Here is a 57,671-nt window from a genome sequence, read left to right on the forward strand (position 1 = left end):
TTGGAGGTGGGCGCCATGGCGGGGCCCTTCGAGGTTCTCCAGGTTTCCACGGCTCCGGACCGGCGGGACGGGGGGCGGGTCCAACGGGATTTCAAAATCACGCTGACTCTTTTTGACGTGGGCGTTTCGACCCTTCCGGCGTTGACCATGCGGTGTCAGGAACAAGGGAAAACGACGGAGGTTAAAACCCCGGAAATTCCCGTGACCATCAAGAGCGTCTTGACCCCGGAATCCAAAGATATTCGCGGGTTAAAGGGACGGCTAAAAAAAGTCGCGAATTGGCCCGTGGTGTTGATTTTACTGGGTGTCCTTTTGGTCCTGGGCGGGTTGGCGGGGTGGCTTCGATTCCGACCCGGAAAAGCGTTTCTTAAACCCAAGGGACCACCGCCGGTTCCTCCCCACCTTCGAGCCCTGGAAGATCTCCAACGGCTGGAGGAGATCTCACCCTCCCTGCCAAGGCCTTTTACAGTCGGTTGACCGACATTTTGCGGGCCTATTTGGAAGGGGCTTTTCAAACGCCGGCCATGGATCGAACCACGGCGGAGATCTCCATGGAATTGAAGTCCCTTTCGATCACGATGGATCAGAGATTAGGGCTTCGCGTTGTTCTGGAAGACGGCGATTTGGCCAAATTCGCCAAGCTGGAACCCACCGATAGCGAAAGATTGAAAGATTTTGACCGTGTGCGGGATTTCGTTTTGGCGACAAAACCGATGGAGACCCGGGAGGGGGGAAAATGACCTTTGCGCATCCGCGGCTCCTATGGTGGTTGTGTTTGATCCCTCTTTTGGCCTTTTACGATTATCGTTGGGGTTTCTTGGCGCGCGCCAAGGTGACCTTTTCAGCGCTGTCTTTGTTGGGGCGTTCGCCGCTCGGGAGGCCCCTGGATCACGAGCTTCGGTCGGCTTTGCGGTTAGGCGCACTGGCTCTCCTGATCGTCGCCTTGGCCCGACCCCAGGAGGGACAGGAGCGGCGGGAGGTGACTTCGCCGGCCACCGACATTGCCCTGGTTTTAGATATTTCCGACAGCATGCGGAGCCTTGACTTCGCGCCACGCAACCGGTTTGAAGCCGCTTTGGACGTGTTGCGTCAGTTCATCAAGGATCGCCCGGATGATCGGTTGGCCTTGGTTTTGTTCGCCAAATACGCCTTCACCCAATGCCCTCTCACCCTGGATCACGGGGCGTTGTTGGGTTTCTTGGACAACGTTCACATCGGGCTCATCGAGGAGGATCGGACCGCCATCGGGTCTGCCATTGCGGCCGCGGTGTCGCGATTGAAAGGAAGTGAGGCGAAAACGAAACTCATCGTTCTGTTGACGGACGGACGGAACAATTCCGGCGACGTGGACCCCGTCACCGCCGCCAAGGCGGCGGCCGCCTTCGGCATTAAAATTTATACCGTCGGCGCCGGGGCGCCCGGCGGGGGAATGATCGAAGTGGACGACCCCAACTTCGGGAAACGCCGGGTTAAGTTGCCGGAAAATGAATTGGATGAGGCGACCCTTCTCGAAGTGGCGCAACGGACCGGGGGCTCCTATTTCCGCGCGACAGATTTTGAAAGCCTGAAAGGCATCTATCAGAAAATCGATCAGCTGGAAAAAACCGACGTCAAAGTAGAAACCTACTCAGACTACAAAGACGAACACGTGCCCTTTTTGGTCATGGCTTTCTTTTTGATCGCCTTGGAAAACCTGTTGGCCATGACCCTCTGGAGGCGCGTGCCTTGAAATGGACGAGGCGGATATCATGAGTTGGACCTACGTCAACGCCTTTTATTTATTGGCGGTTCCGCTGGTTCTTTTGGTGTTGACGGTGGCTTGGTTTCGGTGGAAATCACGCCTCCTGGCCGAGTCGGGCGATGCGACGGTTTTAGCGCGCCTCATCGACGCCAAAACGCCCCGGCAACAGGGAGTGAAAGCGCTCTTCCTTCTTTTGGGTCTCGTCCTGCTTGTCTTGGCCCTGGCGGGCCCCCGGTGGGGCCAGCAGTTTCAAGAAGTCCACCGGCGCGGCGTGGATGTCTTGATCGCCATGGATGTCTCTTCCAGCATGTTGGCCGAGGACGTCAAACCCAACCGGCTGACCCAGGCGAAACGGGAACTGAGCACGTTGATCGGCCTTTTGGAAGGGGACCGCGTGGGGTTGGTGGCTTTCGCGGGAACGGCCTTTTTGCAATGTCCGCTCACCTTGGATTATGGCGCGGCGCGCTCTTTGCTGGACCTTTTGGAGCCGAGCCTTATTCCCCGGCCCGGGACCAATTTGGCGGCCGCGATAACGACCTGCTTGGACGCTTTCCCCAAAGAGGCGGGAAAACACCGGGCCCTTGTGTTGTTAACAGATGGGGAAGACCATTCGGGTCAACTCGATATGGCGATCGGACGCGCCGCCGCGGAGGAGGTTCGGATTTTCACCATCGGATTTGGGAACGCCACGGGCGAAATCATTCCCTTGCGCGACGACAACGGAAATGTGACGGGTTACAAGAAAGACAAAAACGGACAAACGGTTCTCTCTAAAATGGACGAGACCGCTCTCCGGAACATCGCGGCGAAAACGAAAGGGGCCTATTTCCCGGCGTCCCAGGGAGAGGTGGAAGTGACGAAGATTTTGGAAGAAATCGGTCGTATGGAAAAGAAAGAATTGGACAGCCGTGTCTACGGTCAGGGGGAGAACCATTACCGATGGCCCCTGTCGTTGGCCCTGGTGTTTTTGTTGTTGGAATTTATCTGGCCCGAAGTTCGGCGTCATTGGACCTTGGTCTTTCGGGACCTGCGGGCTGGACGGTTTCTCGCGGGATTCCTTTTTTTGCTCCTATTTTTGCCCGGCCGGTCGGAGGCACTGGGGCGTTATCCTCGGTCCAGCGAACTGGCTCCGGGGGTTCAAAGCCATCCCGATGATCCCGAAGCCCGATTCAATTTAGGCCACGCCCTTTACATCGAAGGGAGCTACGCGGCCGCGGCGGAAGCCTACGAAAAAACCGCCGAAGCCGTGGCGGATCCTCGCTCGAAAGCCGCCGTTCTTTATGACGCGGGGAACGCCTATTACCGTCAAGGGAAATTGGATCAAGCCATGGAGAAATACAAACAAGCCCTACGCCTAAACCCGGCGGACGTGGACGCGAAGCACAACCTGGAACTTTCCAAGAAATTGGACAAACAGCAAAAGGAGCAACAAAAAAAGAACGGGAAGCCAAAGGACGACAAGTCCGATCAAAAACCTCAGCCCAAACCGGGTGAGATGTCCAAAGAAGACGCCCAGCGGTTGTTGGAGGCCATGGCCCAGGAAGAAAAGTCAGCCAAGGAAAAGGCGGGAAAACAAAAACCTGAACCGCCGACCGGGGAAGACTGGTAACATGTCATTGATGAGAAGAATCCTATTGTTCGTGGCGATGCTTTCCTCCGTGGCCCGGGCCGGCGACCTCTCCTTGAGCGCGGAGGTGGACCGAACCACCCTCACCATGAACGACACGTTGACCTTGCAACTGACTTTGTCGGGAGGACGCGGGGGGGGCGCGCAACCCCAACTCCCCGCTATCCCGGGTTTTCGGGCCACCTTCGCGGGCCAAAGTCAAAACATCAATTACATGAACGGCCACGTGTCGAGCCAAGTGAAATTCACCTTTGCCCTGGCCCCCCTCTCCCCCGGCGAGCACGTGATCCCGGCGATTTCCATGACGGTGAACGGCCATCCTCTCTCCACACAACCCATCCCGGTGACCGTTCTCTCCGGCGCGGCGCCGGACCCGGCGGGGGGCGCGGTCCGGCAAGACCGGGTCGCCAACGGGGGCCGGACCCTTTTCGTGACCACCTCTTTGGACAAAACCGTCGCCACGGTGGGCGAGCAACGTACTCTTTTGTTCCGATTCTACAGTCGGGCGCCGCTCCTCTCCCAGCCACGCTATCAGCCGCCGGACACGACGGGTTTTATGAGCGAGGATCTTCCGCCCCAGCGGCGATGCATCGCTACTGTCCAGGGGGTACGTTACCAGGTGATCGAGTTGGCCACGGCGCTCTTTCCCACCAGCTCCGGGAAATTCACCATTGGTCCCGCGGCGTTGGAGTGCAATGTCCAAGACTTCCAGGATCCTCTCGGGGACGGCTTTTTTCAAAACTTTTTCAATCAAGGCAAAACCGTTACTCTTCGAAGCGATCCGATTCTCGTCACGGTTCGGCCGGTGCCGGAGGAAGGTCGGCCTGCCTCCTTTCGGGGCGACGTGGGGAATTTCCGGATCTCCGCCACCTTCGACAAAAACTCCGCGCAGGTGCATGATCCCCTCACGCTCACCGTCACCATCTCCGGCGAAGGGAACGTTAAATCCCTGGCGCAACCGCCGCTTCCTGTGACGAAGGAATTCAAAACCTATGAAACCCTTTCCAGTCTGAACATCGACAAAAAGGATGGGCGTCTTCAGGGGTCCAAAGTGTTTACCACGGTCATGAAACCGGAAGTGTCGGGGGATTTAACGTTCCCGGTGCTTTCTCTCTCCTTCTTTGATCCCCAGGCGAACGCCTTCAGAACGGTCTCTACCAAACCGTTGACCCTCCGGGTCTCGCCCGCCGACCCCGCCGCCGCGCCCGGGCCGGGCGTTTCTTTCACATCCGGTGGAGAAGGATTGAAGGAAATCGGCCGGGACATTCGTTTTATCAAAACCCATGGGGCCTTGGAGCCCCAGGGATTACCTATTCAAGAGCGGCCCTGGTTTCCCTACGCGGAGGTCTTGCCTGGATTGGTTTTTGTGGCCCTTTGGTCGGGGCGCATTTTTGGCCGCGTGGGAAAAAGGCGCTTTTCCCCGTCCGCGGGACGAAAGGCTTTGCGTGAAATCAAAAAAGCCCAGGGGAAAGAACCCTCAACGACGGCCGCCCTCCACCGGATATTTTTCGATTACCTGGCCGCCAAGGTCGGTGGGAACGCCCAAGGGCTGACCCCTGAATCGGTGGCGGTCGGTTTGGCCAACTTGGGGTATACTCCCCAAACCCTCAAATCCGTGGCGGACCTGTGGGAAGAATTTGACCACGCCCGTTACACACCCGCTCTTTCACCCCAGGCATCGTCTTTTGGGGTTCGGTTGGCGGAGCTTATTCGCTCCATGGAGACCAAATGATCGGACGGCGTTACTTTTTTCTCTTTTGTCTGGTTCTTTCCGCTGGGGTTTATGGGGCGGGGCAGGAAGCTTTTGAACAAGCGAACAAAGCCTACCAACAGGGAGATTTTGCCGCGGCACGGGAGAGTTATGAGCATTTAACCGGCGCGGGGATTGGCGGGGTCACTCTGTGTTACAATTTAGGGAACGCTTACTACCGCTTGGGGAAAATGGGTCAGGCTCGGCTGTGGTATGAACGGGCCCTGGAAGCATCGCCGCGGGACGAGGACGCCCGGTACAATCGAGACCTGGTGCGGGAACGGGTGGGGGAGACCGAGGGGACGAACGACGGTTTTAAAGAACTTTCCGGCGCGCTGTGGGTGGCGGCCAGCGTAGCCAACCTCTTGTTTTTCGTTTTGCTCTCCCTGGGACTTTACCGCGAAACCGAATGGGTTTGGTGGGGACGATGGTTCACGGGCATCCTGTTTGCCATTCTTTTGTCCGCGGTGATCGCGGCCCAACGCCAAGCGTCGGTTCGATGGGGCGTTATCACGGTCGAACGCGCCGAGGCCCGCACGGGGCCCAGCGCCCAGGACCAAGTGGGTTTTGTGGCTCCCGAAGGCCACCGGGTGGTTCTCCTCGACAACCTCAACGATTGGATCCAAATCGGCGTCCCGGCTAAAGGGCTTAAAGGCTGGGTCCTGAGCGCCGAGGTAGAACCGGTTCGACGGCCGCTTTCGTCATTCCATTAAACAACCCCGTTTCCCTCGCCTAAAAACCCATTTACGCCTGGCCTGTAAGTATTTTACGGACGGCGGGGAGGTTGTTGGCGTTGACCAAGACTTGAAGAACGTCTCCTTCTTCTAAGACGGTGTCACCGGTGGGGATGAAGAATCGTTCGTTCCGGTTGATCAAAACCACCAGGCTGTCTTTGGGCATTTTGAGTCCCACAAGCGTTCTGCCCGCCACGCCTTCCCCGTAAGGGACAAAATAATCCACCAGGTCCGCGTCGGTCCCGTCCATGGGGTCGAATTCCAGAGGGTAGCGGCGTTTGGGGGCCAGGGGTTCGTCCACCTTGAGTTTTCGGGCCATCCAGGGGATGGAGGTGCCTTGCAAAAGAACGGACGCCAGGACAATGAAGAAAACCAGGTGGAAAAGCGTTTGGGCGTTGGGCAAGCCGGCCAACAGGGGAAATAAGGCCAGGACAATGGGCGCCGCCCCCCGGAGACCCACCCACGCCACCATGAGCCGTTCGCGAATTCCCAGCCGGGAAAAAGACAATAGGATAAAAACCGAAAAGGGACGCGCGACGAAAATGAGAAGTCCCGCTAGAAAAAGACCTTTCCCGGCGACGGGGACCAATTGAGTGGGGTAAACCAATAGGCCGAGCGCGAGGAACATGGCTATTTGCATGAGCCAGGCCACACCGTCTTGAAACCGTTGGATCGTCCTTCGATGGCTGAAAGGGGTCCGCCCCATGGTGAGTCCCATGACATAGGCCGCGAGAAATCCGTTGCCTCCCAGAAAAGAACAGAAGCCGTAGCCTAAAAGGACCAACGCCAACGTGAGCACGGGGTAGAGCCCCTCGAATTCCAGCTTCAGCCGGTTTAGAAGAAAGAGCGCCCCGCGGGCAAAGCCGATCCCGCACACCACCCCCAACGACATTTGCCTGGCAAAACTGAGAACCCACTCCGTCCACCCCCCGCCTTTTCCTTCCAGCAGGCTGATCATCAAGACCGTTAAAAACACCGCCATGGGGTCGTTGGAACCGGATTCCAATTCCAGGAGCGGACGGAGACGATTTTTTAAACTGGTTCGCTGGGAGCGAAGAATGGCGAACACACCGGCCGCGTCCGTGGACGAAACGATGGCCCCCAGCAGAAATCCCTCTTTCCAAGAGAAATTCAAAACCCAAACAGATCCTGCGGCCATGACTGCCGCGGTCAGCACCACGCCCCCCGTGGCCAAAGAAAACCCTTCCCCGAGCACCGGGCGGGTGGAGAGCCAATCCGTGTCTAAACCGCCGGCAAAGAGAATGCAAACCAGAGCCATGACCCCGACGGCTTGCGCGATGACCGCGTTGTCGAAGTCAAACCCTCCCGGCCCGTCCACTCCCGCTAACATGCCGATGGCCAAAAGACCACCAACACCGGGATCCCCAACCGGTCCACGGTTTTGCTGAGAACGACGCTGAGCACCACCAGGAGCGCCGCTCCCGCCAACTAGGCTTCGAAGGTCATGGGTCCATTTTAGCAATTCACGCGCCGTTCCTTTTTCGTTAGAGAACCTGGTATAATCCATCCACGAAATATGATGAATAATGCCGATACCTCTATCTATGAGATCGCCGACCAGCTCCGTGAGACCATACCCACCCCCTACTATCTGATCGACGAATCGCGGCTTCTGCGGAATTTGGAGAAGATCCAACGCGTGCGCGAGATTTCTGGCGCCAAAGCGGTTTTGGCGCTCAAGTGTTTTTCCACCTGGGCCGTTTTTGACCTCATGAAGAAATACATGGACGGCACCACCTCCAGTTCTCTCTTCGAAGCGAAACTCGGGGCGGAGAAGTTCGGGAAAGAGGTCCACGCCTACAGCGTGGCCTGGTCGGCCGATGAGATCAAAGCCGTTCGGCCCTTAGCGACTAAAATCATTTTCAACTCCTTGTCTCAATTGAAGTTGTTTCTACCGGAGGTGAAAGGTTTACCTCTGGGGCTCCGCATCAACCCAGGGGTGAGCCATTCCCATTTCGACCTGGCCGACCCGGCGCGGGAATTCTCTCGGCTCGGGGTTATTTCCTTGGACGAAATCCTTCCCATGGCCTCGGCTCTTTCCGGCGCCATGTTCCATTGCCAGTGCGAGAACGATGACCTCGAAAGCTTTTGTCGCATCGTGGATCACATCGCCAAACGCTATGGCCCCCTTCTTGAAAAATTGGAATGGGTGAGCTTAGGAGGAGGAATTTATTTCACCAAAGAGGGCTACCCGCTCGATGCTTTCGCGCGGAAGATCAAAGAGTTCTCCCAGCGTTTCGATGTCCAAGTTTATTTGGAACCGGGGGAAACCGCCGTCACTCGCTCGGGATTTCTCGTGACGAAGGTGTTGGACATCGTGCACAATGGAATGGATGTCGCCATCGTTGACGCCGCCGTGGAAACCCACATGTTGGATTTGTTGATCTACAGCACGGATGCTAAAATGGAGCCGATGCCCGAAGGCCCGCACGCCTACGCCTTGGCGGGAAGAACCTGCCTGGCGGGAGATGTTTTTGGGAAATATTCTTTTCCGGTGCAGCTCCAGGTGGGAGATTTAATTCCGTTCTCAGACGCGGCGGGTTACACGATGGTCAAGAAAAACTGGTTTAACGGCGTGGCGATGCCGAGCATCGCGGTTCGTCGCTTGGACGGCCGGGTGGACGTTGTGAAACGGTTCACCTATGACGATTACGTGGCCAGTCTCTCTTAGTTGCCCGATTCATCGGGCGCGTTTGGACGGCCCGGGGCGATCGTTCTGGGTGAAGGGGAATCCTAAAAGCGGAGTGGAGGAAAACAAAGTGAAAAAGAATGTCCTTATCATCGGCGCCGGCGCTGTCGGCCATGTGGCGGCCCACAAGTGCGCCCAACACAACCGCGTGCTTGGGAACATCTGCATCGCTTCCCGACGGAAAGAAAAATGCGACGCCATCATTGAGAGCATCCAGCGCAAACAAAACATTCAAGACCCCTCCCAGAAACTCTATTCGCGACAGGTCGACGCCATGGATGTTCGGGCGACCACGAAACTGATCCGGGACACCAAATCGGAAATCGTCATTAATTTGGGCCAAGCCTACGTGAACATGTCGGTGCTCGAAGCCTGCATCAAGGCAGGGGTGACTTACATGGACACCGCCATCCACGAAGATCCCAACAAGGTCTGCGAAGATCCGCCCTGGTATGCCAACTACGAATGGAAGAGGAAGTCGCGGTGCAAGAAAAAAGGGATCAACGCCATCTTGGGTGTTGGGTTCGACCCCGGCGTCGTCAACGCCTATTGCGCTTTGGCGAAGAAACATCATTCCGACACCATCGATACCATCGATATTTTGGACGTGAATGCGGGGAGCCACGGGAAGTATTTTGCGACGAACTTCGATCCGGAAATTAATTTTCGAGAATTCAAAAAGGTTTGGTCCTGGATCGACCGTAAATGGGTGGCCTCCAACGTCCACACGGACCGTTGGCTGTTTAAGTTCCCCATGGTGGGCGAGCGGGCGGTGTTCCTGAATGGTCACGACGAATTGCACTCGCTTTACAAAAACATCAAAGCCAAATCCATCCGATTCTGGATGGGGTTCGGCGACCATTACTTGAACGTTTTTAACGTGCTGAGCAACATCGGGATGCTGTCGGAGGTCCCGGTCAAGACGGCGGAGGGGGTGGAGGTCGTTCCGCTGAAAGTTTTGAAAGCGGTTCTGCCGGACCCGGCCTCTCTCGCGCCCAATTACACGGGGTTCACCTGCATCGGGAACTTGGTCAAGGGGAAAAAGAACGGCAAACATAAAGAAATATTTATTTACAACACCTGCGATCACACCGCCTGCTACAAGGAGGTGGAATCCCAGGCCATCTCTTACACCGCCGGCGTGCCGCCGGCCGCCGCCGCGATTCTGGTGGCCCAAGGCGTTTGGAATCCGAAGACCATGGTCAACGTGGAACAGCTGGATCCCGATCCTTTTATCGCGCTGTTGGACACCATGGGTCTCCCCACTTTGATTGAAGATCGGACCCCGAGCGCCAAGGCGGAAAAGGATGCCTCCCGGTGAAGATGGAGGGGAACCAAATGAAAAGCTGGGCCGTTTCTCTACTCTTGTTTGGAGGTCTCATGTCCCCCTTCAGCCATGCCGGAAAAACTGAGTTTGCCACTTTCGCGGGCGGCTGTTTTTGGTGCATGGAACCGCCTTTTGAGGGGAAAACGGGCGTAACAGAGGTGGTCGCGGGTTACGCCGGGGGGACGAAACCGAACCCGACGTACGAAGACGTCTGCACCGGGACCACCGGACACGCAGAGGTCGTGCGGGTCACTTTTGACCCCGCCGTCATTTCCTACCAAAAACTTCTGGATATTTTCTGGCAGAACATCGATCCCACAACGGAGAATGCCCAGTTCGCGGACCATGGGAGCCAATACCGAACCGCCATTTTTTATCATTCCGATGAACAGAAACGATTGGCGGAAAAATCAAAACAGGCCCTCGCCCAATCCGGGAAGTTCAAAGATCCCCTCGTGACGGAGATCGTCCCAGCGGGCGTCTTTTACCGGGCGGAAGAATACCATCAGGATTATTTCAAGAAACAGCCCTTCCGTTACAAGGGATACAGCGAAGGGTCTGGCCGGGCCGGTTTCCTAAAAAAAACTTGGGCCCCAACGAAATAACCGACGTCTATCTGAAGCGCCTTTTCTCACCCGCTTGCGGAAGAGGGGGGGAGAGGGGCCTTTGAAACTTCTCTCCGTCCTTCCATTTCTTTTTTTTATCGCCATCGCCGCCCGGCACGCCCGCGCCCATCGCTGGGGGGATGCCCTCTGGATGTGTCATCTTTCCAACCTTCTTTTGGCGGGCGGGCTTTTTTTTAGCAGTGCTTTTCTAGTTTTCATGGCCCTGCCCTGGCTCCTGTTCGGCATTCCGCTCTGGTTGGGCGATGTCGTCCGAACCAAAAAGGTGGTGCCGATTTCGGTCATCACCCACTTTGGTGGAGCGGGGCTCGGCCTCTTCGCCGCATCCAAGTTGGGTCCGGCCCCCGGAACCTGGTGGGCTTCTTGGCTCTTCGCGCTGGCCGCCCAGGCCATCTGCCGCGCCGCCACGCCCGCGGAATGGAACGTCAACGTTTCCCATCGAATTTACGATGGTTGGAAAAAGCACTTCAAATCCTTTGGGTCGTTTTGGCTCTTCTGCATCAGTTTGGCCGCTCTTATTCTCTGGGCCATGGACAAGGTTCTCTCTGCCTTCTTTGCCCGATATTGATTAACGGCCTTGGGCGTGCTATCATCGTCGGAATAACGGGGTCCGGCCTAAAGAGGGCTCCCGTAAGATAGAAGGAAAACCATGGCGGGTGCCCCTCATGAAACGGGACTCCCGTAAGATAGAAGGAAAACCATTGCGGGTGCCCTGGCCAACACCGCCAGGACTCCGCACATTGAAAACATAGTAATGATGCGGGTGTCCCTCATGTAGCGGGACTCCCGTAAGAATGAAGGAAAACCATAGCGGGTGCCCCTCATGAAACGGGACTCCCGTAAGAATGAAGGAAAACCATAGCGGGTGTAGTTCAATGGTAGAACGGCAGCCTTCCAAGCTGCACACGAGGGTTCGATTCCCTTCACCCGCTCCAATTTAATTTTTCCCTTCCCATGAGGGTGAAGGGCCGCTCCCACGCGGCACTTCCGCTAGCGCAGTCGGAATCGAAGCCAACGGCCCCGCCGTCTCATCCAACAATGAAATCCATGGTTGGGACGGCACCGACGATGGAAATCAATGTAAGACGGTGCCGCCTTGAATGGCGGAAAAGCAACGCGAAGCGTTGCGGAAGGGGCAGTGGCCGGCCTCCGGTGGAGCGCCGAAGGCGCGGGGGAGGAGGGATTCCCTTCATCCCTTCCTACAAACAGGGACCATGCCTGGCGGCATAGCCCGCTCCAATTTAATTTTTCCCTTCCCATGAGGGTGAAGGGCCGCTCCCACGCGGCACTTCCGCTAGCGCAGTCGGAATCGAAGCCAACGGCCCCGCCGTCTCATCCAACAATGAAATCCATGGTTGGGACGGCACCGACGATGGAAATCAATGTAAGACGGTGCCGCCTTGAATGGCGGAAAAGCAACGCGAAGCGTTGCGGAAGGGGCAGTGGCCGGCCTCCGGCGGAGCGCCGAAGGCGCGGGGGAGGAGGGATTCCCTTCACCCACTGTGTTTAAAAATTTCCCTACGCCCCCAAATCCAAAAACAATAATGCGTTAATTCGTTGTTTTGGCCCATGGGGGGCGTTAACGAACGGGGATGGTCTTGAGAGGGGATTAACCGGTTTTCTCGGAAGGGGACTCGCAAAGGTTTTTGAGGTTTTGATTGAGGGCCTCGAATCCTCGCCGGAAACGGGTGTTGAGGAAAGAATTCCAAATCAGAGGCACCAGCAAACCCCGAAATTCTTCTCGATGGACCAATCGCACTCGGTTCGCTCCCTCCGGAAAAAGCTCAAATATGTGGGTGCCATCCAGGATGCCGGGAACTATCATATGCCCGAGCCAGACAAACTCGCATCCAGGAACCAAACGAAGCACCTGGATGGAATAGGGTTGCTCGGCCCGGCCCGGAGGGTGAATGCGGATGGCCAGTGTTTCCCCTGGGGCGACCTTGCCCTTGGCGTAGACGATAAATGGATTCCACTCCGAGTAACGTTCTACATCTGTCAGCGCTTCAAACACTCTCTCCGCAGATGCTTCAATGGTTACCTCGGTATAAAGTTCCCTCATGGCGGCACCTCTCTTGCTGGCCACGGTGTTCACAAACGGGTATAAGAAGCGAACAACGAACGTATTTTACCTGTTAAAGATTGCAAATATTTAAAAAAAATGGGCGGGCGTGGAAGAACGGCCATTATTGAGTGTCCGTTCGTAAACCGCTTTTGTTAATATAAAAAAATGGAAATTCAACAGATGAGGTCTTTCCTGGCGGTGGCGAGGGGGGGAGGTTATTCCCGGGCGGCCGAGGCGGTTCATCGAACCCAGCCAGCGGTGACTTCGGCGGTGAAGGGGTTGGAACGGGAACTGGGCGTCGCGCTGTTCGAACGGCGCGGGCGTCGAGCGGTGTTGACCCCGGCGGGAGAAGCCCTCGTGGCCGAGGCCGGGCCGGCGTTGGATCAATGGGAGGGGCTTCCGGATCGGCTGAAGGAACGGCTGAGCGGAGAAACCCAGGGAACCTTGCGGATTGGCGCGGGGGAAGCGGCTGTTCTTTATCTCCTGCCGGCCCTTTTGAAGGTATTTCAAAAAAAGCACCCGAAGGTCCAGATCGTTCTCCACCACCAGCGGGCGGATGAAACGCTCCGAATGTTGAAAGCCGGAGAACTGGATTTGGGAGTGAGATCTCTTACGCTCGTTCCCGCCTGGGCCATCTACCGCCCCTCGCGGGAATATCCAAGGGTCGCCGTATGCGCCAAGGGCCACCCTTTTTCAAAGGGGGGCGGTAAAACTTTCAGAGCTGGCCCATTACCCCCTGCTGTTCCCCGGCTCCCGCTCCATCACTCGTGTTCTCGTGGAAGAGGCCCTGACCAAAGCGGGTTTGGCTTACCAGGTGGGCTTGGAGGCGGGGGGATGGGAAGCGATCAAAACCTATGCCGCGGCCGGGTTCGGGGTGGCCGTGGTGCCTGACCTATGTTTAACCAAAGAGGATCGCCGCCGGTTGGCGGTGCGTGGGACGGGAGACCTCTTCGGAAAAGACAGTTACGGCGTGGTGACTCGGCGGGGAACGGCCCTTTCTCCCGCCGCCCGTGAACTTATCCGGTTGGTGGACCGGGATTACCCAGTGGGCATGACATCAAGCAAAGCTTAGCGCTAACCCTTCCGTTCACGTCACAACCCTGCGCTAACAAAGACCTCTTTCCAAATTTTATGTCAATTCTCCTAAGTTGTCGCGACCTTTCCAAGACCTTTGGCTCTCGTCCTCTATTTGAGGGACTTTCCTTTGGCTTATTCGAAGGGGAACGTGCGGGGTTGATCGGTCCCAATGGGGCCGGCAAATCCACTCTGTTAAGAATATTGGCTGGTCTGGAAACCCTGGACGACGGAGAATTGGCGGTTCGGCGCGGGTTGAAAATTCGCTATTTGGCCCAACAGGATCGGTTCCTGGAGGACGCCACGGGGGGGACGGTCCATCAGGAGTTAACCCAGGCTTTGCAGGGGCTTGGGTTGGAAGATTACGAAATTGAGATTCGAGTGGAGGAGGGGCTGGCCACGGTCGGGCTTGCGCCGGACCAACGGGTGGACCGCTTGTCGGGAGGATGGCGGAAACGGCTGGCGATTTTGGGGCAGGTCCTCTGCGAGCCGGATTTGTTGTTGTTGGACGAACCCACCAACCATTTGGATTTGGATGGAGTTCTTTGGCTGGAACGACTCATGTCGGGCGTCCGTTTCTCTTTTTTGGTGATCACCCACGACCGGCGGTTTCTGGAAATGGTGTGCAACCGGGTGATCGAACTGAACAAACAGTATGCGGACGGCCACTTCAGCAGTGTGGGAACCTACAGTGATTTTATAGAGAACCGGGAAGCCCTGTTCAGCGCCCAGATGGCCCAGGAAGAATCGGCCCGGAACATTGTGCGGCGGGAAGTGGCGTGGCTTCGACGGGGTCCCAAGGCGCGGACCACCAAACAAAAGGCCCGCATCGACCGGGCCGGAGAATTGATTGAAGACCTGAACGAACTGAAATTCCGGAACGCCCAGGTTCGTACCGCTTCCATTGATTTCTCCAGCTCGGATCGCCAAACCCAGCGGTTGGCTGAATTCGTCCAAGTGGAAAAAAGTCTCGGGGGGCGGAAGCTTTTTGGCCCGTTGGATCTTTTCTTGAGCCCGGGGGACAAAGTGGGTTTGTTGGGGGGGAACGGGAGCGGAAAAAGCACCCTGCTGAAAATCTTGTCGGGAGCCATGGACCCCGACGCGGGCCAGGTCCGGCGGGCCGACGGGTTAAAGGTGGTCACCTTCGATCAACATCGCGAGCAGTTGGACCTGTCTCTGCCGCTGAGGAAAGCCCTGTGCGAATCGGGAGAACACGTTTATTATCGAGGGAACCCCGTGCACGTGGCGGGTTGGGCGACCCGGTTCCTATTCGGCAAAGAACAGTTGGATGTGCCCTTGAAGCGTCTCTCCGGCGGGGAGCAGGCCCGGGTGTTGATCGCCCGGCTCATGCTGAAACAGGCGGACATTCTCTTACTGGACGAACCCACCAACGATCTCGACATCCATTCTCTTGAAGTGTTGGAGACAAGCTTAATGGAGTTTTCCGGTGCGTTGGTGTTGGTGACCCACGACCGGTATTTACTGGACCGCGTCAGCCAACGGATTCTGGAACTGGACGGCCGGGGCAACGCGCGCTTTTTCGCGGATCTCTCTCAATGGGAAGATCTTCGCCAAACAGCGCCAGACCGTCCTTTTGCCGAACTTTCCAAGCCCGCTCCCGCGTTGGAATCCAAACCCGGCCTTTCCGCTCAGGAGTCGAAGGAATTAAAAAAACTCGAGAATAAACTTCTCGTTGCCGAACAACAACGAAAGGAGGCTCGCCTCTCCCTCGAGGACCCTTCTGTGGCCACCGATGCCCAGGCATTGATCGAACGACAAGAGAAATTAGAGGATTTGGACCGGCAAACCGAAGAGTTGTTTCAACGCTGGTCGGAACTGGAAGCGCGCCGTTAGGGGGGCCGAGGCTCCCTGGCCGGCAGGCGCTAAGTTGCTAAATGAACTCCGTCCCCGTGGGGGGGTCCCCGTGGGGGGGCGTTAGAAGGCTTGGCCGACGTAGAGATAGACGGTTCGGATGCCTTGCTCGGTTTGGGAAAGGGCCAGGTAGGTGGGGCCGAGGCCGGAATCGAGGGTGGCGTAGAGACTGCCGCACCAATAACCGGACGACAGGGTGATTTCTTGTTGGCGGTTCCAGGCGCCGCCCCACTCCACGGCGCTTCCGACGTAAAGAGGCCAGGCGGCCAGGGAACCGACGTTCCGGTTCCATCGGAGTTGGGTCAAGGCGGTTTCTGTCCCTATTAATGAGTTGTGGCTGAATCCCGAAAGGTTCAAGAACCCGCCGAGCCTCAAAAAGTGCGGATTTTGGGCATCGGAATTCAGGTTGGTGCCGTATTGGAGCCGTGCTTGGAAGGTGTCGGCCCCCCAGGAACGCGCGGCTCCGAGGTTGCCATCGAAAAGAGAGCCCCGGGCCTCGCCACCCAAAACGGTCGCCGCGGTCCGGCCTTCAAGGGAGCCGATGATTCCGTGGCGGGGAAACCCGGGGGCGTCCAGGGTGTCCAGGTCCAAACGAAGGAAGACATCGCTTCGGGTAACCCCGGATTGTTCGCCGGAAATTAACGGGGTCTGGTAGGTTTCCCAGTCCCATTTTAATCCCGTGCGAATACGGCCCCAATTGCCGAGGGTCCGGCCCACGGAGGGAGAAACTTCCCCCGTCAGGAATTCAAACGGAATTTCCGACCCTTTTGAAAAACGAACCGGGTCGTTCTCCTGTCCGTACCCTCCCTGAAAACTGGCGAAATACGGTGCTCCGTAGCTGAGCCAGCGGGGGGCTTGGCCGATGGGCTGGTACCATTCGGCGTCGACCTTGGAATTGGTCCCGATGTTTCCATCGACGTTGAGCTCGCCGCCGTAGCGGTTAATTTCCGTTTTTTGGTAGCGGGCCAGAACCGCGTAGGCGCTGTCTCCGTCAAATTCCTCGGCGATTTTAAGCCCCAACCGCAAATAATCCGGTCCCCAGCTCTTCCGCGGGGCGTCCACGACCAGGACTTTTTTCCCGTCCCGGGTGTCGACGTGGTAATTGAGAAACTCGAAGTATCCAAACCCATAAATCTGGGCCAGGTCTTTTTGCAATTGCGCGGGGTCCACTAAAGCTCCGAGCCGTTGCCGAATGAAAGGGAGAAAGACATTGTCCGAAATGCGGGTCCCATTTACGAATTCGATGGAGTCCACCACCGGCAGGGTGGGCCCCTTGGCCAAGGAGCCTCGCCAACGCCGGTAATCCTCCTCCGAGACTGAAAAGTTTTTCAATGGCTCGGCGACCGCGCGCGCGGCCGCTTCCCCGCGCGCCACGATCTCCGGGATTTTCGCAAAATCGGTGAAAGCATAACCTTCCAGGTCGGGGAGGATCAACAGGTCTTCCGGCCCCAGTTCGGCGATTTGCCTCCGGTCCTGAACCTGGCCGCCCAATCGGCTCACCTGAGAAAAAACATCGAACACCGATCGCATATCCTTCTCCTGGGAGAGAGGGGTGCCGATGTTCACCGCGATGAGTCGGTCCGCTCCCATGTCTTTGGCTGTTTTGACTGGAATGTTTCGGAGGTAACCCCCATCCACCAACAGACGGCCGTCCATTTTTACGGGAGAGAATAGGGGAGCCACGGCGATGCTGGCGCGGATAGCCATGACCAAATCGCCTTTGTCCAGCACGACGGGGCGGGCGGTTTCCAAGTCGGTGGCCATCGCCCGGAAGGGAATGGGCAATTGGTCGAAGCTGGGAAGGGATTCGGTGACGTGGGAAAGTTTTCGAAGTTCCATCACGAAATTCTGTCCCTCCACGAAGCCCCGGGGGAGTTGGACTTTCCCGCCATCCAACCCGATCCGCGCTTTCACCAAGAACGTGCGATCATCTTCCTTGCGGCGAAACGAAAGGTCCCGTCGCGGCGGGGAATCCGTAAAGGCCCCGACCCAGTCGAAGCGCGTAAAAATCGTTTCCAGTTCCGCGGCGGTCAACCCGGTGGCGTAGAGGCCGCCCACCGCGGACCCCATGCTGGTGCCGGTGATGACGTCGACGGGAATCTTGAGTTCTTCCAAGACCTTCAATACGCCCACGTGCGCAGCGCCGCGCGCCCCGCCCCCGCTTAAGACGAGCCCGATTCGAGGTCTCGGGAGGGGGGATTCCGCCCCCGCGACCCGCCACGGCCATACAAGCAGGACGGCCATCCATAAGGGATGCCATTGGAAACGAAGACGCCTCATTCGCAAATGGTAGCACAGATGATTCGAAGAGGTATAATGTCCGTCGTTAAGAAAATAAAGGATCAAAACGTGGGGTCACGAATCAAGTCAACTTGGGGTATCTTTCATGGGACCTGAACCTAAACCTTCGCGGCGGATTTTTCGCGCGCTGGGCTGGATCGGTTTGGGGCTTGGGGTCGCGATGGCGGTCGTGTCCGTGGTGGCTTGGCGACGCTTGGACGAACACCTGAACAGTCCTGGGTTCAAGGTCGGTTTGGAAACCAGCCTTTCGAAAAAGCGGGAAGGGCGTTTCGTTTTGGGATCTCTCCAGAGCCGCCTGGGATTCCGGCCCTGGGTGCGGGTCACCGGAGTGTCCTTCAAAGCGGACAACGGCGATTTCCGCTGGTCGGCCGAATCCGCTCGGATTCAGGTAAAACTCCTTCCCCTCCTGCGGCGGAAGGTGGTGTTTTCCAACGGGGACATCGAGGAACCGCGCTTCTGGATTCGGCGTCGGCCGGACGGCTCCTTGCCGGTGATCGCTGTGCGCAACGGACCCGCGCGGGACGGGGGGCTGGAATACCGTATCGACGACGTGCGTGTTGTGGGGGCTGAACTCCAACTGGTGGATGAAAGCCTTCCGGGGCATCCTTCCCTGACCTTGCAAGCGGACGCTTCCTTGGCACGGGAGGGGAATTCCATTTCCCTGAACTTGGCCGGAAAAATCGACGGGCCGCGGGGCCGAGGTCGTTACCGCGTGGACGGTCGGTTCGGGACGGAAAACGATGTGCGGGTGGAGGCGTCGGGGTTTCCTCTGGGCCTGCTGGGGGAATTCTTTCGCCCTGTCGCTCCTTGGACGGGTGCTCTATCCTTGGAAGCCCATCTGGCCGGCCGGAAAGACGATTGGCGTTGGACGGCCAAAGGCGGGGCGACCCGGTTAAAGCGGCAGGGGTCTGAAGACCTTCTCCCCTTCACGATGGCCTGGGAGCTATCGTCGTTCTCGACGTCGACGGTTCGGGTGGTGTGGGCCAGCACCGGCACCCGCGCCCAGGGGGAGGTGACCGTTCCGGATATTTCCCGCCCGAACATGGATCTTCGATTGTCGGGGGACCGCCTGGACGTGGCGGAAATTTTAGAGGTTATCGGAAAGGTTCCCCCGATATCGGGGAAAACCAGCGGGCCCGCTCGTCCCGTGAACTTGACGGCCCGGGCCGATCTGGGGAGCCTGACCTGGGGGAATTGGAGCGTTGCGGACGTGACGGGAGCCGCCGATTGGGCGGAGGGAACCGCTCGACTCCGCCGGTTTCAATGCGAGATTTTTCAGGGGACGGTGACCGCCCACGGGCTGGCTCGCCGGCCCCGGCGGGTCAACGATCCATGGACAGTCAGCGGAACCGTGGGCCTGAGCGGGCTTCAAGCGCGAGAATGGGGCCGGGCGGCTGGATCTTCCGGCACGTGGGCCGGAGCGTTGAATGGAACGGCGGAAGTGACCGAACTGCCCATCTACAAAGATGGAACCCTCTGGGGCCTGGCCCAAGCGCGGGACATGGCGGTGTCGGTTTCCGCCGTGAATTTGGGATGGGAATCCTGGCGGTTGGATTCTTCCACCTTCAGCTGGCGGCGAGCCGGGGCCCAGTGGGAGGCCGGCTGGGTGGGTCGGAACGGTTCCTCTTCTTTCACTCTTACCGGTTTCCTTCCGGTCGCGGGCCAACGGGGACCCAAGACGCCCAGTCCCGCCACCCTCCGTGTGGATCTGGACGATCTGGACCTGGAAGTTTTGGGGCGCTGGGTGCCATCCCTGGGCTTTCGGCGCGGCCACGCGACGTTCTCGGGCGATTGGCAATCCGATTTCAGGCAAAAGCCCTTTCGGGACTTTTTGTTCGATGACAGTTCCCTTTGGGGGTTCGATCTTCGGTTGTCCAGCGCGGACTGGAAAGGCGTTCCCATGGATTCGATAAGCGGGCGTTTGGCCTATGAACCGGAGCACGGGCTGAAAGTGAGCGACCTTCAGGGAGATCTCTCGGGAGGTTCCGTGGCGGCGGACGGGACGGTGGTAGGCCTGAAGGGAAAGGGGCCTTTGACGTTTTCGCTTCACACCCGCCTCAAAGATTTGCAAACGGAAGAACTAGTGGCCGCGCTCTCCACGAACGCCTACTTGGTTAACGGGCGGTTCAGCGGAGATCTCTCCGTTGGCGGGCCGCTTCGGCCCTGGGATCCGAGTCGGTTGAACGGCCGGGTTTCCGTTTCGGGCCGCGACGGCTCTTTCCGTGCCGCCCCGGCCGTGTTGGAAGTTTTTTCGGCCTTAAAAATCCGATCCTTGATCCAACGTCTCGGGGGCCGTCAAACCGAAGGGCTCCCGTTTGATGTGATCGAGGCCTCGGCCACGATCCGGAACGGGCGCTATTTGATCGAGCGTCCGGTGATTTTTAATAACAATGCCTTTCAATTGGCCTACACGGGCTGGGTGGATGTCCGGTTCGCCAACGGGCGAGGCACGCTCCTTTTTAACTTTCTCCAGGGCACCACGGATCTTATTGCGGCCATTCCCGGTTTGACTTCCCTGGTTTTGGGCCCTGAAGGAGATTTCCTTCCCTTGGTGGTGGACGTCCAGGTAAACCAGGGGAAAGCCGAGGTCAACGCCCGCTCCATCCAAACGTTGACGGGGCCTCTCGTCAATGTGGTCAAAAACGTGTTTCGCTTGCCCTTCCGCCTTTTCAATCCGGGGAAACAGGACAAAAGCCTTAACGAAAACAAAAAGTCATCGATGGAGCCACGATAATTTTGTAGCATCTCAGAAACGCTTTGAGCTGGTCCACCTCGCTCGCAAGGAGAAATAAATGAAAATACGTTCGTTGTTCGCTTTTGCGTTGGGCGCAACCCTGTTCTTTAGCGGGGCGGCTGTTTGGTCTGAAGAAGGCGGACGGGGTCATACCCTGGCCGGAGACAAAGCCAGTTTCGCCGGCGTTCTGCCGGCCCAAACAGCGCCGACCTTTCGGTTTAAGATGATGTTTTACGATGGAAACGTTGAAAAAAACACCAAGAGCACTCTCGGTGCATCCCGTTGGGCGGAGTTGGACCGGGCGGTTTCCTCGACCCAATTCGAACTGGCCTATGTGAAAGGCGAACCGGGGGAATCCTGGCGCTACGGGGTTGAATTGTGCATGCCCTTGGTTTACGAAAGCGCCGCCGCTTACTTCGGTCAAACGGGCGTCTACGACATCGCCGGGTATTATTACGACTACGAAGGGGGACTGGGGGATATTTCGTTCATCCCTCTCATGGTGGGAAAACAGATCGGCTCGAACCACTTCAAAACGGGCGTCCGGCTTTACGCGCCCACCGGTTACTACCGTGAGGGGTCCCTGGCCCAAGGCGGCTTGAATTATTGGACGTACAGCCCCTTCCTTGGACTTTCCAACGTTGTCCCCGGCAAACGAGAGTTGTCTCTTTATACAGGCTATGACATCCGCGAACGAAACACCGACACCGATTACAAGTCCGGCGATGTCCTTCACATGGATGCCGTCGCGGCGATTTACACGGACATGCAGACCGCGATCGGGATCACCGGGAGCCTTTATCAACAACTGACGGCCGACAAAGGGAGCGGCGCGGTTTTTGGCTCTTTTCAAGCCCAATCCTACACGGTGGGACCTCTCATTCGCCACACGGCGGGAAACATGAGCTTCGAGTTTAAATGGCTTCCCGAGTTCAGCGTCATGAACCGGACCGAAGGGAGCAGTTTCTGGTTGAACTTCGGGATGCCGTTCTAAAAAGGACTCCCATGCGATTTCCCTCACGGATCCTGGCGCTTGGTTGGTCCCTTTCCTTGGTTGGTCTCGCCTGGGCTGAAAAGTCCCCCGGCGTGGAATGGCCGTTGAAATATGTGTCCGATGTGGGAACGGCCACGGTCTATCAACCGCAATTGGAAAGTTTTAAGGACAACAAAGTGACCGGTCGGTCGGCCGTTTCCGTATTGATGAGGGGGTCGAAGGAGCCGTGGTTTGGGGCTGTTTGGATGGAGGGGCGGGTGACCACGGATCGCGAAACGGGCCTTGTGACCGTTGAGTCGGTGCAAGTCACCGATGTGAAAGCTCCGGAGGTTCCCGCGGATGGGGTGGCCAAACTCAAGAAGTTCCTCTCCGAACAACTGACCCAAAGTCGTTTCGTTATCCCCTTGGCGCAATTGACCGCCTCGCTGGAAACCATGGAAAATAAAGGGCCAGGGGATACAGGTCTTTCCACAACCCCGCCGGAGATATTGTTTCGGACCAAACCCGCCGTCCTCTTAATCATGGATGGGGATCCTAAAACCCAGCCGATCCAAGAGGGTAAGTTGCTCCAGGTGGTCAACACGGCGGAGGTTCTCGTTCAGGTCTCCACCGGCTCCTTCTATTACCTCTGGACCCCTGAAGGTTGGATTGGAGCGGACAAGTTAGAGGGCCCCTGGTCTCGCGCCACGGCGGTGCCTGCTCCGGTGGAGGAGTTGGGAAAGAAATTAACGCAGAGTGGGCCACCGCCGGCCAAGAACGCGAAAAAGCCGAGCGGGGCCGCGCCGGAGGTTGTTATTCGGCATGAACCGGCGGAGCTTTTTGTCAGCAAGGGTCAACCTCAGTTTGAGCCGCTCAAAGGGGTCAACCTTCTCCACGTGGCAAATTCCGACCAAAATATCCTAATGGACATTAAGTCCCAGGACATCTACGTGGTCGCGTCGGGGCGTTGGTATAAATCGAAGAAGACCGAGGGGCCCTGGACCTACGTGGCCGCCGATAAGTTGCCGGAAGATTTTGCCAAGATCCCGGCCAATTCTTCCCGGGCGGGGGTGCTCCCTTTCATCGCGGGAACCCCGCAAGCGCGCGAAGCGGTGCTGGACGCCTCCGTCCCCCAAACCGCCGCGGTTAAAAAAGGTCCGGCGGATGTGAAAGTGGTCTACGACGGGGCCCCGAAGTGGAAAGCGGTTGAGGGGATGGAAAAGAACGAAGTGGCTTACGCGGAAAATACCGCGGACGCCATTTTTAAAGTAAAAAACAGATATTACCTTTGCAAAGAGGCGGTTTGGTATGAGGCGGCACAGCCCGAGGGCCCCTGGAGCGTGGCGGTATCGATCCCTTCCGAGCTGAACAAACTTCCGCCCAGCACCCCCAATTACCAGAGCAGTTATGTTTACATCTATGAGTCCACTCCCGAGGTGGTCTACGTCGGCTACACGCCGGGCTACATGGGATGCTATGTCTACGGTCCCACGGTTGTTTACGGCACGGGGTTCTACTATCCCCCTTATTATGGGTATGGCGGCGCCTATTACGGGAGACCCATGACCTACGGATATCATGCTTATTACAACCCCGCCACAGGGTGGGGGGCTGTTGGTTATCATGGTCCGAATGGTGGAATCGCCGTCAGTGGCCCCGTGGGCGGTTGGGGAAGGCCCGGCGGGCCCAACGGCATTGGAGGCCCTGGCGGTCCTGGGGGGGCCGGCGGAGTGGGGGGGATTGGCGGACCCGGCAAGCCCGGAAATGTAGGCGCGCGGCCGACCCCTACCCAAGGGGGAAGTAAGCAAAACCTATATAATCAGGCCAATCGAGGCGGAGGGGCGCCGGTCAAACCGACCGCTCGTCCATCCGGACCAGCCCCATCCGCGGGGGCAGGTTCGCCTTCCGTAGGCTCGCGGCCGGCAAACACCCCTTTACCCGCCGGCGGAAAAAACAATATGTATGCCGATCCCAGCGGGAATGTTCACCGTCAGAACAGCAGTGGCGGTTGGGAATCCCAAAGCGGAGGGAAATGGTCCCCAGCTCCCTCCTCCAATGGGAACCGCAACTCAGACCTTAACCGCCAGAGCCAAATGCGCCAAAGTTCCTCTTCGTCCGGGTATTCCGGTTCCCGTGGGAGTGGTGGAAGTTATTCCGGTTCACGGGGCGGCGGGTATTCCGGTTCCCGCGGCGGTGGTGGGGGATCTCGCGGTGGGGGCGGCGGACGCCGATAAAAAGTGTGGGGTCCCATCAATAAAAAAAGCGGCTTTTTCAGCGCATTAGCGGTCGTCGGTCTATTAACGCCAACCTGGGGGGAGGAGGTCCAGCTTTCCCCCCGGGAAATGGAGCGTGAAGAGACCATTGAAGATCGCTCTTTCCGCACAGCCGGCAAAGAGGTCCTGTCTCTTCACAAGCTAAACTACGCGATCGTCGGCGGGGACGATTTAAAACTGCAATACAGTTTCAAATACCGCCCCGTGGACGAATTCGGTTTTTTCCTGGCGTTCACCAATTACATGCTTTGGGATATTTACGCGGATTCGATCCCCATTATCGACAACAACTTTAACCCAGAAGCGTTCTATCGTTTTGTCGACAGCGAACGCTGGTTGGCGGCGGCGGATGCAGGCTACGTCCACCTCTCCAATGGCTCTTCGGGCGCCACCTCCCGCTCCGTTGATCGATTGTTCGTCCGGGGCCTAAAAACGGGGGTTTTAGGGGGTAGGGAGTTTTACGCGTCCGCCGATGCCTATGTCATTTTGGCCAAAGGCGAATTCAATCAGGACTACTCCGATTACTTGGGGTTTTGGGATTTTACATTTTGGTGGCGAAATGTGTTTAAGCAGAAAGACGGAATGGGTCTCGACTTGCAATACCAAAGGACCAGCGGGAAAAACGGAAATCCTTTCAGCCAAGGCAACAACGTCGTCGGGCTTCAATACCGGGTCCCCAGCTGGCCACGGTTCAACCCGACCTTTTACGCCCAGTGGTTCAATGGGTATGGCGAAGTGATCCTCGATTACAACAAGTCCCACGAAGAGCTACGGGCGGGACTCTCCTGGTATTACTAGACGGTTAACCGGGCGTCGCCTGTCGATGCGGAAAGACGCCCTGTTACTGAGCGGGAATCGACCCTCTTCGACGGTAATCATCGATGGGCGTCGGGGCGGCCATAACCTCGCGGGGGCCGCCGAAGGCCAGGAAAATCGCCCCCGAAACCTCCCCTTGAGCGAAAACGTCCCCGGAGTAACTCACGCTCCCGCCGGTGGGGCCGGAAGAAGCGGCCGTGGTGCCGTTCGTGAACATCAAATGGCATCGGAGGTCCGTGCGAACTCCTAACCATTGGGTGAGGTAATATTTGGCCCCGCCTCCCAGGGTCATGGAAAAGAAATCCGAAGCTTCATTCTTACCCTTCGCGTGGCTCCAGCCGAGAAGGCCGGCCAGAAAGGGCCGGACGGATTTCTCCCCGTATTCCTTCAACCCCCCTATCTGGTAGTGATCCAACACGTAGTTGAAATCAATCGGAGCGGTACCTCCGGAAGGGACCGCAGATTCCTGTCGGGAGAAAAGCAATTCCACGGCTGAATCCGGGGTGTAATATATATCCATGACGCCACCCCAAGAACCGGAGGGTTCCGCCGTGTGGGATTGGCCGCTCTGGTCTTTAAAGGTGCCGCCAAACCGCCACCCTCCCATGGGTCCGATTTCCAAGGGGACCGCCCAGACTCCTCCGGCGATAAAAAGAAACCCGGCCGCCAGGCTCTTTCGCGCCCAACGTTCAAAAAAAAATCGTTTCATACGTTCCTCCCAAGGCCGTCAGATGACAACGAAACCATGTTATAATGTTTTGAAAGAAAGAGTGGAGGGAAAATGAAAAATGGTTGGGTAGCGTTGGCGCTTTCAAGTTTATTTTTAAGCGGCGGCCTTTGGGCCAGCGAGGCGGTTCAGCCCCTGGAAGGACGGCATGGGGGAAAGGCGGGGGATACCGCGGACGGGTCCTTCCTGGTCACGAATATCATGGCCTACGATGTGGACGTGATCATGAGCGTGGCGGATTTCCCGAACCCAGGGGAGGCCGTCTCCTTGCCCAAGGGAAACGCCATCACGTTGCAGGGCGGTTCGCCTTTTCGCCTTCAGGCGGGGGAAAGCCGATCGGTTTCCTACCACGTTGTTTTCCCGCAAAACTTCGAGAAGCCCGCGGTCGGCGCTGTTTCCCTGGTGGTGCGGGTAGCGGGGGACACGTCCTCCACGCCGGTGGTGAATGTCCTCTTGCCGATTTATCTTCAGCCGTTCAATAAAGACGCCATCCTTAAAATCGAGCTTCTTCAACCCACCGTTCGTTTTGCCGCGACATCGATCGAGGCCGGGGCGGCTAAAAATATCGAGGTCAGCGTGATGGTTAAGAATTCCGGCAACGCGCCCCTCCAGCCTCGGGGACGAGTTGAAGTCCGAAAGGCCGGACAAACGATGGAAACCATTTCCTTGCAGGGGACCACCGCCATCTCGCCCAACGGAAACGCCATTTTTTCGGGTCTCAGCCAACGCACCAACTGGCCGAACGGCGCTTATGAAGCCGCGGTGACGTTCGATTTCGGGGATTATTACGGCCAACCCCAGAAAATGGAGAAGACCTATTTCTTCCGAGCGGAGGGAGATCTTATTTCGGTACAGCCGGGTTCCGCCAAGCCTCAAAAAGTTACTCCACGATAATTAACGTCGAATAACCTTTCACACGAACGAGCCGGACGCCTAATGAGTGTCCGGGCTTGAAATATTCGGCCCAGGATGGAAAATTATGTCACAGGCAATAAATAGTGATTTGACAGTGGGTGTCGTCCATGCTCCCGAACGGTTTCGGGGCCTGGTGAACCTGTTGGCGTTTGGCGGCGTTCACTTGGTGGCTATCGCGACCCTGTTTGGGCCAATCAACTTGAAGTTGGTGGGAATTGCGGTCTTGTCATTTCTTGTTCGCAAGTTTGGGATCACGGGGGGGTATCACCGTTATCTCTCCCATCGAACCTATAAAACAAGCCGTTTCTTTCAATTTATTTTGGCGTGGGTTGGGTGTTCCGCCGCGCAAAAAGGCCCTCTTTGGTGGTCTTCCCACCATCGGGTCCATCACCAAGAGTCCGATGGGCCCCGGGACCTTCACTCGGCGGTGCGGGATGGGTTTTGGTGGGCCCATGTGGGCTGGGTGTTGGATAGCCGATACGATTACACCGATTACCGGGTTGTTCCGGATTTGGCGCGGTTCGGGGAACTCCGGTGGCTTAACAAGAATTCTCTCGTCCCCCCGATGCTTCTGGCGGCCCTGTGTCTCCTGTTGGGGGGCGTTCCAGGGTTGTTGTGGGGGTTTTTTGTAAGCACGGTGGTCCTTTGGCACACCACGTTCTTCATCAATTCCGCCTGCCATTTGTTCGGCCGCCGCCGGTTTGAGACCCGGGACACGAGCCGGAACAGCGCGATCCTGGCGATCCTGACGTTGGGGGAGGGTTGGCACAACAATCATCACTATTACCCTTCCTCTGTCGCCCAGGGATTTTATTGGTGGGAAATTGACGTGACCCTTTACGTCCTCCGTTTTCTGGAAAAATGTGGTTTGGTGTGGGATCTCCGTCGGCCGCCCGAGAGAATACTGGCCTTGGGGAAATCCCGGACGACCCCATAAAAGGGTTTACTTTAGCGTTCTGAAGCGAATTGTGTAGTTGCCCGATTTATCGGGCGATCGTTCCCGATGGAGAGAATTCCGCCCGGATCCAGAGCGCCCCATAAATGGGGCAACGACAGGACTTTGCGAACAGGAACTGAGGGCACTCAATCCCTTAAGGCTCCCATAAAAAAGGCCCCCGAGCGATTTCTCCCGGGGGCCTTTCTCTTGAGGATAAAACAGATTACTTGATTTTTTCGCCCAACAGCGGAACGCTGGAGAGGATGCTGACTTTGATGGCGGAGCTGATGAAATCGTCCGCCTGCCAAAAGCGCCCGGCCACCGTCGCGTTGACTTTCTTAACGAGCTGGGCGGCATACTTTTTGCGGAGGGAGAGTTCTGTGGATTGGACTTTGTAGGAACTCGCCAACAGGTCCGTGACTTTCTTGTCCGACATCGTGTTGAAGTTTTTCGCATACTCGGCGATGATGTTCATCCGGGCGTCGGTCACGCCTTCCCGCTCTTTTTCGAAGGCGTTATAGACGTCCCAGAAGTTGCTTTTCATGGCGGGGTCTTTCAACAGGTCTTCCATGGCGGCCGTGAAGACCTCCCGGCGCTGGGTGGTGACGGCGTAGCGGATCATCTCAGGGCTCAAAGTCACGTTCACCTGGGTGACTTCAGTCGGGGCTGTACCTTTCATTTCCTCTGAGTGAATCACGGCTCCGGTCAGAGCCAGAGAAAGGACGGACAACAACAGTTTTTTACGCATCGTGTTTCTCCTTTCGTGGGTTAGAATGAAAGCGAAAAGGTGATTTCGGGGTAATTGGATGTGCAGGAATCGTAAACCTTTTCGTCGCAATCAACGAGCTTCTCGGACACCCCGCCGAACCCCGCGTAGGCGTTTCCCCCGAGAGACATGTAGGCGCCGTAGCGCCCCCCGTAGGAATTGAGGTCTGTTAAACCGCTGTAAATCGTTCGCCGGTAAAAGGCGCCGACGTAGGGCCAGAACCGTTCAATCCCTGAATAAATGTAACGGATGCCGGGCGTCACCTTATAGATTTGAGGGTCCGCTCCCACCCAGGCTTCCCCATCCAGACCCAACTCGAGGCCTCGCGCCAGGAAATAGCCGAGCCCAAGGCCGGCCACCATATAAGTGTCACCGGATCCTTGGCCCGATCCCACGGACAGGGATCCCCGCCAGCGATGGGCTTCGAAAAGCGTGGCGCCCGCCGTCACCGATCCCGCCTGGAGAGAAGAAATCCCCGCCATGGTCAGGATCAACCCCACCACGGCCCATCGGGTTGTTCGTTGGGTCATGGGGTTATTTCCCGTTTTCCTTTGATTTCGGCGGAGCGGGAAGAAGTCCCTGTTTGGTGAGTTGGTTTTAACCACGCTGGCTACATCGTCGATGAGTTTGGGAATGGAGCCCGGCTCCACGCTCTCCGTAGTTCCGGACCAAATCAGTTTTCATCAACGGCCGAGAATATGCGGGTTTCCAGCTGAAGGATTTTCCATTGGACCACGGTGGATTCCGACATGTAGGTCCAGGAATAAGAATAATGATCCCACAGTGGAGAATAGGTGGGAGCTCCCATCACTTCTTTCTCTTCCCTAAAACCCAACCAACGGAGGAGGACCACTCCGTCGAAACCGGCGGCTTGGATGCGGGCTTTGGAGGCCGCGGGGTCTTTCACTTCGGCTTCCGACAAAACGCTGTAGGCCGGGGTGGCTTTGGGTCCGATTTTCGCCGCCATGGCGTCTTCCGCGCTTCGCCGTTCCGTGTCGCTGGGGGCCACGGCCACCACCAAAATCTTGTTGAAGTGGATGGGTTGCGCCTTGAACTCCGGGTTGGCCCAGGATTGAATCATCCGCGTGTTGTTGAGGGAACATCCCGCTAGAAACCCCAAAAGGACAAAGAGTGAAATGAGCGATTTCATTTTAAAAACCTCCGACGATGATGCAAAGTGGAACGCTGGAACGTTCCCCGCCTTCTGGGTGGATTATACAAATACACGGGGGGGGAAAGGAGATCGACCTTGGGGCGCTCCCTTTAAGGCCACCCATCCATTCGCTGACGTTTCATCGTCCGAGCGTGTCAACTCATTTGAAAATGTTACCGAAGGATGATTCGTCAACTCATTAGAAATGTTACCGGAGGGCATGGTCAGAGGGTTTCCAGGAAGCGCTCCTTTTGTAGGTTTATTTCCAGTCGTTTGACTGGGTTTTGTGAATCGTCGTGCCATGTGGGAAGTGTGGATGTGGGGGCCTTGATGGGAGATTCGAGTCTGCGGAGTTTTTTGCGACCCCACGCCGGGTGGAACTTGGGCTTTGGAAGAGGGCCTTTGAAGACGAGGCGTTGGATGGCCAAGAGTTTTTTGTCGATCACTTCCGATAGGGCAAAGGGATCGAGCCCCTGAATCTGATCCCGGAGGGTTTTGACCTTCACCGGATCGCTGTGGGGGGAGGCGAGAACCCTCTGCCACGGGGATTTTGGCGCTTCGTGGACGCGTGTCACCCGTGCGCCGCGCTTGATTTTCTTGAGCAGTTTGACGGAGGGCTGGAAGACGTTTTGAAACAGCCGTAGCTCGTTGCGGTAGAGGTCGTTGATGGCGTGGAGAGCCTGCTCGGAATCGAAGCGCGCGTAGCCCAGAATTTTGCGAACGTGGGTCCAGTTTTTCTGCTCGATATGGGCATTGTCGTTCTTCTTGTAAGGCCGACTGCGGGTGAAGTAGATTTTTCTGTCCTGACAGAAGTGGAGCAAGGAGATGTTGATGAACTCGCTGCCCCCGTCGGCGTCGAGGCCCTTCAGAGGGAAGGGGAGGGCGGTTTGGATGTCGGTCAAGGCCTCGACGACGGCGGCCTGTCCTTTGTTGGGGATGGCGCGGCGCTCGGTCCAGGTCGTGTGGAGGTCGGTGGTGTCCAGGGTCGAGAGGAAGGGACCCTCGCTGGAAGAACCGCAGTGCGCCACCGTATCGATCTCCAGAAACCCCGGTCGGCGGACGTCCCAAGCCTGGGTTTGGATGGGGATCATGTGTTTGAGGAGCGTCCCCGGTTTTGTGGTGCCGTAGGTCCGGCGACGTAGGCGGAGTTTGACGTCCGCCAACAGGCGGTCGATGGTGGCGGGGCTGACGGCGAGAAGTTGCTCTTCCTGGGCGGCGGAGAGCGGGAATCGTTGCCGGATCCAGGGCATCCAGGTGGGGAGAGCGGCTTTGAGCCGCGCGGACCACAGGTAATACGAAGCCTCCCAGACGGCTTCGAGAACCTTCACCATGTAGCCTTTGTAACGCCGTTGACGGCCGTTTCGGCGCGGGGGCGGGTTGGCCGATGGCACCGGCCCGTTGAGCAAGCGAATGGCGTGTTTTCTGTGGCATCGGTACGTTTGGCAGAATTCGTCCAGAATGACTTTCTTTTGCGTTCGATCGGCTTTCTGATACCGGGGATGAACTGTTTTCATCAATGTGTGCTTCCATGCTCGGTCCATGTCCTCCTCCTACCCCAATAAACAGGGGGAAGGCACGGTAACATTTCATATGAGTTGACGATCCCGGCTTCGGTAACATTTTAGATGAGTTGATTCGCCGAGGTTAAGCGCGAGGCGAAAACTTATACAATAGAGGCATGTCAATCAACGGGCGCATCCGGGCGATGTGGGTGGTTGTATGGACGTTGGCGGGGTGCGGCGCCAAGGCCGACCCCTTCGTCGATGTTTCGGCCCCCGAATCGGCCAAGATTCTCGAAGACTCCGCCACGTTTTTGTTGGACGTTCGAACGCGGGAAGAATATGGCTCGGGCCATCTCGCCCAGGCCACTCTCATCCCTTTGCAAGAGCTTGAACAACGATTAGCGGAGCTCCCGCCTCAAAAAGACCGGCCCTTTCTGATCTATTGTCGATCGGGGAACCGGTCTGTTTCCGCCGCGCAGATACTCGCCAAGCATGGCTACACAAAGGTGTTCAACTTGAAAGGCGGGATCAAGGCGTGGGTCCAACACAAGTTTCCGGTGGAAATGAAGAAGGGCAACGAGACGCCGGGCTTGCGAAAAGAGTGATGACCCCAACCTGAAGGTCCCGGAAGGGCTGTTTCCCAGGTCCCCGTCTCCTTGAAATTCTTGAATAACACACGATGAACCCAAACACTTTTAATAAATACCAAATGCCGGGAATCCTGGGCGCCCTGGGACAGCGGCGGTTTCATGTCATGGCTAAACCGGCGGGGTCCACCTGCAATTTGGATTGCAAATATTGTTTTTACCTTAGCAAAGAAAGCCTTCCCGGGGGCCCGGGGCGGGGCGAATGTCGGATGAGCTCCTTGAGAAATTCATCAAGCAATACATCGACGGCGTCACGGGGGAGGAAGTTGTTTTCAGCTGGCAAGGGGGGGAACCCACCCTTCGCGGTTTGGACTTTTTCCGTAAAGTCGTCGATCTCCAGAAGAAATACGCAAAACCCAACCAACGCATCGAAAACGATCTCCAAACCAACGGCACGCTTCTCAATGAGGAATGGGCGGCTTTTTTGAAGGAGCACCGATTTCTGGTGGGGCTCAGCATTGACGGGCCTCGGGAACTTCACGATCTTTACCGCGTCACCAAAAATCAACGTCCCACCTTTGACGCGGTTTTCGGGGCGGCCAAACTTTTAATGAAGCACGGAGTTCCCTTCAATACCCTCACCTGCGTCAACCGAATCAATGCCAAACGTCCCAAGGACGTCTATCGCTTTCTTCGCCAAGAACTGAATTCAACCACCATTCAGTTTATTCCCATCGTGGAATACAAGGGCTTTGAAACCACAGCTCCCTACACATGGGATTCCGACAAACTTCCCAAAGACGGCGCGCCCGAGGCGCGCCCGGGCCATCCTCAGTCCATCGTCACGGACTGGTCCGTGGATCCCTATGACTGGGGGGATTTCCTCATCGGCGCTTTTGATGTGTGGATTCGCAAAGACGTGGGCAAAGTGCTGGTCAACCATTTCGAGACGCTCGTGGCACAACATTTGGGTCTGCCGTCCCAGATGTGCGTATACAGCGAGATCTGCGGAAAAGGCGTCGCCATCGAACACAACGGCGACGTCTACGCCTGCGATCATTTCGTTTACCCAGAATATCGAACGGGCAATATTCGAAACCGGCCGCTGTCAGAGTTGGTGTTCTCTCCCACTCAGGTGAAATTCGGATATGCCAAAAGCGAAATGCTTCCCGCCTTTTGTCGAAAGTGCTCTTATCTCAATGACTGCTGGGGCGAATGTCCCAAGAACAGAATCATTCGCACGGAAGACGGCGAGCCGGGTTTGAATTATTTGTGCCGAGGTTTTAAAAAATATTTCAAACACGCGATTCCCAAGGTGGAAAAAATTGTTCAGCGAATAAAAGCATCGCCGACGGCGCCCATCCCTCGAATGGAGAGGCAATAAGGGAGTCATCGGTTGAAAGCGAAATAATATTGAACCATTCAACAACGCGAACACCAATGAATGGCAAGCGAGTTGGCGCACGTGTTGCGAGGAGCGTGTGAAAGATGTAGATCAGTTATGACGTTTGGGCCCAATAAGAAATGACCGCCAACAGGAGATAACTTTATCATGACCAACACTCGTGCACAAAACGTCTTGACCGCTGGTTTGATGGGCGTCATTGCCTCGGGGGCCGCGTCCCATCCCGCCACCGCCGCGACAAACGACGGGGCCAAACGCCCGAATATCGTCCTCATTCTTGGGGATGACCTGGGGTATTCCGATATCGGCGCCTTCGGAAGCGAGATCAAAACCCCCAACCTTGACTCGCTGGCGAAAGAAGGCCTTCGTTTTACGCAATTTTACACCCATGCCACCTGTTCCCCGACGCGGTCCTGCTTGTTGACGGGTGTGGACACGCACCTCAACGGGATGGGCAACATGGACGAGTGGACTGCCCCAAACCAGATGGGGAAAGAAGGCTATGAGGGTTATCTGAATGACCGCGTCGCGACCATGCCGCAACTTCTCAAAGATTCCGGCTACCACACCTATATGGCCGGCAAATGGCATTTGGGGAAAGCACCCCACCTAATCCCCGCGGCGCGCGGGTTCGAGCGCGACTTTTCACTCCTGGACGGCGCCGGGTCTTACTGGGACATGAAGAACTTCACGGCGTATATGCCGAAGTCGGTCTACACCGAGGATGGCCGTTACCTTAAAAAGCTTCCAAAAAACTATTACGCCACTAAGACATACACCGACAAAATCATCAGTCACATCGAATCAAACCGTGGCGATGGGAAACCTTTCTTCGCCTATGTCTCGCATCAGGCTCCCCACGACCCCTATCATTTGCCCAAAGATTGGCGTAACCGCCACGTGGGCGAATACGACAAGGGGTGGGACGCCTTGCGCGCATCCCGCCTCAAACGCCAGAAGGAGCTTGGTCTCTTGCCGGAGGGCACCGAACTCTCGGAGCGCATGTGGTTTGTTCCCGATCCCAATCTTCTGGCCCCGGCCTCGCGCGCCATCCTGGGCAAAAAGATGGAGCTGTACGCCGGGATGGTGGAAAACATGGACCACCATGTGGGACGCCTGATTGATTATTTGAAGAAGATCGGCGAATACGACAACACGATCTTCATCGTGTTCGGCGACAATGGCGCCGAAGGGACGGACCTTTTCCAAATGATCGCCGGCACGCCCGGCACTCGGGATTACCTCTTCGCCTCGATCCATTGGTCCCAAACCCATCCCAACGCGTGGGGCGACCCTGGCTCCTACGTGGGGTATGGCCCCATGTGGGCGCAGGTGTCCATGACGCCTTTCAGCCAATACAAGGGATATATGGGGGAAGGCGGGATTCGCAACGCCTTGATTGTGAGCGGCCCAGTTGTCAAACGTGAAAAAGGAAGCATCAACAACGGAGTGATGAGCGTGGTGGACATCATGCCTACCCTGCTGGAAGTCGCCGGCGCCTCGTATCCCAAAACCGTCAACGGCCAGGAGCTCCCGCCGTTAATCGGCAAATCCTGGACAAAAGTTCTTTCCGGCAAAGAAGATTCTCCCCGGTCAAGCCAGGATTATTTGGCCTGGGAGATTTTTGGCAACCGCGCGATTCGGCAGGGCGACTGGAAATTGCGCTGGCAATACAAACCCTACGGCACGGAGGAATGGGAATTGTTCAATGTGGCCAAAGACGTCGCGGAACGCCAAGATCTCGCCTCCCAGGAACCCGGCCGAGTCAAGGCGCTCGTGTCCCTGTGGGACGACTATGTCAAAGCCAACAACGTTATTCTACCCAACCGCGTGATGGCGGAGGGCATGGTCAAAAAAATGCCGGACCGCTACCCTGTGGAAGCGGGCTATCCGCCTCTTATTTATAAAAAACAGTTCGTGCCGCCGGCCGACATGATGTCCGATCCAAAGGAGTAAACGTCCATGACCACTCACCCTCGTTCAACGCTTAAAATCAAAACGGCGTTCACCGCGCTTCTATTGTCCGGCCCGATGCTGGCGCAGGCCCTCGTGCCGCCGCGCTTCTACTGGAAAAGCCTCGCGGGAGCCAACGCCGTGCCGGTCATTTCTCAACACTTGAACGGCAACGCCAACCCTCTTGATCCGGCGCACGTTGTTAACGCGAACGCAAGCATCGATGCGGATATTAATGTGGTCGGTTTCGCGAAAATGTTGCCGGTGTTCGACCGCACGCTGACCGTGGCTTTTTTGGAGCCCATGGGCCGTATTTCCAGTACCGCCATCGTAGGCCCCACCACGGTGGTCGAAACCGCCTCTGGGTATGGGGACCCGATGCTGGAGCTGGGGTTGAACATCATCGGGCCTAAAGCCATCAAGAACATTCCCGACCTCCTGCGTTATGAGCCGAAGTTTTCTCTCGACGTGATCCTCGACGTGGCGGCTCCTCTGGGAGAGTATGACAGCGAGCAGGCAGTAAATTTAGGCCAAAACCGCTGGTACGGCCGGGTGGGCGCGCCCCTCGTCTGGCAAATCGGCCCCTGGGTCCCTGGACGACGCACCACCTTCGAACTTCTTCCCTCCGTTTGGATGTTCACGGACAACACCAATTACGTGAACGGTAAAAAATTGAAAACCGATCCCATGTTTCAATGGGAAGCCCATTTGACGCGGGATTTTACGGATAACTTTTGGTTTTCCTTGGATGGGAACCAGATGACGGGTGGCAAGTCGACGGTGAATGGGGTGGAGGGCACATCGTTGAACAATTTAGGCGTCGGCCTCACGCTTGGGTATCAGATTACGGACAACCTGTCTCTCACCACCGCCTACATGTCCACGATCAACGACAGTTCTCCCAGCGACCTCAAAATGGACGGGGTCACTTTGTCCCTCACCTACGGGTGGCACAAAATTGTGGAAGGCCAGAAACGGTTGCATTCCGGCCATTAAAATGAGAACGCGTCGCTTACCTGGGTTTCTTTAAGATAATAGAGCCGTTGTGAAAAAAATAATTATTGGGAATGCAACGTTTGTCTTTATCCTTCCTTTTCTGGTGATGTGTTTGGGATGCAAAGAAAAGGCTTCGGACAGCGCCCAACGCCTTCAGCTGGAAATGGATAATTCAAAGGCGTCGATCACGAAAACCATTAAAGATTCTGACCGGGCGGACAAGATTATTGCCCTTTCCGAAAAGCTGGCGCCGTTGTTCCGGGAAATGGAAGCACAACAGTCGGTCTTTCAGAAGGAGTGTTTGGCTTCAATCGAGAGGTTCGAGACCACGCCGGCTGATTTGAAAATGCTGACCGAAAATTACCGCGAAAAACGCGGGGCGTTGAGAAATGAGTGCTTGCTTATTCGTCAGCAAATGGCGGAACTCATGACGGACGAGGAATGGAAGCGGCTCCTTTCTTCGCGTCAGCGATTGCTAAAACAAGTTTTTAACTCTTTTTAAAGCAGGGGACCAATGATTTGGGCCTTATTGGCGATTCTTATTTTTGGTGGGGGGAGTTCGGCTCCATTTCTGCATGCCACGAAAATCGTGAAAAAACAGCAAAAACAAATCTTGCTTGACAAGGTCCGGGAAAAGGAGGCCAATCAATCGCTGAATAACATTAAAGGATTGTACAAGGAATATCAGAAATCCGGCCGCGAATTGGCTTCGCCGTTTGAATCTGTTGTTAAACGCCGAAACGCGTCGACGGAAGAGTATCTGGATGTTTTACGCAAGTTCGACGATGCCGAAAAATCCTGGGAGGATAAAAATTTCCAGGCATTGATGGATTACAAAAGCCATTTTAGCCCTTCTGAATGGGCGCTCCTTTTCAAAACCTTCAAATAATGGTTTTATGATTGAAATTACGCGGCTCGGTGTGATAAGGGGGAAAGAGATGATTAAACGACTTGCGATGTTCACTTTTGGAATGGGTCTGGTCGGGTTGACGATTTGGTCCAGTCCCCTTTCGGACGCAAAGACACCAGCCACAGCGCAAAATAACCCAAACGCGTGGCGTTTCGACATCACTCCCTATTTCTTTGCCGCGGGACTGAACGGAACGACCGGTGTGAACTCCGTGACCGGCGATGTCGATATGAGTTTCGGCGACATTCTCGAAAATCTGGACGCGGGGTTCATGGGTTTGATCGAGGCGCAACGCGGGCCCTGGTCGTTTGCCTTTGAAGGGGTGTATTTTTAAATTAAAGGACGAAAAGACCCGCTCCTGGCAGGGGCCCATAGGCAATTCCAATAGCGGCACTCTGGAAGCCACGATGACGGAAGAAATTTATCAGTTATCCGCGGGATACCGTGTGGTCGACAAAAAGGGGTCGGTGGACGTGATCGGCGCGGCGCGCGCCACCACCATTTCTGCGCGGCTAAACCTTGCCGCCACCACTGGCGCGGACTTATTGCCTGATGGAAGTCGTAGCGTTGACGGCCGTGAAAATTGGTGGGACCCGGTGATCGGCGTTCGGGGTCTCTACCCGCTGGCGAAGAAGTGGACGGCCGTGGGGGCCGCGGACATCGGCGGGTTTGGCGTCGGTTCCGACCTCACCTATCAGCTCCTGGCGGGAATCAATTGGCAGTTCGCCAAAAGCGTTTCCGCTAAGTTCGGTTATCGAACCTTATACCAGGATTACGAAAAAGACGGTTTTATCTGGGACATGACCGCAAGCGGCTTCTACCTAGGAGCGGGGTTTCAGTTTTAATTCTCTATCGTTCCCGACTTGTTTTTAATAGGATGGTTCTATCGACGTGGACGGCATAAAACGACAGTTCGTGGAGGCAAGCCCATGCAATTTAAAGAAAAAACATTAACCCGAATTGGCGCCTGGGTGTCGGCGGGGTCGCTACTTTTGGGGAACGCGGCTCCGGTCGTGGCCGCCAAAACCGAAAATCAGGACCCGCTCGATCGCACCATTCTTCCACTGCGCGAACCCGTTTATCCGACCAGCCGTGTGCTGGATGTGCGGAACGCCACGCCGCCGACTCATTCGGCTGTTCAACCGCCGGCCGGCGCGCCGAACGTTATGGTGGTTCTCTTGGACGATTTGGGGTTTGGCGGGACGAGCGCCTTTGGCGGGCCGGTTCCCACGGAGACATTCGACCAGATCTCCCGCGAGGGTTTGCGGTATAACAACTTCCATACGACCGCCGTGTCTTCACCTACTCGGGCGGCTTTGAAAAGCGGGCGCAATCATCACGTCAACAACATGGGCGCTATCATTGAGACGGGCACCGCCTTCCCCGGGAACACTGGGCAAATTCCCGCCAATGTGGCGCCGTTGGCGGAGATGTTACGCTTAAACGGCTACGGCACCGGCGCTTTCGGCAAGTGGCATGAATTGGCGGCCTGGGAGGCGAGCGCGTCTGGCCCCTTTGACCGTTGGCCGACGCGGCAAGGGTTCGATAAATTTTATGGATTTCTGGGAGGAGAGACCAATCAGTGGGCCCCGTTTGTGTACGACGGGACCACCGCCGTGGAGCTTCCTGAAGATCCCCAGTATCATTTCATGGCGGACATGACGGACAAAGCCATCTCCTGGATGAAGTTTCAAAAGGCCCTGGCGCCGGAAAAGCCTTTCTTTATGTACTTCGCCCCCGGCGCCACCCACGCGCCCCACCATGTGCCGGCTGAGTGGATTGCGAAATGGAAAGGCAAGTTTGACGGCGGCTGGGATGTCCTCCGCAAAGAGATTTTGGCTCGCCAGATCAAACTCGGCATTGTGCCCAAGGGAACCAAACTGGCGCCCAAACCCGACGCCATTCCGGATTGGGACAAATTGACGAAAGATCAAAGAACGCTGTTCGCCCACCAATTCGAAGTGTTCGCCGCCTTTTTGGATTATACGGACCATCACATCGGACGTTTGATCAAAGCGGTCGAAGAGACCGGCCAAATGGATAACACGATGGTGGTCTTCATTTATGGCGACAACGGCACCAGCGCCGAGGGCGGCGCCAACGGAATGTTCAGTGAGATGACTTATTTTAACGGCGTGCAGGAAAAAGTGGAGGACATGCTGAAAGTCATGGACAAGTGGGGCGGGCCCGAAACCTATCCCCACATGGCCGCGGGCTGGGCCGTCGCCCTCGACACGCCCTACACCTGGACCAAACAGGTCGGCTCCGATCCGGGCGGCACAAAAGTTGGCATGGCCATCCGCTGGCCCCGTGGGATCAAGGCAAAAAACCAAATCCGTTCCCAATTCGCCCACGTGATTGACGTGGCGCCGACGATTCTTGAGGCGGCGGGGCTTCCGGAACCCAAGGTGGTCAACGGCGTCCCGCAACGTCCCATGGACGGGGTGAGTATGCTCTATTCCTTTAACGATCCCAAAGCCAAAGAGCGTCACACCACTCAATATTTCGAAATGTTCGGAAACCGCGCCATTTACAACAACGGATGGTACGCGCGCACCATTCACCGCGCCCCTTGGGAACCCAAACCCCGTCGCCCGCTGGCGGATGACATCTGGGAACTCTACGACCTGCGCAAGGACTTCAGTTTGGTGACCGACCTGTCTAAAGCCAATCCCAAAAAGCTGGAGGAACTCAAAGCCTTGTTCATGCAAGAGGCGGAAAAGAACTACGCCCTGCCGATCGACGATCGCGTGTTTGAACGGATCATCGCTTCCAACGTTGGACGGCCGGACCTCATGGCTGGCCGTACGTCGATCACCCTGGCCGAGGGGATGGTGGGGATGACTGAGAACACATTCCTCAACATCAAAAACCGCTCAAAAACCATCACCGCCGAGATTGACGTTCCCACGACGGGGGGGCAAGGGATCGTCATGGCCCAGGGAGGACGGTTTGGGGGCTGGGCGGTTTATGTGAAAGACGGGATTCCGGGCTATGACTATAACTTCCTGGGGATGCAACGTTTCACCGTCGCCGGGAAAGAAAAATTAAAACCTGGCCCCGCCACCCTGCGGTTTGAATTCGCTTACGACGGGGGAGGCGTTGGCAAAGGGGGGCTGGGCACCCTCTACGTTGATGGGAAAAAAGTTGCGGAGGGCCGAATTGAGCGAACCCAGCCGGCCATCTTCTCCGCCGACGAAACGGCGGATGTGGGGATTGATTTGGCCTCGCCGGTGGTGGAAACCATCGGCGCGGAGCGGGCATCCAAATTCACCGGAAAAATCAACCGCGTGACGGTGGAGGTGGCCCCTCTGCCCGACCCCGTTTCAAAGGGGAAGTAGGGGGGGCTAAAGATCACTACTTTTTAAGGAATAGCTGGTGCTTCGTCCGGCGGCCGAGTCCTTTGCTAAGATGCCGTGGTCCACAAGTTCAATAATATTCCGTTGAGCCGTGTCCTGTGAGCACTTGGCCATCTTTGCCCATTTGGATGAAGAAAGTTTTCCTTCAAAAGTTCCGTCCAGGAGTTTTTTCAACATAAACCGTTGACGCTCCTTCAACCCGAGATGGGCATAGGTCTTCCAGAACTGGTCCTTTCTGAACACAGCGGCCAAGGAACCCTCCGCCCCTGCAATGGCTCGATCCAAGCATTCCAAAAACCAATTCATCCACTCTGTTATATCCAACGGGCCTTTTTGGGTTCGCTCAAGCACATCATAGTATTCCGTGCGCTCACGGCGAATTTGCGCGGACATGCTGTAAAATGGTGTGGTAGCATATTCGCCGGGCTCAATTCGAATAATGGCGTATTAACAAAACAAATGTTAAACTTTAAAAGTGAACTTTAAAAAAGCGGTTATTTTGGCGATTCTTATGGGAACAGTTGGCCATTCCGCTTTTGGACAGGACGTTCCTCATGGTTGGTCTCTCAGCCTCAACGTGCCGGGGGTTGGGGTGCGCTGGGTGGGTCGTGCCCTGGGAGTTGAGGCCCGGGTCCAGAGCCTTTCGTCTGCGGGGGAACGCACCTCCTTTGCCGGACTTCGCTTTTTCCGTTTCTTTTCCCTGTCCTCACGGCTTCATTGGTACCCCGGGATTGAAACCGGCATTTTTCGATACGAAGACAGTGGTGTGACAGCGAAGGGGGGTGTCGTGGGTGCTTTTATAGGTGTCGAACGGGCCCTCACCGATCGTCTCTCATTAAACATCGATGCCGGCCCTTCCTACGGCCGCGCTGACGCCGGGGGTGGTGTCGAGGGTTCCACCTTAGACCTCGCGATCAATACATCTCTCCAATGGCATATCGGACGACGTCGATCGTGAAGAACCGTTTCTTTCTGTTGTTATTGGCGGCCCTCCCTGCGACAGCGGCGCAATTTGGCACCGTCGGCGTCGCCCGTCAAGCCGGACGGGAAGCGCGCGACAAAACACTCGAGAACCCTCCCGCGTCCCCCGCGTATTTTGTCGACGCCAGCCTGGGGGATGACGGGGCCTCCGGCTCTTCCAGTGATCTCCTTGGAAAACCCTCGCACGGGTAGCGTCCGCTCCCCTTCCCTCCGGTACGGTGGTCTACCTTAAGCGCGGCGAAACAGGTGCAGAACAGCTCACCGTCCCGTCCTCGGGTTTACTCTCGACGCCTATGGCACTGGCGCTGCGCCAAGAATTGACGGCTCCCGCATGCTTGCGGGTTGGACCAGCCTTGGCTCGGGGCTCTATTCACAGGCGGTTCTTCTTTCCCCAGGCGAGGCGTTGGGCAACATTTCCGAGAATGGGACACTGATGGCTTTTGTCCCTTGGAACACGGATCCGACAACCACCTTCGCGGGCCAGTCGGTGGGAACGTATGCGTTCGATTTCGCTCTGTCAACGATTTACATTAAACCTGCCGCTGCTCCCGCGGGTTCTGTTTACAGGGCCAGCGTCAAGATCTTCGGGGTTCTGGCCGCTTCCAAGAGCAACATTGTCATTCGAAATATCCATATCACCCGGTTCAGTCTCAACGGCGTGCTTTTCGAAAATTGCCGTGGCTGCTCTGTTTCTTCCGTTGAAATCTCGGATGGGGGCGGGGCTGTTATCGCCCCAAACCCGGCCGCACCCCCGACCTATATTTACGCCGGTAACGGCGTCGAGTTCGACACCAATTCTTCGGAAGGGTCTGTCACCGGGGTAAGCGTATTCCGGGTGTTTGACAGCGGCATCTCTCCCCAAACCTTTCACAGCAACAACACGGTTTCGGGAATTGACATTCGGGACTCGACCATCGACCGTTGCGGTTTCGCTGGGGTGGAAATCTCGGTCCTGAGCAACGGCGGCACCACCGGCAGTTCGATCACGGACGTCACTGTCGCGGGAGTCCTCGTTGCCAACACCGGTCGCGGCTGGTCCGGCCGCCGCTATGGCACGGAGGGTCACGGCATCCGCGTGATGGCCGATGCCGGAGCGGGCACCATGTCTGGAATCCGGTTGGAGCGGTGCACGATCAGCAACTCCATTGGGGATGGCGTTCGGTTGGTCGGCAACATCGGCGGAGTTCTCCTGCACCGGATGAACGTTAAAATTAACGACCGTGGCATCGCCGTTGCCGATCCCACAGCCACCTCGCTCAGTCTCACTTTAACGTCTTCACTTATCCACCAAAACGGTCAGGGGGGGCTTGTTTACAACGCGCCTACGGCCGCCGGCCTACGCGTCTTTCAAAACACTTTTTTTAGCAACCCACCCATTCAGCTCGCCGTCTTCAACCAAGCGGGCGAAGCCCGCATCCAAAATAATATATTTCATACCACAGCCCCCGTCACCCACCTGTATTCCAGTGGGGTCCTTGTGGCGCCCGTCATTGACAACAATTGCTACACCGAAATGGGGAACATCGTGGGATACAACGGAACTCCTTACGCCTCGGTCGCTTCCTTTCGTTCCGGAACGGGGTTTGAAATGAACGGTGTCGGGGGCGATGTGGACTTGACGAACCCGATCGGTGGCGATTTCTCCCTTCAGCCTACCTCCGATTGCCGGGGCTCGGGGCGACAGGGTTGGGGGTAACCGCGGATTACATCGGCGGGGCCTTCGCCTCACCCCCCTCAAGCGGCGCTTTGGAATATCGCTAACCTTCTCCAATATGGAACAGGGATTCACACCCAACATGGGAAATAGAGTATCCTTGACGCTATTCTGTCTCATGATTTTCATGGCTTCTACTGGAAAGTGCGAATCGCCTGTCAAAACGTTCAAACTACGAAAAAAAATTTCACTGTCGGTAAAAGAGAGGATTCCCAAACCAAAACCGACTAAGGTCTCCATTGTAATTGAAGAAGTAAAGGTTCAGCAGTGGGATCCTAATACAGAAGGGGATCGCCCCCATTTCCCCTTTAATAACCCCGTTACCGCTGTAGAGATTCATGCGACCTTTTATTCGACCATTATATTGCCTGAGGGGTATTTTCCTCGACCCCCAAGCCTCAGCTTCCTTTCCGATGATGGGAGTCCGACCTGGGAGGGGAAATGTCGCCTGTTCCCTCTTTCAAAAGAAGACAGAGCTAAAGCGAGGTACGGACCCCTGGAGGGTCCTAGGTCTTCTGCAGATTATTATCATCGAGTGTATGTTCAATCGGGAACTCGACGATTGGTCCTGGTAATTGGTGGTAGTTTTGAAAAACATCCTCCCTATCTCCTTATTGACATAGAAACCGGAAAAACTAAATTCTGTTTTACTGAGAAACCTCCATACAACCCCAAAAAAATCAAACCGGGCCTACCACCCCCCGCTGAACCGACCGCTCTTTGGACTTTTCCCACAGCAGACCAGATGGATCCTCCACTTCCTTCGGATTCATACCCTGACGGTTTGGCAATACCCTTTATGGCAGCCCCTAATGGCACCACCTTTGTCGAAAGATGGAATCCCGCGCGAATTCAGTGCCTTGATGGGGAAACTGGCCGCGTCCGTTGGGAATATCCATTGCCCGGCAGATTGGACAATTTCGGCAGGCCTCTCGAAGGAAGATATGACTCGGACACCCTGAAATTCGTGACAGGAATTGGTGACATTCTGATTAAAGAAGGATTTAGATCGTTGGTGTGTCTGTATAATGAAAATGGCACACGCAAATGGGAGGTAAAGGCCGAGCCATCAGAGTTTGCCAACTTCGAGATCGATGGGTTGCTTCTGTTTGGTGATGAAGGGGAGGTTATTGCACTGTCAGCACAAACAGGCACTGAGATCTGGCGATGGCGATGGGGAATTGAAAAACATGGGGAATTGCAGATTGGTCCTGCCATAGGACTTGGCATATATAATCAAATGGCTTTGGTGGGAACACATTCAGATTATGGGCAAGATAACTCTGGAAATGGGCAGTTTATCTTAACAATGTTGAGGGCAACGGATGGGACAGTGATTTGGCAAAAGGAAATATTAGATAACTATTGTATGGTGAGATGGTTTTCAAACAAGCGATTATTTATTCATAACGCTAATGAACCTTTTATACAAGAACTTGATCCAAATACTGGCAAAATGCTTTGGTCAAATCCGCGTCCGGAGAATGTCGGCAGCGCTAAATTGCAATGGTTTGATTGTCTGGGCAATCTCTATTTTGATCACCAAGTTCCGTCTCATGTGCATGCGCGTTTGCCTGGCGAAAAGGATTGTGAATGCTGGAAACTTAATTTTTCAAAATACATCGACGGAAAAACGCTGCGATCTATCGATAAAATTCCTGATAACGTTGAAGTGCAATACATTAATGACCATCTCTTAAGCGATAACGGTGTTGTAAATTTGTCCCCGGGAAAGGGACGAATCCAAAGAAACGACACAGGATCCATTTCAAGGTTCCCGACTGAATTGATCCGCAAAGTTCCAACCAGATTTGACAATGTCCTACGGAGGGTTCGGTTGACTAACGGATTTGCCTGTATTTGTTTACGGAGGCGGGGATCGTGGGCAGGACGAGATGATACGCGGTGGATCTTCCTTGGGGTGAGGCCGGTTTAAGAATTCCCACGGACACAAGGTGGGCCAATTCGCGGAAGGCGGTTGCGCGACTCGCTCGAGTCATTCCCACGAATTTGCGTGTGGTCATTCCACCGGCAAACCCCTCTGGCTCACAATCCAACATAGCGTTCAGCGCCTTTCGTTGACGAGGGCTTAATTCAACAGCGGCGTGGTCTTGCCAAAACCGGGCTTTTGTCAGAATCGAGCTCAGGAGACCGTCGGAGTTTCGAATGGCGTCCGCGAGGGTGGTCAGGAACCAGAGGAGCCAGGGGGTAATGTCAAGAGACCCTTTTGAACAGCTTTCAAAACATCGTAGTAGGAGGACCGGTTATCCATGATGGCCGTGGACATGGAATAGCAACGCCGTCCCGATTTCTCATCTTGCGCAAGGGCTGTATCCGTTAACGCTCGAGCAATTCTTCCGTTGCCGTCCTCAAACGGGTGGATGGTCACAAAATAAAAATGACCCACCCCAGCCCTCAGAAGCCCATCCGTTGAAAGGGAGTCTTGGTTCCACCATTTTAGAAAGCGGGACATTTCGAGTGGAAGGCGGCGTTGGGGGGGGGCCTCGTAGTGAATTCGTTCATGGCCCAGGGGGCCCGAGACAACGCGCATCGGTTCAGTTCCCCGCCATTGCCCCACCCGGATCTTATGAAAACCCGAATAGCCCGTAGGAAAGAGAGCCGCCTGCCACCCTTTAAGGTGTTTGGCGGTTAAGCGATTATTGAAATGAAGAGTGGCGTCCAACAAAACATCCACCAGCCCATCGATCGAACGGGCGGCACGCGGCAGTCCCGCCGTGGGAAGGCCCAACCGCCGCGCCACCGATGACCGGACAGCCGCCGGATCCAACAGTTCTCCTTCAATGGCCGCGGTCTTGATCGCCTCAGCCGTCAAAACGCGGGATTCCGATTCCTTTGCCAAATCAATCCCGAGCCCCGACATCTTTTGCAAAAGGGCCCCCTGGACCAATCGAACTTGAGACAAGGAAGAAAGCAAAGACTCCGCTTTCCATGTAAAAGTCGGCCAATCCGGGGATTGCCAAATGTAACGTAAACGCTCCATAATGTGAAGCGATTATAGCTCCCAATCGCCTCACGCGCAAGGTCTGTTACGTTTTTTTAAAAACCCCCAAAAATATTGATTAGCTGATCGTTAAATGCCAACATCTTGTTTAGGTCAAAGGGAGGCCTTCCATGAAAAGAAATGCTCCATCATCGTGGTCTCAAATGGCAAAAACCGGTTTGGCTTTGATTGTGGGGGGAACCCCGGCGTCGGCGACGGTCCCGAACGTTGAAAAGAAATCCGTCCCCGACGGATTGGATCGATCGGTTCTCCCCATCAAAGAACCTTCCTACCCCATTGTGACGGAATTGGACGCTCGGAAGGCCAACGCCCCGTCGCGGTTCAACGTCAAGGCCCCGGCCAACGCGCCGAACGTGGTCGTCGTTCTGCTGGACGATATCGGGTTCGGCCATTCCAGCGCGTTCGGCGGACCAATCCATATGCCGAATTTGGAACGCCTCGCGGCTAACGGTCTTCGCTACAACCGGTTCCACACGACGGCGCTCAGTTCTCCGACCCGCACGGCGCTTCTGACCGGTTACAACCATCACTCCAATAACGCCGGAGCCATCATGGAAGTGGCCACGGCTTTTCCCGGCAACACGGGGATCCGTCCGCAAACCATCACGCCGGTGGCCCAGGTGCTCCGAATGAACGGCTACAACACGGCCGCCTTCGGCAAATACCATGAAACGCCCCCCTGGGAAGGATCCGTTTCGGGTCCCTACGACCGCTGGCCCACGGGATCGGGGTTTGAAAAGTTTTATGGATTTATCGGGGGCGAGACCAATCAATGGCACCCCATGATCTACGACGGCATCACGCGGGTCTATCCCGACGTGGAAGCCCCCGGGTACCATTTTACGACGGACATGACCAGCCAGGCCATTCGCTGGATGAACACCCAGCAATCGCTCACGCCGGAGAACCCCTTCTATATGTATTTCGCTCCCGGCGCCACCCACGCGCCGCACCATGTTCCGAAATCCTTCATTGAAAAATACAAAGGAAAGTTCGACCAAGGCTGGGACAAATTGCGCCAGGAAACATTAGCGCGGCAAAAAAAGTTGGGCATTGTTCCCAAGAACACACGGTTGGCCCCGAAACCGGCCGACATCAAAGATTGGTCGGTGTTGTCCGCGGACGAAAAACGGCTTTTCGCCCGGCAGATGGAGGTGTACGCCGGGTTCGCCGAACACACGGACTTGGAAGTGGGCAGGTTGATACAGGCCATTGAGGCCCGGGGGGAAATGGACAACACCCTGTTCTTCTACATTGTCGGCGACAACGGCTCCAGCGCCGAGGGCGGCATGATCGGCATGTTCAATGAAAACACCTATTTCAATTCGGTTCAGGAGACCCTGGATATGCAGTTACAACGGATCGACGATTTGGGGACAGAAAAGACCTACAACCATTTCGCGGCCGGCTGGGCCATCGCCGGCAACACGCCGTTCACCTGGTCCAAACAAGTGGCCTCGAACTTCGGCGGGACGAGAAACGGGACGGTGGTCCATTGGCCCGCTGGGATCAAGGCCAAAAACCAAATCCGCTCCCAATTTCACCATGTTGTCGATGTAGCGCCCACCATCTACGAGGCGACGGGCGTTCCCGCCCCCCGCGTGGTGAACGGCATTGAACAACGGCCCATGGAAGGCGTGAGCATGGCTTACTCCTATGAAAACGGCAAAGCGCCCGACGCCCGGAAAACCCAATATTTCGAGATGATCGGCAACCGGGCCATCTATCACGACGGTTGGTTTGCGGGAACCATTCATAAAGCGCCCTGGGAAGCCCAACCGCGCCGTCCTCTGGCGGAGGATGTTTGGGAGCTTTACAACGTGAACGAGGACTTTAGCCAGTCCCGGAATCTCGCCGCAAAATATCCGGAAAAACTCGAAGCGCTCAAAAAGCTGTTCATGGAAGAGGCGGTCAAATTCAACGTCTTGCCAATCGACGACCGAAGCATCGAGCGTTTTGATCCCGCTATCGCCGGGCGTCCGGACCTCATGAACGGGCGCACGAAACTGGTTCTCTACGAAGGTGCGACCGGCATCCCCGAAAATGCGTTCATTAATGTTAAGAACACCTCGCTGGCCATTACCGCCGATCTCGACATCCCGGCCGACGCTTCCGGCGTGATCCTCTGCCAAGGGGGGGACTTTGGTGGTTGGACCCTCTATCTGATGGATGGAAAACCCGCTTACTCCTACAATTGGGTGGGATTGGAAACCTACACCGTGACGGCCACACAAAAGGTCCCGGCGGGGCCCCACACGCTCAAATTCGCCTTTGATTACGCGGGCGGTCGAGGGGCCGGAGGAAAGGGAACGATTTTCCTGGACGGCAAAAAAATCGCCGAGGGGCTGATCGCAAAAACCAACGCCAACACCTTCGGCATCGACGAATCCGCCGATGTGGGCACGGACGAAAACACCCCCGTGTTCCCGGCATACCACAAGAAAGAAAAATTCACCGGGAAGATCCGCCAAGTCACCGTAGAGACGTTCCCCGCGAAATAAGCGAGAGCGGATTGAAGGAGTGCGATGATGAGTGACAATGCCAAGTGCCCGTTTGCTGGAAATTCAGGAAAAACCGCCGCTGCCGGCGGAGGGGCCTCCAACCGTGACTGGTGGCCTCGCCAATTGAACCTGGGTATTTTACACCAGCACGCGCCATCGTCCAACCCCATGGGAGCCGATTTCAATTACGCGGAGGAATTTAAGAAACTCGATTTGCCCGCCTTAAAGAAAGATTTGTTCACGCTTATGACCAGCTCTCAAGATTGGTGGCCCGCGGACTGGGGCCATTACGGAGGATTGTTCATTCGAATGGCCTGGCATAGCCGGGACCTACCGTACCGCCGACGGGCGCGGGGGCGCGGGCACGGGAAACCAACGGTTTCCGCCAGTGAACAGTTGGCCCGATAACGGAAACCTGGACAAGGCACGGCGTCTGCTTTGGCCCATCAAACGGAAGTATGGAAACAAAATATCCTGGGCCGATCTAATGATTCTGGCGGGCAACTGCGCGTTGGAGTCCATGGGCTTTAAAACGTTTGGCTTTGGCGGGGGCCGCGTGGACATCTGGCAACCCGAAGAAGACATATATTGGGGCCGTGAAACGTCTTGGCTGGGAGATAAACGCTACAGCGGCGATCGTCAATTGGAAAACCCCTTGGCCGCCGTTCAGATGGGGCTCATTTACGTGAATCCCGAAGGCCCCAACGGCAACCCCGACCCAAAACTCTCGGGCCGCGATGTGCGCGAGACGTTCGCCCGTATGGCCATGAACGACGAAGAAACGGTGGCACTCGTGGCTGGTGGCCACACTTTCGGCAAAGCCCACGGCGCGGGAGACCCAAAACTTGTGGGACCCGAACCCGAAGCCGCCCCCATGGAAGAGCAGGGCCTCGGTTGGATCAACAAACTGGGCACTGGCAAGGGCGTCCATACCACCACCAGCGGCATTGAAGGCGCCTGGAAACCCAACCCCACCCGATGGGACAACGGTTACTTCGATATGCTGTTTGGTTACGAATGGGAGCTGGTCAAAAGCCCGGCGGGCGCTTGGCAGTGGTTGGCCAAAGACGTCAAGCCCGAACACATGATCCCCGACGCCCATGACCCATCTAAAAAGAACCGGCCTATGATGACCACCGCGGACCTGTCGTTGCGTTTCGACCCGGCCTACGAGCCCATTTCCCGCCGGTTCCATAAGGATCCAAAGGCTTTCGCCGACGCCTTTGCCCGCGCTTGGTTTAAGCTCACCCATCGGGACATGGGACCCAAAACCCGTTACCTCGGCCCCGAAGTCCCGGCGGAAAACCTGATCTGGCAAGACCCTGTTCCTTCGTTGAATCATCCTCTTATCGACGACAAGGACATCGTTCACCTAAAAGCCAAAATATCGGCCTCGGGCCTGTCGGTGTCGGAACTGGTGTCCACCGCCTGGGCGTCGGCGTCCACCTTTCGCGGCTCGGACAAGCGCGGAGGCGCCAACGGCGCGCGCGTTCAACTGGCGCCGCAAAAAGAGTGGGAGGTTAACCAGCCGGCGCAGTTGGCCAAGGTTTTGGGCGCGCTTGAAACCATTCAGCGCGCCTTCAACGCCGCCCAAACGGGCGGTAAAAAAGTGTCCCTGGCGGACCTCATTGTGCTGGCCGGGGCCTGCGGTGTTGAATCGGCGGCCAAAGCCGCCGGGCATCCCGTGGCCGTGCCCTTCACCCCGGGCCGCACCGACGCTTCGCCTGAACAAACCGACGGGGAATCCTTCGCCGTCTTAGAACCCCAAGCCGATGGATTCCGCAATTACCAGAAAAAGAACTTCGCCGTCGCCGCCGAAGAACTGTTGGTGGACAAGGCCCAACTCTTAACCTTAAGCGCGCCGGAAATGTCGGTGCTTGTGGGGGGACTGCGTGTTCTGGGAGCCAACGCGGGCCGCTCGTCTCACGGCGTGTTAACCACGCGGGTCGGCGAACTAACGAACGACTTCTTCGTTCACCTCTTGGACATGGGAACCGTGTGGAAACCCACCTCCGAAGCCGCGGACGCTTTCGAAGGCCGAGATCGAAAAACGGGCAATCTAAAATGGACCGCCACTCGCGTGGACCTGGTGTTTGGGTCCAACGCCCAGTTGCGCGCCCTGGCCGAGGTGTATGCCCAAGAGGATTCGGGGGGAAAATTCGTTAAAGACTTTGTCGCGGCCTGGACCAAAGTCATGAACTTAGACCGCTTCGATCTACGATAATTCTCCCGATCGCCTTTATGCCCGGCCGTTGATCGGCATTGTTCACATTATTGTTTCTAATCGCCCCTACTTGTCTGTTATAAAAACGAACGATGTTGTTATTTATGTTGATTAAGTAACTTTATCATGTTATTTAGTTGACATAGAATTTTTACAAAATAATGGGTCTTCTGGGTTTCGTGTATAAAAACATTGAATTTTTGTCGTCGATCAGGCGCTCTTCAAAACCTGTCCTGGCCACTTGTCGTTCCGGGCGGCTGGCCGGCCCCTTCTTTTGGCACGCAAAGAGGGGGAAAGACGTGTTGCGCCGTTTGGACGGGCGGCTCATATGTCCCTTCGGGCCGGTCTCTGGGCTTCGCCAAGGCGAACCGGCTGGCGGCCAATCGCCGGCACAACGCGCGCCGCACGCAAAACGTCGTCTACAGGGGGGCGAGTCCAAAAAATCAACATGTCGAACGGAAGATCCAAAATAATCATGCCTGGTCGTCGGCTGTTTCCCGCTCATGTGGGAGATAATACCGCGTCGTTTTGAGGTTGCCTTTTCGTTTCAGGGCGCCTAATTCCACTAGATTTTGCAGGTCGCGGGTGGCTGTGGCGCGGGACGTTTCGGCGATGCGGATATATTTCTCTGCGGACATGCCTCCTTTAAAACCCTCCGGCCCTTCCTGATACATCCTCAACAATGCTTTTTCCTGGCGCGGGTTGAGTTGGCCGCGCAATCGGTCGAGCGCTTTTGTTTTTTCCAGCAGGAATTCGAAGCGGATCTGTGTCAGACGTTGCGCTTCTATGGCCGTTTCGGCAAACCAATGGATTTATACGTCACTTCACCGGTTGGCGTCGCATGGCGGCCGTTTTAGCTCTTTTGATATGGTAATTTGCGAAGGAAAAATCTTTTAGTTCACTCGAATGAATGATGGAGGATATCGTGAAACAGTCATTTTTTATTAAGTCGTTCGTCCTTTGTTTAGGGATCCCTTTTGTTTCCTGGGCGGTTCACGCCGAGATTTTGACGGGGGTGGAAGCGGGGGCGGGGTATCAGAGCCGAAACGACGTGCGCATTCCGGGGGACACGGGGACCGGTTTTTCGCTGAAGGACATTCAAGGGAGCGGGCCGGTCCCGGTGGTGCGGGTTTGGGGGGAATGGCGGTTTGCCGACAAGCACGGCCTTCGCTTGACCGCGGCCCCGGTTCGCGCGGAGGGGACGGGGACATTGGACGAGGATGTGTTCTTCGTTGATAAAACCTTTGTGAAAGGCACGCCGGTCAAGGCCACCTATCAATTCGACACGTACCGGCTTACGTACCGCTACCAATTTCATCAAAGCGAGAAATGGAACTGGTCCTGGGGGGGGACGTTGTTGGTGCGCGACGCCAAAATCGCCCTGGAACAGGGGGGACAACAGGCGGCTAAAAGCAACATCGGTCTGGTTCCGCTTCTGCACCTTTCCGGTGTTTGGCAAGCCGCTCCAAAATGGCGAACGCTGTTCGAAATGGATGGGCTGGCGGGCGGCCCCGGGCGAGCCATCGATGCCACGGTTCAGGGATTTTACCATGCCACCGACCGCTGGGAATTCGGCGGGGGTTACCGCACCATTGAAGGCGGTTCGGACACCGACGCCGTTTATACCTTCGCGTGGTTTCATGTGTTCACCCTGTCCGTGAACTATCGGTTCAATTGAACCTTCCGTTCTCATTTCATCCACAATCGGCTGAACCGGCAGACCGTCTGGCAAAAGTCTGCCGTTAATAACCAGGTCTGGGTTTATTCTATACTCTGGTAGCCCTATTTTGGCTGGAATTAAGAAGCGGAGAGGACACGCTGATGGCTGGGCCCCCGCTCACCAAAAAAAATAAACCCAAAAGCAGGGAGACACCTATGAAACGTTACATACGATTGTCTGACGTGGCCCGCGTGGTCCTGGTGGCCATGAGTTTTGGCGGTTTTGGAACTTTTTCCTCGGCGCAAGAGGCCACTCCCACGCGCGTCTACTGGGGCGTGGCCCACGTCCACACCGGCTACTCCTTTGATTCGGGGATGTTTGGGGTTACGCTGACCCCCGACGATCTTTTCCGGGTCGCCACGGGCGGAGAAGTCGTTATGGACAACGGCCAGCGATTCAAACAGGACCGACCTCTCGATTGGGTCGCCATCACCGATCACGCCGAGTATCTCGGCATTTCCGATCAAATCCGCGCCGGGAGTCCCGATCTCCTGGCCAATCCCCAGGGCAAGCGATGGTATGAAATGTCCAAAACGAGTCCTCAGGAAGGCGTTAAAGCCGCCATCGAAGCGGTTGTCTCCATGCAGACCGGAAAACCCGTCTTCAATAGCGACAAACTTGCCGCCGGGGCCTGGGCGCACGCCACCGCGGCCGCTGAAAAGTGGAACCAGCCGGGCGTTTTTACCACGCTCCACGGCTTTGAGTGGACCTCCGCGCCCGGCGGCGCGAACCTTCATCGCACCGTCATTTTTCGCGACAACGCGGATCGCGTGAACCAGGTCGTTCCGTTTTCCACCTTCGATAGCCAAGATCCGGCGGACCTCTGGAATTATATGGACGCCTACGAAAAGAAGACCGGCGGCAAGGTTTTCGCCATTCCGCACAACGGCAATCTGAGCAACGGCATGATGTACACGGCCCAGACCTATGACGGGAAACCTATGGACCGCGCATACGCTGAATCGCGCGCCAACCACGAGCCGCTTTTGGAGGCGACGCAGATCAAAGGGGACAGCGAGACACATCCGTACCTTTCGCCGAACGATGAATTCTCCAACTTCGAGCGATGGGACATTGACTTCGGGAAATTGGAGCCGCTGAAAGATAATCAATTGCTCCAAAGCAACTATGTCCGATCGGCGCTCAAGCTGGGACTGGAGATGGACGCAAAACTTGGAACCAACCCCTACAAGGCCGGCCTGATCGGCGGCAACGATGCCCATGTGGGCGTGGTCACCACGAGGGAAGACAACTTTTTCGGGGAGTTCGCCAACGGACTGCCCTCGCCAGACCGTTGGAAAACCCCGCTCGCCATGGGGAAGGACGGCACGCCCGTGGTGTCGGTGTGGGGGGAACAAGCCGCTGGGTTGGGCGGCGTGTGGGCGCGCGAGAACACCCGCGAAGCGATCTGGGACGCGCTTAAACGCAGGGAAGTTTATGCCACCACGGGCGACCGCCCCGTCGTCCGTGTGTTCGCGGGATGGGATTTTCTGAAGGCGGACCTCCATCGTCCTGACTTCGCGGCGAACGGTTACGCCCATGGCGTGCCCATGGGCGGCGACCTCAACCAGGCGCCGGCCGGAAAACGCCCGGTCTTTCTGGTTCAGGCCATGCGCGATACGGACGGCCCCAACCTCGACCGCATCCAAATCATCAAAGGCTGGCTCGGCAAAGACGGCAAGACAGAAGAGCGCATCTTCGACGTGGCGGTCTCGGGAGGACGCACGATCGGCCGGGATGGACGATGTGAAACCGCTGTCGGTAACACCGTGAATGTGGCGAGCGCGACCTACACGAATTCCATCGAATCGTCACCGACCGCGCCTACACCTCGCCCATCTGGTACACGCCGGGGAAATGACAGCCCTTAAAAAACTCGCGCGCGAACCGCTCCTCCACTTCCTGCTGTTGGGGGCGGCGATGTTCGCGGTTTACAGCCTTGTGTCCACGGGGGCCGGGGGCGCGCCGGGAAAGATCGTCATCACCCAAGGCCAACTGGCTTCCCTATGGGAAAACTTCACCCGCACCCGTCAACGGCCGCCGACGGCCGAGGAGTGGGAGGGGTTGGTCCGACAGCGGGTGCGGGAAGAGGTTTTTTACCGCGAAGCGCTGGCGCTCGGCTTGGACAAAGACGACAGCATCATCCGCCGCCGCTTGCAACAAAAGATGGAGTTCCTCTCCGACGATGTCGCCATCCGGGCTCAACCCACTGAAGACGAGCTGAAGGCGTATCTGGAGGCACATCCTGATTTCTATCGCCGGGACCCACAGGTCACTTTCCAACAGGTGTTTCTTAACCCTGAAAAACACGCTCAACGCCTCGCGCCAGATGCCGCGCGACTGCTGGCCCAGTTAAATAAAATGAGAACCAAAACCGACGTCTCAAAATTGGGCGATCCGATCATGTTGGATAACGTATATAAAGCGCTCCCGTCCCGTGAGATCGCCCGATTGTTCGGCGATAAATTCGCCAAATCGTTGGAGGGGATTCCGGTAGGGCAATGGCAAGGGCCGGTGGAATCCGCTTTCGGGGCGCATCTGGTGTTCGTGAGGGAACGCGCGGGAGGGGGAGTGTCCTCCCTTGCGGAGGTTCAGGACGCGGTGCGCCGCGATTGGGACAATGACCATCGGCTCCAAGCGAATGAAAAGTTCTACCAAAATCTTCTCACGCGTTACACCGTGACGATCGAAACGCCGGGTCCGGCGGACGCGATCAAAATCGCGTCAAACAAATGAATCGCGCGTTTTTGACCTTGACTCTGTTCCTCACGCTCGCCGCCACTGTGCGCGCGCACGAGGTGCGCCCCGCCTATCTTGAACTGCGCCAGAACGGGCCAGAAACCTACGACGTGCTGTGGAAAGTCCCCGGCCAGGGCGACTTGCGGCTGGGGCTCTCTGTGGAACTTCCCATGGCTTGCGCCGATGTCACTCCACCTCAGGGATCGATGGCCTACAACGCCTCCACCGAACGCTGGACCGTCCGGTGCCCCGGCGGCCTTGGCCGTGGCGTGATTCGTATCGCGGGCTTAAGGGCCACTGCGACCGACGTGCTTGTGCGATTGGAACGTCTTGACGGCACAACGCAGGTGACGCGACTCACCCCCTCCGCCCCCTCGTTCAGGATCGCGGCCCCGGAGACCGCTTTGGGCGTCGCACGCACCTACACCGCGCTCGGCATCGAACACATCTTGACGGGCGTTGACCATCTCCTGTTCGTGCTCGCGCTGATCCTTATCACCCGCAGCGGTTGGTCGCTGGCTCGGACCGTGACCGCGTTTACCGTTTCCCATAGCCTCACGCTCACTCTGGCAACGCTCGGGTATGTCCACATCCCACAACAACCCGTGGAGGCCGTCATCGCGCTGAGCATCGTTTTCGTGGCGGCGGAGATTTTGCGCGGCCGCCAAGGGCTCGGGGGCCTCACGGCCAAGGCGCCGTGGCTCGTGGCCCTGATGTTTGGACTTATGCACGGGCTGGGGTTTGCCAGCGGACTCAAAGACGCCGGTTTACCAGACGGACACATTCCCACGGCCCTTTTGTTTTTTAGCCTAGGGGTTGAAATGGGCCATTTCCTTTTCATCGGTTTCGTCCTGTCTTTTCGAGCGCTCCTGCGGCTGGCGGCGTCACGCCTATCGCCCTCTGACCAAAAACGTTTGGCCCCCCTGGAATTTCTGCCATCCTACGCCATCGGGAGCGTGGCCATGTTTTGGGTCATTCAACGCGTCACCGCTTTCTGAAATGCTCGTTGGGGAGATGACTACCGTCATAGACAACACTCTCTGCATTGGGTAACGTGCCCAAAGTCAAAGTATTTGAGGAGGAAGAGCATGAAAGTCATTATCGTTGGCGGAGTGGCGGGCGGGGCGTCTTGTGCGGCGCGACTGCGGCGATTGGATGAGGGAGACCAGATCACTGTTTTTGAACGGGACGAGAACGTTTCGTTTTCCAACTGCAGTCTGCCTTATTACCTGAGCGGTGTGGTTGAAAAATCGGAGACCCTGGTGATGATGTCCCCGAAAAAGTTTCTGACCCAGTACAATATCAATGTTCGCACCATGTCGGAAGTCACGGCGATCAACCGGAAATCAAAAACCGTGACGGTTCTGGACCGAACCAAAAACACCACCTACGAGGAATCTTACGATAAGCTGGTTCTCTCCCCGGGTGCCGCCGCCATCGTTCCCCCCATTCCCGGCATCGAGTTGGTGAACAAACATGAGGTGCGCAACGTCGGCGATGTGGTCGGCCTGAAGCAAAGCATTACTCCGGCGGCGGGACAGAAGATGGTGGTGATCGGCGGCGGGTTCATCGGCGTGGAAGTCGCGGAAAACCTTCGCGAGGCGGGATATGCGATGACGTTGGTGGAAGCGATGCCGCAAATCCTTCGAATCTACGATGCCGACATGGTTCAACTCTTGCACAAATCACTGGATGATCACGGCATTGAACTCGTGCTGAACGATAAAGTCGCGTCGTTCGAGAAAAACACGGTGGTGCTCGGGTCAGGCCGGAAGATCAAGGCGGATGGCGTGGTCATGGCCATTGGCGTGACTCCGGAAACCCGACTGGCGAAAGCGGCCGGGTTGACCCTTGGGGCCACCGGCGCCATTGCTGTGGATGCCGAATGCCGGACGAATGATCCGGATATCTATGCCATCGGCGATGCGATTGAAGTGGATCATGCCTTCCTCAAAGAAAAGTTTAAAATAGCGCTGGCCTGGCCAGCCCAGATCCAGGCGCGAGGCGTGGCGAACAGCATCAAAGGCTTGCCCTTCACTCATCCCGCTTATATCGCCAGCTCCTGCATCAAGGTTTTTGAATACAACGCGGCATCCACCGGCCTGACAGAAGAGCAGATCAAGCAAATGAAATCGCCGCTCAGTTATGATGTCGCGCTGGTTTCACCGCAAGACATTGTTGGGATCATGCCGAACTCCACCCCGGTTTTTCTGAAGGTGATCTTTGAGAAGCCAAGCGGCCGTCTTCTGGGTGCGCAGGCCATCAGCAAAGGCGCGGCCGATAAGCGGATCGACGTGATCGCAACGGCCATTCATTTTAACGCCACCATTCGGGATCTCATGGGTCTTGAACTGTGCTACGCCCCTCCGTTTTCGACAGCAAAGGATGTGACGAACATGGCGGGCTATGTCGGTCGGAATTTGCTGGACGGCACATTCAAACAGGTATTGCCTTCGGAATTGCGCTCGTTGGTTGCCAGCGGGGCCTATATTCTGGATGTCCGCGAAGATTATGAGGTTGGGGCGGGTGTCGTTAGGGGATCAAAGAATATACCCTTGAGCCAGCTTCGCGGCCGGGTGTCAGAAATTCCAAAGGATCGGCCTGTTTACGCTTATTGTCGAAGTGGACAGCGTAGTTACAATGCCGTGCTGGCCTTACAGAATCTGGGCTATACCCAGGTTTACAATTTGGCAGGCGGCTACATGTTTTTCTCGTTTAACGAATACATGCAGGACCGGCTTGCGAAGAGGGAATCGGTCCTCACCGGCTATAACTTCAACTAAGAGTCAGCACTCTTTGTTTTGAGCGATTCGGGACTGACGAAGGATTGTCGGCAAAAACTTAAAGGGAGAGCGCCATGGAGCGTTTTTCATTCATTTTAACGATCTTCTTCATGTTGTTGGGGCCGGTGAAGATTATTCAGGCTTTCGCCGGGTTGAC

Annotated in this window: 45 protein-coding genes, 1 tRNA gene and 4 pseudogenes (2 of these 50 only partly in view); 39 read left to right on the forward strand and 11 right to left on the reverse strand. The window is 56.4% G+C overall.

All coding sequences use genetic code 11. From position 1 onward, the window contains the following. The 6 genes in view from IPP35_01175 to IPP35_01200 are tightly spaced (at most 19 nt apart) and all read left to right on the forward strand, a layout consistent with a single transcriptional unit that may run on beyond the window. Positions 1 to 477, forward strand: the 3' portion of a protein-coding gene (locus IPP35_01175) for a hypothetical protein (GenBank protein MBL0057752.1). 156 nt of this gene lie to the left of the window's left edge; 477 of the gene's 633 nt are visible here — the last part of the coding sequence; the start codon falls outside the window, past its left edge; its stop codon occupies positions 475 to 477. Then, a complete protein-coding gene (locus IPP35_01180; protein ID MBL0057753.1) occupies positions 474 to 740 on the forward strand; it encodes a hypothetical protein in 267 nt (88 codons plus the stop codon). Before IPP35_01175 ends, IPP35_01180 begins: the two co-directional genes overlap by 4 nt. Further along, positions 737 to 1,729, forward strand: coding sequence for a VWA domain-containing protein (locus IPP35_01185; GenBank protein ID MBL0057754.1), 993 nt, complete (start codon positions 737 to 739; stop codon positions 1,727 to 1,729). The genes IPP35_01180 and IPP35_01185 overlap by 4 nt, the downstream gene beginning before the upstream one ends. A 19-nt stretch (positions 1,730 to 1,748) precedes the next feature. Beyond that, the gene (locus IPP35_01190) at positions 1,749 to 3,350 is read left to right on the forward strand and encodes a VWA domain-containing protein (protein MBL0057755.1); all 1,602 of its coding nucleotides are present in this window, start codon (positions 1,749 to 1,751) and stop codon (positions 3,348 to 3,350) included. Between the two features lie 10 nt (positions 3,351 to 3,360). After that, positions 3,361 to 5,100: a protein BatD gene (locus IPP35_01195; protein ID MBL0057756.1), complete on the forward strand. Its 1,740-nt coding sequence runs from the start codon at positions 3,361 to 3,363 to the stop codon at positions 5,098 to 5,100. Further along, a complete protein-coding gene (locus IPP35_01200; GenBank protein MBL0057757.1) occupies positions 5,097 to 5,831 on the forward strand; it encodes a tetratricopeptide repeat protein in 735 nt (244 codons plus the stop codon). Before IPP35_01195 ends, IPP35_01200 begins: the two co-directional genes overlap by 4 nt. 31 nt (positions 5,832 to 5,862) lie before the next feature. Here the strand turns inward: IPP35_01200 and IPP35_01205 are convergent, their stop codons facing one another. Then, a complete protein-coding gene (locus IPP35_01205; protein MBL0057758.1) occupies positions 5,863 to 7,203 on the reverse strand; it encodes a potassium/proton antiporter in 1,341 nt (446 codons plus the stop codon). Between the two features lie 189 nt (positions 7,204 to 7,392). Here IPP35_01205 and nspC point away from each other — a divergent pair, with 189 nt between their 5' ends. From nspC to IPP35_01230, 5 genes are all read left to right on the forward strand, one after another. Further along, complete coding sequence (gene nspC, locus IPP35_01210; GenBank protein ID MBL0057759.1) at positions 7,393 to 8,544, forward strand: carboxynorspermidine decarboxylase; 1,152 nt, start codon at positions 7,393 to 7,395, stop codon at positions 8,542 to 8,544. 88 nt (positions 8,545 to 8,632) lie between these two features. Then, positions 8,633 to 9,883 (forward strand): saccharopine dehydrogenase family protein, encoded by a 1,251-nt coding sequence (locus tag IPP35_01215; GenBank protein MBL0057760.1) that lies wholly within the window; start codon positions 8,633 to 8,635, stop codon positions 9,881 to 9,883. A gap of 2 nt (positions 9,884 to 9,885) precedes the next feature. Continuing rightward, positions 9,886 to 10,494, forward strand: coding sequence for a peptide-methionine (S)-S-oxide reductase MsrA (gene msrA, locus IPP35_01220; protein ID MBL0057761.1), 609 nt, complete (start codon positions 9,886 to 9,888; stop codon positions 10,492 to 10,494). Between the two features lie 61 nt (positions 10,495 to 10,555). Beyond that, positions 10,556 to 11,080, forward strand: a complete 525-nt coding sequence (locus IPP35_01225) for a hypothetical protein (GenBank protein MBL0057762.1) — start codon at positions 10,556 to 10,558, stop codon at positions 11,078 to 11,080. A gap of 293 nt (positions 11,081 to 11,373) precedes the next feature. Further along, positions 11,374 to 11,447, forward strand: a tRNA-Gly gene (locus IPP35_01230). A 674-nt stretch (positions 11,448 to 12,121) separates the two neighbouring features. Here the strand turns inward: IPP35_01230 and IPP35_01235 are convergent. After that, the gene (locus tag IPP35_01235) at positions 12,122 to 12,574 is read right to left on the reverse strand and encodes an SRPBCC domain-containing protein (GenBank protein ID MBL0057763.1); all 453 of its coding nucleotides are present in this window, start codon (positions 12,572 to 12,574) and stop codon (positions 12,122 to 12,124) included. Positions 12,575 to 12,742: 168 nt separating this feature from the next. On the opposite strand from IPP35_01235, the gene IPP35_01240 reads away from it, so the two are divergent. The 3 genes from IPP35_01240 to IPP35_01250 are packed head-to-tail and all read left to right on the forward strand — an operon-like array spanning position 12,743 to position 15,505. Further along, positions 12,743 to 13,468 carry a LysR family transcriptional regulator gene (locus IPP35_01240; protein MBL0057764.1) on the forward strand — a complete coding sequence of 242 codons (726 nt, stop codon included), beginning with the start codon at positions 12,743 to 12,745 and terminating at the stop codon, positions 13,466 to 13,468. Continuing rightward, positions 13,461 to 13,649, forward strand: a complete 189-nt coding sequence (locus tag IPP35_01245) for a hypothetical protein (GenBank protein ID MBL0057765.1) — start codon at positions 13,461 to 13,463, stop codon at positions 13,647 to 13,649. Before IPP35_01240 ends, IPP35_01245 begins: the two co-directional genes overlap by 8 nt. A gap of 59 nt (positions 13,650 to 13,708) precedes the next feature. Then, a complete protein-coding gene (locus IPP35_01250; GenBank protein ID MBL0057766.1) occupies positions 13,709 to 15,505 on the forward strand; it encodes an ABC-F family ATP-binding cassette domain-containing protein in 1,797 nt (598 codons plus the stop codon). An 81-nt stretch (positions 15,506 to 15,586) separates the two neighbouring features. On the opposite strand, the gene IPP35_01255 is transcribed toward IPP35_01250, so the two are convergent. Continuing rightward, on the reverse strand, positions 15,587 to 17,656 hold the full coding sequence (locus IPP35_01255; GenBank protein MBL0057767.1) for a patatin-like phospholipase family protein: 2,070 nt from the start codon (positions 17,654 to 17,656) through the stop codon (positions 15,587 to 15,589). Between the two features lie 253 nt (positions 17,657 to 17,909). On the opposite strand from IPP35_01255, the gene IPP35_01260 reads away from it, so the two are divergent. The 4 genes from IPP35_01260 (at position 17,910) to IPP35_01275 (ending at position 24,602) form a co-directional block, all read left to right on the forward strand. Beyond that, positions 17,910 to 20,558: a hypothetical protein gene (locus IPP35_01260; GenBank protein MBL0057768.1), complete on the forward strand. Its 2,649-nt coding sequence runs from the start codon at positions 17,910 to 17,912 to the stop codon at positions 20,556 to 20,558. A gap of 58 nt (positions 20,559 to 20,616) precedes the next feature. After that, entirely contained in the window at positions 20,617 to 21,552 is a 936-nt protein-coding gene (locus IPP35_01265; GenBank protein MBL0057769.1) for a transporter, read from the forward strand. Between the two features lie 11 nt (positions 21,553 to 21,563). Further along, positions 21,564 to 23,765, forward strand: coding sequence for a hypothetical protein (locus tag IPP35_01270; protein MBL0057770.1), 2,202 nt, complete (start codon positions 21,564 to 21,566; stop codon positions 23,763 to 23,765). A gap of 108 nt (positions 23,766 to 23,873) precedes the next feature. Beyond that, complete coding sequence (locus IPP35_01275; GenBank protein MBL0057771.1) at positions 23,874 to 24,602, forward strand: phospholipase A; 729 nt, start codon at positions 23,874 to 23,876, stop codon at positions 24,600 to 24,602. A gap of 43 nt (positions 24,603 to 24,645) precedes the next feature. Here the strand turns inward: IPP35_01275 and IPP35_01280 are convergent, their stop codons facing one another. Beyond that, the gene (locus IPP35_01280) at positions 24,646 to 25,329 is read right to left on the reverse strand and encodes a hypothetical protein (GenBank protein ID MBL0057772.1); all 684 of its coding nucleotides are present in this window, start codon (positions 25,327 to 25,329) and stop codon (positions 24,646 to 24,648) included. Between the two features lie 72 nt (positions 25,330 to 25,401). On the opposite strand from IPP35_01280, the gene IPP35_01285 reads away from it, so the two are divergent. Continuing rightward, positions 25,402 to 26,241: a hypothetical protein gene (locus tag IPP35_01285; protein ID MBL0057773.1), complete on the forward strand. Its 840-nt coding sequence runs from the start codon at positions 25,402 to 25,404 to the stop codon at positions 26,239 to 26,241. A gap of 85 nt (positions 26,242 to 26,326) precedes the next feature. Further along, a complete protein-coding gene (locus IPP35_01290) occupies positions 26,327 to 27,199 on the forward strand; it encodes an acyl-CoA desaturase (protein ID MBL0057774.1) in 873 nt (290 codons plus the stop codon). A 223-nt stretch (positions 27,200 to 27,422) separates the two neighbouring features. Here IPP35_01290 and IPP35_01295 read toward each other — a convergent pair whose 3' ends face one another. From IPP35_01295 to IPP35_01310, 4 genes are all read right to left on the reverse strand, one after another. After that, the gene (locus IPP35_01295; GenBank protein MBL0057775.1) at positions 27,423 to 27,947 is read right to left on the reverse strand and encodes a hypothetical protein; all 525 of its coding nucleotides are present in this window, start codon (positions 27,945 to 27,947) and stop codon (positions 27,423 to 27,425) included. A gap of 20 nt (positions 27,948 to 27,967) precedes the next feature. Then, a complete protein-coding gene (locus IPP35_01300; protein MBL0057776.1) occupies positions 27,968 to 28,495 on the reverse strand; it encodes a hypothetical protein in 528 nt (175 codons plus the stop codon). A gap of 143 nt (positions 28,496 to 28,638) precedes the next feature. Further along, the gene (locus tag IPP35_01305) at positions 28,639 to 29,115 is read right to left on the reverse strand and encodes a hypothetical protein (protein ID MBL0057777.1); all 477 of its coding nucleotides are present in this window, start codon (positions 29,113 to 29,115) and stop codon (positions 28,639 to 28,641) included. Between the two features lie 227 nt (positions 29,116 to 29,342). Continuing rightward, positions 29,343 to 30,659: a DDE-type integrase/transposase/recombinase gene (locus IPP35_01310; protein MBL0057778.1), complete on the reverse strand. Its 1,317-nt coding sequence runs from the start codon at positions 30,657 to 30,659 to the stop codon at positions 29,343 to 29,345. Positions 30,660 to 30,796: 137 nt separating this feature from the next. Between IPP35_01310 and IPP35_01315 the strand changes: the two genes are divergently transcribed. The 9 genes and pseudogenes from IPP35_01315 (at position 30,797) to IPP35_01355 (ending at position 39,812) form a co-directional block, all read left to right on the forward strand. Continuing rightward, entirely contained in the window at positions 30,797 to 31,225 is a 429-nt protein-coding gene (locus IPP35_01315; GenBank protein ID MBL0057779.1) for a rhodanese-like domain-containing protein, read from the forward strand. 74 nt (positions 31,226 to 31,299) lie between these two features. Continuing rightward, a pseudogene (locus IPP35_01320) lies at positions 31,300 to 32,591 on the forward strand (anaerobic sulfatase maturase). 168 nt (positions 32,592 to 32,759) lie between these two features. Beyond that, positions 32,760 to 34,568, forward strand: a complete 1,809-nt coding sequence (locus IPP35_01325) for an arylsulfatase (GenBank protein MBL0057780.1) — start codon at positions 32,760 to 32,762, stop codon at positions 34,566 to 34,568. 6 nt (positions 34,569 to 34,574) lie between these two features. Beyond that, a complete protein-coding gene (locus tag IPP35_01330) occupies positions 34,575 to 35,561 on the forward strand; it encodes a transporter (GenBank protein MBL0057781.1) in 987 nt (328 codons plus the stop codon). A gap of 49 nt (positions 35,562 to 35,610) precedes the next feature. Next, positions 35,611 to 36,063 carry a hypothetical protein gene (locus IPP35_01335; GenBank protein ID MBL0057782.1) on the forward strand — a complete coding sequence of 151 codons (453 nt, stop codon included), beginning with the start codon at positions 35,611 to 35,613 and terminating at the stop codon, positions 36,061 to 36,063. 27 nt (positions 36,064 to 36,090) lie between these two features. After that, positions 36,091 to 36,450: a hypothetical protein gene (locus tag IPP35_01340; GenBank protein ID MBL0057783.1), complete on the forward strand. Its 360-nt coding sequence runs from the start codon at positions 36,091 to 36,093 to the stop codon at positions 36,448 to 36,450. Positions 36,451 to 36,499: 49 nt separating this feature from the next. Continuing rightward, entirely contained in the window at positions 36,500 to 36,805 is a 306-nt protein-coding gene (locus IPP35_01345) for a hypothetical protein (protein ID MBL0057784.1), read from the forward strand. A 73-nt stretch (positions 36,806 to 36,878) separates the two neighbouring features. Then, positions 36,879 to 37,316: a hypothetical protein gene (locus IPP35_01350; GenBank protein ID MBL0057785.1), complete on the forward strand. Its 438-nt coding sequence runs from the start codon at positions 36,879 to 36,881 to the stop codon at positions 37,314 to 37,316. 84 nt (positions 37,317 to 37,400) lie between these two features. Continuing rightward, positions 37,401 to 39,812, forward strand: coding sequence for an arylsulfatase (locus IPP35_01355; protein MBL0057786.1), 2,412 nt, complete (start codon positions 37,401 to 37,403; stop codon positions 39,810 to 39,812). A 6-nt stretch (positions 39,813 to 39,818) separates the two neighbouring features. Here IPP35_01355 and IPP35_01360 read toward each other — a convergent pair whose 3' ends face one another. After that, the gene (locus IPP35_01360) at positions 39,819 to 40,181 is read right to left on the reverse strand and encodes a hypothetical protein (protein ID MBL0057787.1); all 363 of its coding nucleotides are present in this window, start codon (positions 40,179 to 40,181) and stop codon (positions 39,819 to 39,821) included. A 961-nt stretch (positions 40,182 to 41,142) separates the two neighbouring features. Between IPP35_01360 and IPP35_01365 the strand changes: the two genes are divergently transcribed. Both IPP35_01365 and IPP35_01370 read left to right on the forward strand, forming a co-directional pair. Continuing rightward, positions 41,143 to 42,507, forward strand: coding sequence for a right-handed parallel beta-helix repeat-containing protein (locus tag IPP35_01365; protein MBL0057788.1), 1,365 nt, complete (start codon positions 41,143 to 41,145; stop codon positions 42,505 to 42,507). Between the two features lie 136 nt (positions 42,508 to 42,643). Next, complete coding sequence (locus tag IPP35_01370; protein MBL0057789.1) at positions 42,644 to 44,461, forward strand: PQQ-like beta-propeller repeat protein; 1,818 nt, start codon at positions 42,644 to 42,646, stop codon at positions 44,459 to 44,461. On the opposite strand, the pseudogene IPP35_01375 reads toward IPP35_01370, so the two are convergent. Further along, positions 44,367 to 45,526 (reverse strand): annotated as a pseudogene (locus IPP35_01375) (Fic family protein). The gene IPP35_01370 and the pseudogene IPP35_01375 overlap by 95 nt on opposite strands. Positions 45,527 to 45,690: 164 nt before the next feature. Here IPP35_01375 and IPP35_01380 point away from each other — a divergent pair. Both IPP35_01380 and katG read left to right on the forward strand, forming a co-directional pair. Next, positions 45,691 to 48,048 (forward strand): arylsulfatase, encoded by a 2,358-nt coding sequence (locus IPP35_01380; protein ID MBL0057790.1) that lies wholly within the window; start codon positions 45,691 to 45,693, stop codon positions 48,046 to 48,048. A gap of 27 nt (positions 48,049 to 48,075) precedes the next feature. Next, positions 48,076 to 50,272 (forward strand): annotated as a pseudogene (gene katG, locus IPP35_01385) (catalase/peroxidase HPI). A 473-nt stretch (positions 50,273 to 50,745) separates the two neighbouring features. On the opposite strand, the gene IPP35_01390 reads toward katG, so the two are convergent. Next, entirely contained in the window at positions 50,746 to 50,991 is a 246-nt protein-coding gene (locus IPP35_01390) for a hypothetical protein (protein ID MBL0057791.1), read from the reverse strand. A 206-nt stretch (positions 50,992 to 51,197) separates the two neighbouring features. Here IPP35_01390 and IPP35_01395 point away from each other — a divergent pair, with 206 nt between their 5' ends. The 6 genes and pseudogenes from IPP35_01395 to IPP35_01420 form a co-directional block, all read left to right on the forward strand. Continuing rightward, positions 51,198 to 51,950: a hypothetical protein gene (locus IPP35_01395; protein MBL0057792.1), complete on the forward strand. Its 753-nt coding sequence runs from the start codon at positions 51,198 to 51,200 to the stop codon at positions 51,948 to 51,950. 248 nt (positions 51,951 to 52,198) lie between these two features. Beyond that, positions 52,199 to 53,853 (forward strand): annotated as a pseudogene (locus IPP35_01400) (DUF3604 domain-containing protein). Continuing rightward, positions 53,850 to 54,728, forward strand: coding sequence for a peptidyl-prolyl cis-trans isomerase (locus IPP35_01405; protein MBL0057793.1), 879 nt, complete (start codon positions 53,850 to 53,852; stop codon positions 54,726 to 54,728). Before IPP35_01400 ends, IPP35_01405 begins: the two are co-directional and overlap by 4 nt. Beyond that, positions 54,725 to 55,729 (forward strand): HupE/UreJ family protein, encoded by a 1,005-nt coding sequence (locus IPP35_01410; GenBank protein ID MBL0057794.1) that lies wholly within the window; start codon positions 54,725 to 54,727, stop codon positions 55,727 to 55,729. The genes IPP35_01405 and IPP35_01410 overlap by 4 nt, the downstream gene beginning before the upstream one ends. A 90-nt stretch (positions 55,730 to 55,819) precedes the next feature. After that, positions 55,820 to 57,514 carry an FAD-dependent oxidoreductase gene (locus tag IPP35_01415; protein MBL0057795.1) on the forward strand — a complete coding sequence of 565 codons (1,695 nt, stop codon included), beginning with the start codon at positions 55,820 to 55,822 and terminating at the stop codon, positions 57,512 to 57,514. A 74-nt stretch (positions 57,515 to 57,588) separates the two neighbouring features. Then, positions 57,589 to 57,671: the start of a MarC family protein gene (locus IPP35_01420; GenBank protein ID MBL0057796.1), read on the forward strand. It continues 532 nt past the right edge of the window; the window shows 83 of its 615 coding nt (coding positions 1-83); the start codon lies at positions 57,589 to 57,591; its stop codon lies beyond the right edge, outside the window.

Source organism: Elusimicrobiota bacterium (genome assembly GCA_016721625.1).
Classification (GTDB): domain Bacteria; phylum Elusimicrobiota; class Elusimicrobia; order FEN-1173; family FEN-1173; genus JADKHR01.

Excerpts from the sequence above, each read along its gene's own strand:
- IPP35_01380 (MBL0057790.1), top strand. The coding sequence starts at position 45,691 with ATGGCAAAAACCGGTTTGGCTTTGATTGTGGGGGGAACCCCGGCGTCG.
- IPP35_01350 (MBL0057785.1), top strand. The coding sequence starts at position 36,879 with ATGACGGAAGAAATTTATCAGTTATCCGCGGGATACCGTGTGGTCGAC.
- IPP35_01370 (MBL0057789.1), top strand. The coding sequence starts at position 42,644 with ATGATTTTCATGGCTTCTACTGGAAAGTGCGAATCGCCTGTCAAAACG.
- IPP35_01265 (MBL0057769.1), top strand. The coding sequence starts at position 20,617 with ATGAAAATACGTTCGTTGTTCGCTTTTGCGTTGGGCGCAACCCTGTTC.
- IPP35_01275 (MBL0057771.1), top strand. The coding sequence starts at position 23,874 with ATGGAGCGTGAAGAGACCATTGAAGATCGCTCTTTCCGCACAGCCGGC.
- IPP35_01300 (MBL0057776.1), bottom strand. The coding sequence starts at position 28,495 with ATGACCCAACGAACAACCCGATGGGCCGTGGTGGGGTTGATCCTGACC.
- IPP35_01205 (MBL0057758.1), bottom strand. The coding sequence starts at position 7,203 with ATGTTAGCGGGAGTGGACGGGCCGGGAGGGTTTGACTTCGACAACGCG.
- IPP35_01405 (MBL0057793.1), top strand. The coding sequence starts at position 53,850 with ATGACAGCCCTTAAAAAACTCGCGCGCGAACCGCTCCTCCACTTCCTG.
- nspC (MBL0057759.1), top strand. The coding sequence starts at position 7,393 with ATGAATAATGCCGATACCTCTATCTATGAGATCGCCGACCAGCTCCGT.
- msrA (MBL0057761.1), top strand. The coding sequence starts at position 9,886 with ATGGAGGGGAACCAAATGAAAAGCTGGGCCGTTTCTCTACTCTTGTTT.
- IPP35_01190 (MBL0057755.1), top strand. The coding sequence starts at position 1,749 with ATGAGTTGGACCTACGTCAACGCCTTTTATTTATTGGCGGTTCCGCTG.
- IPP35_01260 (MBL0057768.1), top strand. The coding sequence starts at position 17,910 with ATGGGACCTGAACCTAAACCTTCGCGGCGGATTTTTCGCGCGCTGGGC.
- IPP35_01270 (MBL0057770.1), top strand. The coding sequence starts at position 21,564 with ATGCGATTTCCCTCACGGATCCTGGCGCTTGGTTGGTCCCTTTCCTTG.
- IPP35_01240 (MBL0057764.1), top strand. The coding sequence starts at position 12,743 with ATGGAAATTCAACAGATGAGGTCTTTCCTGGCGGTGGCGAGGGGGGGA.
- IPP35_01410 (MBL0057794.1), top strand. The coding sequence starts at position 54,725 with ATGAATCGCGCGTTTTTGACCTTGACTCTGTTCCTCACGCTCGCCGCC.
- IPP35_01235 (MBL0057763.1), bottom strand. The coding sequence starts at position 12,574 with ATGAGGGAACTTTATACCGAGGTAACCATTGAAGCATCTGCGGAGAGA.
- IPP35_01325 (MBL0057780.1), top strand. The coding sequence starts at position 32,760 with ATGACCAACACTCGTGCACAAAACGTCTTGACCGCTGGTTTGATGGGC.
- IPP35_01280 (MBL0057772.1), bottom strand. The coding sequence starts at position 25,329 with ATGAAACGATTTTTTTTTGAACGTTGGGCGCGAAAGAGCCTGGCGGCC.
- IPP35_01200 (MBL0057757.1), top strand. The coding sequence starts at position 5,097 with ATGATCGGACGGCGTTACTTTTTTCTCTTTTGTCTGGTTCTTTCCGCT.
- IPP35_01315 (MBL0057779.1), top strand. The coding sequence starts at position 30,797 with ATGTCAATCAACGGGCGCATCCGGGCGATGTGGGTGGTTGTATGGACG.
- IPP35_01295 (MBL0057775.1), bottom strand. The coding sequence starts at position 27,947 with ATGCGTAAAAAACTGTTGTTGTCCGTCCTTTCTCTGGCTCTGACCGGA.
- IPP35_01415 (MBL0057795.1), top strand. The coding sequence starts at position 55,820 with ATGAAAGTCATTATCGTTGGCGGAGTGGCGGGCGGGGCGTCTTGTGCG.
- IPP35_01365 (MBL0057788.1), top strand. The coding sequence starts at position 41,143 with ATGCTTGCGGGTTGGACCAGCCTTGGCTCGGGGCTCTATTCACAGGCG.
- IPP35_01290 (MBL0057774.1), top strand. The coding sequence starts at position 26,327 with ATGTCACAGGCAATAAATAGTGATTTGACAGTGGGTGTCGTCCATGCT.
- IPP35_01310 (MBL0057778.1), bottom strand. The coding sequence starts at position 30,659 with ATGGACCGAGCATGGAAGCACACATTGATGAAAACAGTTCATCCCCGG.
- IPP35_01345 (MBL0057784.1), top strand. The coding sequence starts at position 36,500 with ATGATTAAACGACTTGCGATGTTCACTTTTGGAATGGGTCTGGTCGGG.
- IPP35_01195 (MBL0057756.1), top strand. The coding sequence starts at position 3,361 with ATGAGAAGAATCCTATTGTTCGTGGCGATGCTTTCCTCCGTGGCCCGG.
- IPP35_01285 (MBL0057773.1), top strand. The coding sequence starts at position 25,402 with ATGAAAAATGGTTGGGTAGCGTTGGCGCTTTCAAGTTTATTTTTAAGC.
- IPP35_01250 (MBL0057766.1), top strand. The coding sequence starts at position 13,709 with ATGTCAATTCTCCTAAGTTGTCGCGACCTTTCCAAGACCTTTGGCTCT.
- IPP35_01330 (MBL0057781.1), top strand. The coding sequence starts at position 34,575 with ATGACCACTCACCCTCGTTCAACGCTTAAAATCAAAACGGCGTTCACC.
- IPP35_01185 (MBL0057754.1), top strand. The coding sequence starts at position 737 with ATGACCTTTGCGCATCCGCGGCTCCTATGGTGGTTGTGTTTGATCCCT.
- IPP35_01305 (MBL0057777.1), bottom strand. The coding sequence starts at position 29,115 with ATGAAATCGCTCATTTCACTCTTTGTCCTTTTGGGGTTTCTAGCGGGA.
- IPP35_01355 (MBL0057786.1), top strand. The coding sequence starts at position 37,401 with ATGCAATTTAAAGAAAAAACATTAACCCGAATTGGCGCCTGGGTGTCG.